We start from the raw sequence: 56174 nt of genomic DNA on the forward strand, positions 1-56174 counted from the left end.
CAGGTGCGTCCCCGCCGACCGCCACCGACCCGACCTGGATGCGCCGCGAGGGGCGGCGCACCGCGAGAGGCCGGGCCGGCAGCCCGGGGAGACCCAGTACGACCGGCTCTCCTGGACTCATGACGTCACCGGTTCCCGCCGATCGTCTCCCGTGCCGCTCGCAGGGACTCCTTGAGGGATCCCATGGTGGCGAGCACCGCGGTCGGCTCGTAGCCGCAGTGCGCCATGCAGTTGGCGCAGCGCGGATCCTTGCCCCGGCCGTACTTGTCCCAGTCGGTGTCCTCGATGAGCTCCCGGTAGGTGGGGACGTACCCGTCGCTCATCAGGTAGCAGGGCCGCTGCCAGCCGAAGAGCGAGTAGTTGGGGATCGCCCAGGCCGTGCAGGGGAAGTCGGCCTTGCCTTCCAGGAAGTCCAGGAAGAGCGGGGAGTGGTTGAGCCTCCAGCGGCTGCGGTTGCCGCCGGCGAAGGACTTCTTGAAGAGCTCGCGGGTCTGCTCGACGCCCAGGAAGTGCTCCTGGTCGGGAGCCTTCTCGTAGGCGTAGGCCGGCGAAATCATCATCTCGTCGACCTTCATCTCGTCGTTGAGGAAGTTCAGCACCTCGATGACGGTCTGCGGGGTGTCGGTGTTGAAGAAGGTGGAGTTGGTGGTGACCCGGAAGCCGCGCCGCTTGGCCTCCTTCATCGCCTCCACCGCCTCGTCGAAGACGCCTTCCTTGGCGACCGACTCGTCGTGCCGCTCGCGCAGCCCGTCGATGTGCACGGCGAAGGCGAAGTAGGGCGACGGGGTGAACTTGTCGAGCTTCTTGCGCATCAGCATGGCGTTGGTGCAGAGGAAGACGTACTTCTTCTTCGCCACCAGCTGACGCACGATCTCGTCGATCTGCGGGTGCATCAGCGGCTCACCGCCGGCGATGGAGACCATCGGGGCGCCTGATTCCAGCACCGCCCCGACCGCCTGGGCGACCGGCATGCGCTGCTTGAGCACACCGGCGGGGTGCTGGATCTTCCCACAGCCCTCGCACGCGAGATTGCAGGCGAACAGGGGCTCCAGTTCCACGATCAGCGGGAACTTCTCCCGCTTGCGGAGCTTCTGTTCGAAGAGATACGTCGCAACCTTGATGGACTGACGGAGCGGCATGGCCATCTGGGCTCACCTCCTGGGGAGCAGCAAAGATCGGTGCCATTCATGAAAAGCCGGAAGGACAGCACGGAGAACGCGGAATGCCGATATTCCACCGCGGACCGTGCCGATACGGACGAGCTCATGCTCTGGAGCGTCCACGACCACCCGTACGGCGGCAACCGGGCGCGGGCCCGTCCGTACGGCGGTGCGAAGGGTGGCGGCGGACTCCATGTCCACCGCGATGGCCCCGGTGGCCCGGAGCCCGGCCCGCTCGGGGCCCCGGACGACATGTCCGGAGCCGTTGAGCGGGCCGGTGTGGACCGTACGGCCGGGCACGGCCCTGACCAGCGCGTCGACCAGCAGGCCGGTGCCGGTGCAGGCCGTGGTGCCGCCGGAGTCCCGGGTCTCCTCGGCCACCACGAGGTCACCCGGGTGCATGCCGGGTTCCAGCCCGGCGCAGAAGCCGGAGGCGATGACCGCGGTGCCTCCGGCGCCGTCCTGCCCCAGTGCCAGCCGGACGGCGTTCTCCGCGGCCCTGGGCCCCATCCCGGACCTGATGATGCTCACCGGTCCGGGGCCCGGGACACCGCCGCTCCGCCCGGTGCGCAGGGCGAAGCGCTCGATGCCGAGGGCGCAGGCGATCAGCAGCGGAGTGGTGGGGCCTGGCGGTTCCTGGGGACCCCCCATCGCGTCAGGCCCCCTTGCCGGTGTCCGCGCCGGCGGCGGTGGCGAAGGGGTCCCCGTAGACGTACCGGCCGAGCGCGGTCAGGGGGAAGACCTGCCGGTACAGGTGGTAGTTGATGGAGAAGTCCCACGGGAAACCGGTCCCGGTGAAGTGCGGTTCGTCCCAGGAGCCGTCCGCCTGCTGGGTGTTGGCCAGCCAGGCGACACCCCGCTCCACGGACCGGGTCTCCCGCTCCCCCGCGGCCAGCAGGGCGAGGAGCGCCCACGCGGTCTGGGAGGCGGTCGATGCGCCGTGGCCGATCCACTTCTCCTCGCGGTAGGAGCGCAGGTCCTCGCCCCAGCCCCCGTCGTCGTTCTGGACGGACGTGAGCCAGTCGACGGCCCGGCGCACCGAGGGGTGTGCGGCCGGCAGCCCGGCCGCGATCAGGGCGGGCACCACGGAGCCCGTACCGTAGATGTAGTTGACGCCCCACCGGCCGAACCAGGCTCCGGTCGCCTCCTGTTCGGCGAGCAGCCACTCGATGCCCCGGCGGGTACGGGGGTCCTGCGCCCGTCCCTCGACGGCGAGCATCTCCACCACGTGTCCGGTGACGTCGGCCGACGGCGGGTCGATGACCTCACCGAAGTCGCAGAACGGCAGCCGGTTGGGGAACGGGCTGGTGTTGTCCGCGTCGAAGGCTCCCCAGGCACCGTTGCGTGACTGCATGCCGAGGTTCCAGCGGACCCCGCGCTCGATGGCCGCCTCGACCCTGGCGGGGTCGGGGTGGCTGACGCGGCGCAGCGCCAGGACGACTTCCGCGGTGTCGTCGATATCGGGGTAGTTGTCGTTGTGGAACTCGAACGCCCAGCCGCCGGGGGCCAGTTCGGGCTTGCGTACGGACCAGTCGCCGGGCCGTACGATCTCCTCGGCGAGCATCCAGTCGGCCGCCTTCACGAGCGCGGGGTGGTCGGGGCTCACCCCCGCGTCGGCGAGGGCGATGGTGGCGAGGCAGGTGTCCCAGACCGGGGACTGGCAGGCCTCCACCATGCGGGCGCCGTCCTCACGCCAGACGGTGAACCGGTCGAGGGATTCGAGTCCCGCCCGCATCACCGGGTGGTCGAGGTCGTAGCCGAGCAGGTGCAGGGCGATGACGGAGTACACGGCGGGGGGCTGGATGCCGCCCCAGCAGCCGTCGTTCTCCTGCCGTTCGATGATCCAGCGGGCGGCGGCGTTCATCGCGCTGCGCCGCAGTCTGCGCGGTGCCACCTTGTGGTAGAGGTGCAGCGCCTTGTCGAGCCGCTGGAAGACACCGTCCCAACTGACCGCGGGAGCAGGGGGTTTGGAAGGATTGGGGCACGCCGGGTCGGTGTGCAGTTCGTCCAGGGCGAAGGGGGCCGGCCGCACGGGCCGCTTCGCGGACACGATGGTGAGCGGTACGATGGTCTGACGGGCCCAGCAGCCGAAGTCGTAGATGTTGAGCGGGACCCACTTGGGGAAGAACATCAGCTCGGGCGGGAGTTCCGGCAGGTCGTCCCACTTCCACCAGCCGAAGAGCGCGAGCCAGATCCGGGTGAAGACCCGGGATTCCGCGATGCCGCCCTGTTCCCTGACCCAGCCCGCGGCCCGTCTCATGTGCGGGTCGTCCGGCCGGTCCCCGGCGAGCCGCAGCGCGACGTACGCCTCGATGGTGGCGGAGAGGTCGGGCGGCCCCTCGTAGAAGGTGTTCCAGGTGCCGTCGCCCATCTGCTCGCCCCGGATGAAGCGGGCGGCGGCCTTGAGGGTGTCCGGGTCCTGGATGCCCAGGAACTGACGGAGCAGCAGGTCCTCCGCGTCCATGGTGACGTTGGTGGCGAGGTCCCCCTTCCACCAGCCCTGCTCGTCCTGCCTGCCGAGGAGGTGCTCCACCGAGCGTTCCGCGGCTCGCCGCGCGACGGCCGAGATGTCGTCCGGGGCGATGGTTGGTTCGGTCGGATCGCTCGCGGGGACTGCGCGGAGGTTCGCGGCCCCGGTGCTTCCGTCGGTCGTCGCTGTCATGGCTTCCCCTTCGTGCAGTCTGGTCCTCTGCTGTGCTGGGGTCTCCGTCGGCGGGCGCCCCGTGGGGCGCCCGCCGGCGACTGCGAGTCATATCTGGATGGTCATCATCTCTTTCGTACGACCACGAAGTCGGCGAGCTCGGTGAGCTGCGCCCGGACTCGTTCCGGCATGTCGACGCCGTGCAGCGCCTCGATGGCTACGGTGTGCTGACGGCGGGCTTCCTGGGCGGTCCACTCGCGGCCGCCCGCCTCCTCGATGAGTGCCGCACGGGCGGCGAACTCCTCTTCGGAGAAGCTGTCGAAGTCGCTGCTCTTGGCGTCGGCGGCGAGCAGCTCGCCCAGACGCTCCGAGGCCGGTCCGCCCGCGGCGAGCGCGGCCACGACGGGCAGGGACTTCTTGCGCTGACGCAGATCGCTCCACGTCTGCTTGCCCGTGGACTCCGGGTCGCCCCAGATCCCGAGCAGGTCGTCGACCGCCTGGAAGGCGAGGCCGAGGTGGTAGCCGTACGCCTCCAAAACGTCGGCGGTACGGTCGTCGGCCCCGCCGAGCACGGCGCCGATGGAGACGGCGCAGGCGAGCAGGGCGCCCGTCTTGTTGCCCTCCATCTCCAGGCACTCCTCGACGGTGACCCGCTCGCGGTGCTCGTAGGAGATGTCCTGGGCCTGACCGTCGATCAGCTTGCGGCTGGCCGTGGTCAGCCGGCGGGCGGCCCGCCCGGCCTCGACGGTGCCGAGCTCCAGCAGAACCTCGTTGGCCAGCGCGAACAGCGCGTCGCCGACGAGGATCGCCTGGGCGGGGCCGTGCACCTTCCACACGGTGTCGCGGTGGCGGCGCTGTTCGTCGCCGTCCATCAGGTCGTCGTGCAGCAGCGAGAAGTTGTGCACGAGTTCGACAGCTACGGCTCCGGGGATCCCCGCCTCGGCGGGGGCGCCGGCCGCTTCCGCGGACAGCAGGGCCAGCGCGGGACGCACGGCCTTGCCTCCGTCGCCGTCGGCAGGCCGGCCCTGGGCATCGATCCAGCCGAAGTGATAGGCCGCGACGGTGTCCATGGGCGGCGCCAGCCGGTCCACGGCAGCTCGCAGCACCGGCGCTGACAGGGCCCTTCCACGCTCCAGAAGCGCGGTGACGTCCGTGGTGTCCACCACGGTGTCGTAAGCCGGATTCGCCGGGGTCACAGACTCTCCTCTTGTTCCGGTGGTACTGCTCATGCCGCCTCCTGCAGCGGATGTTCGTGTGGCCTGCCGAGGGCCTGGAGTGCGGCGTCCGCGGCGCTGAAGCCACTGCGGACGGCGCCCTCCATCGTGGCGGGCCAGCCCGTGGCGGTCCATGCCCCCGCCAGGAGCAGCCCTGGTGCGCGCGTCCGTGCGCCCGGCCGCAGGCGGCCCACGCCCGGCGCGGGTGCGAAGGTCGCGGTGCGTTCGCGGGTGACGAAGAAGTCGCGGATCCCGGCGCCGCGAGCCGCCGGCAGGAGCCTTTCCAGCTCGGGCAGGTAGCGCTTGCGCAGTTCGGCGACGGGCAGGTCGATCTCGTCCTGCGCCGCGGACTGGGAGACCGCGACGTACTGCCCGGCGCCCTGGAGGCCGGAGGATTCCGTGCGGTCGAAGACCCACTGCACGGGTGAGCCGATCGCGGCGAAGAACGGCCGGCGCAGCACCTTGCGGTCGTAGACGACGTGCACGTTCAGGATGGGTGAGTCGGTGAGTTCGAGCAGCCGGCCGGGGTCGTCGAGCGCGCCGTCGGGCAGCAGCCGGTGGGTCTCGCCCTGGGGCACGGCGAGGACGACGGTGTCCGCCTCGAAGCCCTCGCCGTCGGTCCCGACGGTCCAGCGGCCGTCCTCGGCGCGGGTGAGGGAGGCGGCGCGGGTCCGCACGTGGATCTCGACCCCGGCCGATTCGAGGGCCTTGCGGGCGAGGGTGTCGTGGAGGTCCCCGAGCGGTACGGCGGCCCAGCCGATGTCGGCGGCACCGGGCTCGGAGAGGAGCCCCGTCTTGAACACCTTCGCGGCCAGCGCCATGGAGGCGTGGGGGGCGGTGGCGTTGAGCGTGGCGACGCCGACGAGGTCCCAGAGCGCCTCGATGGTGCGGTCGGACTGGCCCTGGCGGCGGAGCCAGGTGGCGAAGTCGACGCCGTCGAGTGCGGGGTCGGCGGGGTCGAGACGGCCCAGCGCCAGTGCGGCGCGGGCGACCCCGGCCTTCTCCGCGAGGGAGAGGTGCGGGTAGGCGGCGAGTCCGCCGGCGAGGTGCAGCGGGACGGGCAGCCCGGTGCGGCGGAGCCGTCCGAGCCTCGGTCCCGCGGGCCGGCCGACGTCGAGGACGGGTACGTCGAGGCGGTCCTGCAGCGGTGCGAGGTGGGCGCCCTCGATCCGGTCGAGGAACCAGCGGTATCCGGTGCAGCAGCGCAGGTACACGTGCTGGCCGTTGTCGACGGACAGGTCACCGCGGCGGAAGGAGAAGGCGAGCCCGCCGAGCCGGGGGCGGCCTTCGAGCAGGGTCACGTCGAGTCCCGCGTCGGCGAGGCGCAGCGCCGAGGTGACGCCCGCGAGTCCGCCGCCGACGACCACCGCCCGGGAGGACCGGGGGTTCCGGCCGGTCATGCCTGCTCCCTTCGCCGTGTCGTCGCAGACAGGGACGCGCCGGGGCGTCCGGGGGTTGCCCGCTCCGTACGTCGGATCGGACCCGTCATCAGACCCTCCCCCTGGCCGTCCGGCGCGAGATGTACCGCGCGTCGAGGCCGGAGAGGCCGCGCACCGCAACGTACGCCTTCTCATGGCCGGGCAGCGAGACCCTGCCGCGCAGGACCGCCTCGGGATCGCGTTCGATCCGGTCCAGGAGCCGGCGGTAGATGCCGGCCATGGCCGCCACGCAGGCACCGCTACGGCGGTCCAGCATGGGCAGCAGCCGGTAGCCCTCGGCGAAGAGCGCCCGGGCGCGCCGCACCTCGAAGTGCACCAGGCCGGCGAAGTCGGATCCGGGGGGCGGGGTGGCCCGGTGGAAGCCTGCGGAGCAGCCGAACTTGGCGAGGTCGTCGGCGGGCAGGTACGTACGCCCGTTGCCCGCGTCCTCGCGGACGTCGCGCAGGATGTTGGTGAGCTGGAGCGCGAGGCCGAGGGTGTCGGCGTACTCCGCGGCCCGTTCGGCGCCGGGGGCGCCCGCCTCCGTACCGAAGACGCCGAGGCTGAGACGCCCGATGGCGCCCGCGACACACCGGCAGTACGTCTTCAGGTCGGCCCAGGTCTCGTACGTCGCGCCGCGCACGTCCATCAGGACGCCGTCGATGAGCTCGTCGAGGCCGCCGAGCGGCAGCGGGAACCGGTGCGCGGCGTCGGCCAGCGCGACCGCGACCGGGTCGGTGTCGTCCTCGTCGACGGCATTGTCCCGGATCCTGGCGAGCAGTCCCCGGGTCTCCTCCAGCCGGGTGTGCTTCGTCTCCGGATCCAGCTCGCCGTCGCCGATGTCGTCGACCCGACGGGAGAAGGCGTACAACGCCGACATGGCCTGCCGCTTCTCGTACGGCAGCAGTCGGATGCCGTACGCGAAGTTGCGGGCCTGCTGTCCGGTCACGGCCTCGCAGTAGCTGTATGCGGCCTGTACCGGTGCCGACATGTACGTCGTCTGTCCCTCCACGGTCCGGTTCACCCCTCTCTGTGCGCTCTTCGCAGGACGTGGCCCACTTCGCGCAGCAGTCCGGGCGCGGTGGGCTTGGGCGGTCCGGGCAGTACGTCGAATCCGGCGGCGGTGATCGCGCCGAGGGCGGCCCGTCCGCCGCCGACGAATCCGGCGAGCAGCAGCCTGAGCCGTCCGTGGACGCTGCCCACCAGCGGGATGCCCTCGTCCAGCAGGTCGCGGGCGCGCTCCGCCTCGAACGCGACCAGGGAGCGCACCGCCGCGCCTGCGGACGGTGCCGCCAGGTCGCTCTCACCGATGTGGAAGCGGGCCATGTCGTCGGCGGGCAGATAGATCCGGTCGCGGCCGAGGTCCTCGGCGACATCCTGGAGGTGTTCGGCGATCTGCAGGGCGGTGCAGACGGCGTCGGAGCGGCGGATGCGTTCGGGGCTCGCGGTGCCGGTGATCTGCAGGACGAGGCGGCCGACGGGGTTGGCGGAGAGTTCGCAGTAGGCGAGCAGGTCCGCGTAGGTCCCGTAGCGGCGGACCTTCTGGTCCTGCCGGTTGGCCTCGACGAGCCCGAGGAAGGGTTCGGGGGTGAGCGCGCAGCGCCGCACGGTGGGGCGCAGGGCGCGCATCAGGGGGTGGCGGGGGTCGTCGCCGGACGGCGCGAAGACGCGGTGGAGATCGGCTTCGAGGGCGTCCAGCGCGGCGAGCCGGTCGTCTTCCTGTCCGGGGTCGAGTCCGAGGCTGCGGGCGTCGGCGCCGCCGGGCGCCAGGTCGCCGTCACCGATGTCGTCGACGAGGCGGGCGAAGCCGTAGACGGCCATCAGGTCGTCGCGCCAGGCGCGGGGCAGGAAGAAGGGGGCCACGGGGAAGTTCTCGTCGGCGGCCTTGTCCAGCGTGGCGGCGGCGTCGGCGGGCGCCTGCCGGGTACGGGTCACTGCGGACCACCCGACGCGGGGACGGCGAAACCACGTCGGAGCTGGAGATTTTCCATCATTGCCGTCATATCTCCCGTTCTACACTGCCGACCCAAAACATCCCTTTTCGGACACGCCGCTCGTCCGGCCGAGTGCGGCATGCACACAACGGGCGATGCGCGGGGGCGTATCACCCCACATGGCCGCGAATCGGCACCGTCACAGCTTACGTTGTACAGCTCACAAGCCCGCGCCGGGGTGCAGCGCGCCCTCGTGCAACACACCGGCCGCCGTCAACCTTCCCCGGATCCGGGTCAATTGACGTCATCCGTCGGGAGGAGATCCACCCGGGCACCTACCGCCCCTGTGGGTCCTCACCGCCACGACGCGCACACCGCAGGGCCCCCGCCGTCCGGCGGGGGCCGCACGACACGCCGGTTACTTGCCCGTCTCCCGCTCGTAGGCCTTCAGCACCTCGTCGGTGGGGCCGTCCATCAGGAGCTCGCCCTTCTCCAGCCACAGCACCCGGTCGCAGGTGTCGCTGATGGTCTTGTTGTTGTGGCTGACCAGGAAGACGGTGCCCGCCTCCTTGCGCAGCTCGCGGATCCGCTCCTCGGAGCGCACCCGGAACTTGCGGTCACCGGTGGCCAGCGCCTCGTCGATCATGAGGACGTCGTGGTTCTTGGCGGCCGCGATGGAGAAGCGCAGCCTGGCCGCCATGCCGGAGGAGTACGTCCGCATGGGCAGCGTGATGAAGTCGCCCTTCTCGTTGATCCCGGAGAAGTCCACGATGTCCTGGTACCGCGTGCGGATCTCCTCGCGGCTCATGCCCATCGCGAGGCCGCCGAGCACGACGTTGCGCTCACCGGTCAGGTCGCTCATCAGGGCCGCGTTGACACCGAGCAGCGACGGCTGGCCGTCGGTGTACACCTTGCCGTGCTCGGTCGGCAGAAGACCGGCGATGGCCCGCAGCAGGGTGGACTTGCCGGAACCGTTGGTGCCGATGAGGCCGATGGCCTGCCCGCGGTACGCGGTGAAGGAGACGCCCCGCACCGCGTGCACCTTGCGCACACCGCGTGGCTCGCCCTTGCCGCGCCGCATGATCCGGCTCAGTGCCGCGGTGGCGCTGCCCTTGCCGCCACCCGTGCCGTTGACGCGGTACACGATGTGCACGTCGTCCGCGATCACGGTGGGGATGTGTCCCTGGGACGATTCCTCAGCCACGGCCGTACCGTTCCTCTGCCTTCCAGAAGTACACGAAGCCCACGACGCCCACCACGAGCGCCCAGGCGAGCCCGACCGCCCAGACGTGCTGCGGCAGGTTCTCCGAGCCGTAGCCGTCGATCAGGGCGAAGCGGACCAGGTCCATGTAGATGGCCGCCGGGTTGTACTGCAGCACGTCGGCGATCCACTGCGGCTTGTCCGCCAGCATCACGGGGATGGAGAACATCACGCCCGAGCCGTACATCCACGTACGCATGATGAACGGCATCAGCTGCGCGAGGTCGGGGGTCTTGCTGCCCAGCCGGGCCATGACGAGCGCCAGGCCGGTGTTGAAGAGGAACTGCATGGCCAGCGCCGGGATGATGAGCAGCCAGGACAGCGACGGGTAGCTGCCGAAGCCCACCGCCACGGCCAGCAGCACGATCATGGAGTAGAGCAGCTGCTGGAGCTGCTGCAGCGAGAACGAGACGGGCAGCGAGGCCCGGGGGAAGTGCAGCGCCCTGACCAGGCCGATGTTGCCGGAGATGGAGCGCACCCCGGCCATCACCGAGCTCTGGGTGAAGGTGAAGACGAAGACCCCGGTCACCAGGAACGGGATGAAGACCTCCTGGCTCATCCCCCGGCTGGTGCCCAGGATCAGGCCGAAGATCAGGAAGTAGACCAGGGCGTTCAGCAGCGGGGTGGCCACCTGCCACAGCTGGCCGAGCTTGGCCTGGCTGTACTGCGCGGTCAGCTTCGCCCTCGAGAACGCGAGGATGAAATGCCGACGGCCCCAGAGCTGACGGATGTACGCGAACAGCCCTGGCCGGGCGCCGCTGACCGTCAAGCCGTACTTGGCGGCCAGCTGGGACGCGCTCAGTCCCTCGTCGGCGGACGGCGGGCTGCTCAGCGCAATCCCGCCGTCGTGGGTCGTGTCACTCACAGTTAAGAACTCTCGTCTTCACGATGCGCAGCAGGTCGCGGGCGCGGCCAGGGCGGACAGGTTCCCCGTACGGAATGAATACGGCTCATGGTCTCAGAGGAGAGCCTCTCAGATCACCGGCGGGCGGCCCAGTCTGGTCAGCCGCCATACCGTACGCCACCTCATCGGGCGCCGGGGTCCGCAGGGCTTGGTCCAGCCTTCCCGGAAACCCCCGAACCATGCTTTGAGGGCGGGCAGGGAGGGCCGGCGGACCAGCGTGAGGAGCAGCCAGACCCCGACGTAGAGGGGAACCAGCGGCGCGGGCAGGTTCCGGCGGGCGAGCCAGACGCGGTTGCGTGCCACCATGCGGTGGTAGACCGCGTGCCGTGACGGGGCGGTGGTGGGGTGGTTGAGCACCATGTCCGCGCGGTACTCGATCATCCAGCCGGCGTCGAGGGCCCGCCAGGCGAGGTCGGTCTCCTCGTGCGCGTAGAAGAACTCGCCGGGGAGCGGGCCGGCCTCGGCGATCACCTGGCTGCGCACGGCGTTCGCACCGCCGAGGAAGGTCGTGACGCGGGAGGAGCGCATCGGGTCGGAGGCGCGCAGCCGCGGCACGTGCCGGCGCTGGGTGACACCGGTCTCCGGGTCCGCGATGCGGAAGGTGATGATGCCGAGCTTCGGGTCCGCCTCGAACGCCTGCCGGCAGAGCTCGGCGGTGTCGGTGTTGGGCAGGTGCCCGTCGTCGTCGAGGAAGAGCAGGGCGTCCACATCGGCTCCGGACGGGCCGAACGCCTCGATCCCGACGTTGCGGCCGCCCGGGATCCCCAGATTCTCGGGCAGCTCGACGGTCCGTACGCCCGGGGGGACGTCGGGGACCGGGGCGCCGTTGCCGACGACGACCACCTCGATACGGTCGCCGTCCTGCTTGGCGACCGAGTCGAGGAGGGCGCGCAGTTCGTCGGGCCGGTTGCCCATGGTGATGATGACCGCGCCGAGTTTCATGGGAGAGCTCACTTCAGCCTGCTGGACGCCAGGATCGACACCAGGTGCAGGACGGTCTGGAGAAGGGCGATGCCGGCCATGACCGCGACCGCGAGGCGGCTGAAGAAGAGGTCGTCCCTGACCGTGTCGAGGACGGCCACGACCAGGATGACCAGCGACGCCTCGATGCCGAGGATCAGCCGGTGGAACTTGAGCGCGCCGGCGGCCCGGCGGGCGAACGCCATGCCGGAGGAGCGCGGCTCGGACGCGGCCTCCTTGACGGGCGGCAGCCCGCCCTGGTGGCGGGCGACCCCGACGAGGTCGGTCTCGGACTTGATCAGGATGGCGCCGAGCGCGGCGAGCGTGCCCAGGAAGGCCCACAGCCAGTCGATGCGGCCCGTGCCCCAGAGGTCGGCGGCGCGCAGGCCGAAGCCGACCAGCACCGCGGCGTCGCACAGATAGGCGGCCACCCGGTCCAGATAGACGCCGGCCAGGGAGTACTGCTTCTTCCAGCGGGCCACTTCGCCGTCGACGCAGTCGAACAGCAGGTAGAGCTGGACGGCGAGCACGCCGAGCAGGGCGCCCGGGATGCCCGGGACCAGCAGGGCGGGTGCCGCGAGCACACCGGCGACGGTCATCACGTAGGTCAGCTGGTTCGGCGTGATCTTCGTGGTGACCAGGCGCCGGGTGATGCGCAGGGAGATCTCGCGCATGTAGAGACGGCCCGCCCAGTGCTCGCCACTGCGCCGGTCCTTCACGCCCGGGGGGTGCACGACCGGACGGAGTTCAGCTATGGATGGCTTTTGCATAGTCGGCGTACGCGTCCCTGATCTGGTCGGTGGACAGGTTGAGGTGTTCCAGGATCGTGAAGCGTCCCGGGCGCGTCTGCGGGGCGTAGTCGACGGCCCGTACGAATTCCTCGGCGGTGAAGCCGATCTCGTCGGGCAGCACCGGGAGCCCGTGGCGCCGCAGGACGGACGCCATGTGCAGCGCGTCCTCGTGGGCGCCCCGCAGGTGCATGGCGAAGCAGGCGCCGAGGCCGACCTGCTCGCCGTGGCTGGCCGCACGCTTCGGGTACAGCAGGTCGAAGGCGTGGTTGATCTCGTGGCAGGCGCCCGAGGCGGGCCGCGAGTCACCGGCGATCGACATCGAGATGCCGGTCAGGACGAGCCCTTCGGCGAGCACCTTGAGGAAGGCGTCGCCGCCGATCCCGCCGGGGTGGCGCAGCACGGCCTCGCCGGCCTGCCGGGCCATGGCGGCCGCGAGCCCGTCGATGTCCTCGCCCTGGACCTCGTGGGCGAGCTCCCAGTCGGCGACGCACGAGATGTTGGAGACGGCGTCGCCGATGCCCGAGCGCACGTAGCGTGCGGGGGCCTCACGGATGACGTCGAGGTCGATGACCACGGCGATCGGGGTCGGGACGCCGTAGGAGCCCCGCCCGTTGTCGTTGTCCAGGGTCGCGACCGGGGAGCAGAGCCCGTCGTGGGAGAGGTTCGTCGCGACGGCGACCATGGGCATGCCCACGCGCGCCGCGGCGTACTTCGCCACGTCGATGATCTTGCCGCCGCCGAGGCCGACGACGGCGTCGTAGCGGTTGCCCTTGATGCCGTCGGCGAGCCGCACCGCGGAGTCGATCGTGCCGTCGGCGACCGGGTACCAGTCGGCGCCCGGGAGCACCGGGGCGAGCCGCTCGCGCAGGGCGCGGCCGGAGCCTCCGCTGATCGCGATGGCGAGCTTGCCCGAGGCGGAGATCCGCTGGTCGGCGAGGAGACCGGCCAGATCGTCCATCGCGCCGCGCCGGATGTCGACGACGACGGGGGACGGGATGAGGCGGGTCAGTACAGGCACGCGATCTCCCTGCCCCTGGCGAGGTCGTCGTGGTTGTCGATCTCCACCCACGTCACCTCGCCGATGGGCGCGACGTCGACGGTGAAGCCGCGGTTCACGAGCTCCTGGTAGCCGTCCTCGTAGTAGAGGTCGGGGTCGCGCTCGAAGGTCGTCCGCAGCGCGTCGGCGAGCTCCTCGGCGGCCTCGGGCTCGATGAGGGTGACGCCGATGTACTCGCCGGTCGCGGTGGCCGGGTCCATCAGCTTGGTGATCCGCCGGACGCCCTTGCCGTCCTCGGTGATGACCTTCATCTCCTCGTCGGCGAGGTTCTTCACCGTGTCGAGGGCGAGGATGATCTTCTGGCCCTTGCCGCGCGCGTCCAGGAGGGTCTTCTCGACGGAGACCGGGTGCACGGTGTCGCCGTTGGCGAGGATGACGCCCTTCTTCAGGACCTCACGGGCGCACCAGAGGGAGTAGGCGTTGTTCCACTCCTCGGCCTTGTCGTTGTCGATGAGCGTCAGCGTCACGCCGTACGTGGCCTCGAACTCGGCCTTGCGGGCGTAGACCGCCTCCTTGCGGTAGCCGACGACGACGGCGACCTCGGTGAGCCCGACCTCGGCGAAGTTGGCCAGCGTGAGGTCCAGGACCGTCTTCTCGCCGTCCACCGGCACCAGGGCCTTGGGCAGCGTGTCCGTGTAGGGACGCAGACGGCGTCCGGCACCGGCAGCCAGTACGAGGCCGATCATGCGAGTTCTCCTTCGTCGTGTACGGCGGGGGCCGAGGAGGACACCCAGAAGCGGATGGACTCCACGAGCACCACCAGAGCCACGGCGGCCGCGAGCGCGGTGAGAGCCGTGGTGAAACCTGAACCGTGGATCAGTACGGCGGCGAGTACGGCCACGACCAGGGTCCGGCCCTCGTGTCCGCCGATGGTGCGCACCAGCCACTGGGGCGGCGATCCGGTGCCGCCCCGGATGCGGTACACCGTGTCGTAGTGATGGTAGGCGACGGCCGAAACCAGGCCGAATGCCGCGGGAACGGCGTGCGGCACGTCACTGCGGGCGGCCAGCACCAGGACCGTGCAGTACTCGGCGGCCCGGAAGACCGGCGGGACCAGCCAGTCGAGGGCGCCCTTGAGCGGACGTGAGACGGCGAGCCCGGAGAGGACCGCGTACACCACGGCGGCGCCCACGGTCAGCCAGCCGCCGTACGGGGTGAACAGCGCCGCGGCGACCATGACCACGGCTCCGGCGAACGCCAGGAGCGGGGCCGTGAAGCCGCCGCCCGGGCGCCGGAGCACGGCCGCGACGGCCTGGGCGAGCGGCCCGGAGTCGGCCAGGTCTGCCAGGGCCCGGGCGGCGCGGTCGGTGCGCTTCGCCTTGCGGGTCAGCGAGCGGAGCAGCCGGCCGGCCGTGGTGTAGCAGGCGGCCAGGGCGCAGCCGATGAGCAGGGCGTAGAAGACGATCCGGGGTGTGGTCACGGCGGTGAGCACCGCGATCATGGCCCAGCGTTCACCGATGGGCAGCACTATCATCCGGCGCAGCCAGACCGTCCAGCCGACGCTGTCGAGCTTGTCGGAGAGTGCGGCGGTGGGGCTGGTGTTGGAGACCGCGTCGTGGTTGGCCTCGTTGAACGAGAAGTCCACGACATGGCGGCAGGCCTGGAGCACCATCGCACCGAGCGCGAGCACCCAGACGTCGTCGCCGCCCCGGGCCGCCCCGAGGGCGAGGCCCGCGTAGTAGGCGTACTCCTTGGCCCGGTCGAAGGTGGCGTCCAGCCAGGCGCCCATCGTCGAGTACTGGAGCGAGTAGCGGGCGAGCTGCCCGTCGGTGCAGTCCAGGACGAAGGAGAAGAGGAGCAGCACGCCGGCCGCGATGTAGCCGCCCCGGGTGCCGGTCGCCGCGCTGCCGGCCGCGATGAGCGCGGTGATCAGCGAGGCCGTGGTGACCTGGTTCGGGGTGAGGCCCCGGCGGGCGCACCAGCGGGCGATGTAGCGGGAGTACGGGCTGATGAAGAACGTGGTGAAGAAGCCGTCGTGGGCCTTGACCGCGCTGCGCAGCCGTACGGCCTCGTCGTCGACGGCGGACACGGCGGTCTCGGCGGCGCTCCGCTCCTCGGGCCCGGTGGGCACCGTGGCCGTGAGCGAACCGAGCTCGGGGCGCTGTACGGCGGTGCCCTCCACGTCCAGGGCCACGGCCAGCCGGCCGGGCACGGTGCGCTCCTCGGTGACGGGTGCGGCGCCGGGGGGTGCGACGGGGCTCCCGGCACCGACGGCGGCCACGGCCCGCTGGAGGGCGCGCAGCAGCGCGGGGCGGGCCTCGGGCTGCGCGGTGAGCGCCCCGGGGATCGTCGCGGCGGCGAAGCGGGGGTCGGTGAGTCCGAGCCTGAGCGCGTGGACGTGGCCGACGAAACGGGGGTCCACGAGCGCGACGCGCCTGCTCGCGGGGACTGCGGCGAGCAGCTCGGCGGCCTCGGAGGCGTCAGCTGCGGCAGTGACTTCGAAGCCGAGCGACCGCAGATCGTCCTCGAGCGACGATCCGGGTACCGGCGCACCGGTGAGGATGGCGGTCGACAGACGAACTCACTCCTTGGGGCGCTGACGGGAACGGCGCGCGAACATGCGGCCCGGAGGTGGGCCGGCGGCACGTCGGCTGAGGCTATCGGATGAACGGAAGGCCGAGTTCACCGCCCGTTTGTGCTCCGTTCGGGCGAATCGGCCATCATGCGGCGCCGTTCGCGATCATCATCGTCGATCAACGCCTCGACCCACAAACCGCGTCCGGACAGCGCATAGGCTGAGGGGCATGACGTGGTTGATCACAGGCGGAGCCGGTTACATCGGGGCACATGTGGCGAAGGCCATGACGGGGGCCGGGGAGAAGGTCGTCGTCCTCGACGACATCTCGTCGGGCATCGAGGCGCGGCTGCCCGCCGACGTCACGCTGGTGCGGGGCTCGGCCTCGGACCGTGAGGTGCTCGACCGGGTTCTGGCGGAGCACGCCGTCACGGGTGTGGTGCACCTCGCGGCGAAGAAGCAGGTCGGCGAGTCCGTCGAGAAGCCGCTGCTGTACTACCGGGAGAACGTGACCGGGCTCGGCGTGCTGCTCGAGGCCGTCGTCGCCGCCGGTGTGCGGCGCTTCCTCTTCTCCTCGTCCGCGGCGGTGTACGGCGTCCCGGACGTGGACCTGATCACGGAGGAGACGCCCTGCGCGCCGATCAACCCGTACGGGGAGACCAAGCTCGCCGGGGAGTGGCTGGTGCGCGCGACGGGTCGGGCCCACGGCATCTCGACGGCCTGCCTGCGGTACTTCAACGTGGCCGGGGCCGCCGAGCCCGAGCTGGCCGACACGGGCGTCTTCAACGTCGTACCGATGTTCTTCGACCGGCTGACGCGGGGCGAGACCCCGCGGATCTTCGGTGACGACTACCCGACGCCGGACGGCACCTGTGTACGCGACTACATCCATGTCGCCGACCTGGCGGACGCGCATCTCGCCGTCGCCGCGCACCTCGACAGGGGCACGGACGGCGGGGACCTCACCGTGAACATCGGCCGGGGCGAGGGAGTGTCGGTGCGCCGGCTCGCCGAGCTGGTGGGCGAGGTCACCGGGCTGCCCGCGGAGCCCGTGGTCGAGCCGCGGAGGCCCGGGGACGCGGCCCGCGCGGTCGCCTCGGCCGCCCGGATGACCGAGGAGCTGGGCTGGACGGCACGCCGCGGCATGCGCGAGATGGTGGAGTCGGCCTGGGAGGGCTGGTGCCTGCACCACCCGGAGGCCCGCACCGCGCGGTGAGCCACCGCGCTCCGGCGACGCGCACGCCGGTGGCGCCCACACCGGTGACGCTCACCCCCGCAAGGCTCTGACCTGCGAACGTTTCCGCAGGTCAGAGCACATGACAACGGTGTTCAGTGCCGTGTTGCCCCTTACCCCTCCCCCGTAGTTCACTGGCCGCATCGGGCGAGGTGCGCCCGTGCTGTCCGAGGGACACGACGGGACACGACGGGTTGCGGAGGCGTTCGCATGGGGGCTGGCCACGATCACGGGCATACGCACGGAGGGCCGCCCCCGACGGGCACGGCCGCCGCCGCGTACCGGGGCAGGCTCCGGGTCGCCCTGGGCATCACGCTCGGCGTCATGGTCATGGAGATCGTGGGCGGGCTGCTCGCCGACTCGCTCGCCCTGATCGCCGACGCGGCCCACATGGCCACCGACGCCCTGGGGCTCGGCATGGCCCTGCTGGCCATCCACTTCGCCAACCGGCCGGCGGGCCCCAACCGCACCTTCGGCTTCGCCCGTGCGGAGATCCTCGCGGCGCTGGCCAACTGCCTGCTGCTCCTCGGCGTCGGCGGCTATCTGGTCTTCGAGGCCGTCGAGCGCTTCATCACCCCGGCCCAGACCAGGGGCGGACTGGCCATCGCCTTCGCGGCGGTCGGTCTGGTCGCCAACGTCGTCTCGCTGTCCCTGCTGATGCGCGGGCAGCGCGACAGCCTCAATGTGCGGGGCGCCTATCTCGAGGTCGTCGCGGACACGCTCGGCTCGGTGACGGTGCTCGGGTCGGCGGGCATCATCATGGCGACGGGCTGGCAGGCGGCCGACCCCATCGCCTCGCTGCTCATCGGCCTCATGATCGTCCCCCGTACGGTGAAGCTCCTGCGGGAGACGCTCGACGTACTGCTGGAGTCGGCGCCCAAGGGGGTCGACATGGACGAGGTGCGCGCCCACATCACGGCGCTCCCGGGCGTGCTGGACGTGCACGACCTGCACGCCTGGACGATCACCTCGGGCATGCCCGTGCTCTCCGCCCATGTGGTCGTGCACCAGGAGATGCTGGACTCCATCGGCCACGAGAAGCTCCTGCACGAACTCCAGGGCTGCCTCGGCCACCACTTCGACGTGGAGCACTGCACCTTCCAGCTGGAGCCCAGCGGGCACGCGGAGCACGAGGCGCGGCTCTGCCACTGAGCCGCCCGCGCGCCGTCGCCCGGTGCTAGGGTCTGCGGCGAGTCTCCGAGCCCGGAGCCCGTGGGGAGAGAAGGAGCTGAGGTTGATGACGGTCGTCACGACGGCTGCCCGGTGCAGCGTCCGGTCCTTCCTCGTCTCCCGGGTCACCGGCTGACCGCTCGGCACTTCTCACGCCGCGTCGGCCGGGGCCCTCTCATCCAAGGGTTCCCGTCTTGACCGACCACACGTACAACGCCTTCTTCGCACTGCATCACCGGCTGCCCCGGCAGAACCCCGGTTCCGATGCCACCACCCGACGGCTGCTCGCCCTCGCGGGCCCGCTGCCGGACCGCCCCCGCGTCCTGGACCTGGGCTGCGGCCCGGGCAGGGCCGCCCTGCTGCTCGCCGCCGAGGCGGGTGCCGAGGTGACGGCGGTCGATCTGCACCAGCCGTTCCTCGACGAGCTCACCGAGGCCGCAGGAGCACGTGGGCTCGGCGACCGGATCCGCACCGTCAGGGCCGACATGGCGGACCTCGACGGGCCCGGTTTCGCCGACGGGTCCTACGACCTGGTCTGGGCCGAGGGTTCCGCGTACATCGTCGGGTTCGACACCGCGCTGCGGGACTGGCGGCGGCTGCTCGCCCCCGGCGGCACGATGGTGATCACCGAGTGCGTCTGGACCACCGGCTCCTCGTCGGCGGGGGCACGCGCCTTCTGGGACCGGCACGCCTCGCTGCGCCCCGTCGCGGGGAACACCGCGGCGGCCGTGGAGGCGGGCTTCCATGTGCTCGGGGTGCTGGTGCAGCCCGACAGCGACTGGGACGAGTACTACGTGCCGCTGGCCGCACGGGCCGCCACGGCCGATCCCTCGGCTCCCGGCATGCCGGAGGCCCTCGCGGCGACCCGCGAGGAGCTGGACGTACGCCGCCGGTACGGCGCGGAGTACGGATACGCCGGCTATGTGCTGCGCCCCTCCGATCCCCGCTGGAGGACCCGGCCCGAGACGGCCGCCGACCGCCCGGCCGTGCACGAGGTCGTCGAGGCGGCCTTCCCGACCCGGGACGAGGCCGATCTGGTCGACGCCCTGCGCGCCGACCCCGACGCCTGGCTGCCCGGTCTGTCGTACGTGGCCGAGGCCCCGGACGGTTCGGTGGCGGCCCACGCCCTGCTCACCCGGTGCCGGGTCGGGGACGCCCCGGCGCTCGCGCTGGCCCCGGTGGCGACCGCGCCGGCCCATCAGCGCTCGGGCGCCGGGCGTGCGGTGGTCCGGGCCGTGCTGGACGCCGCGCGGCTGCGCGGGGAGTCACTCGTCCTGGTGCTCGGACATCCGGAGTACTACCCGGTCCTCGGTTTCGTGCCCGCGTCGCGGTTCGGGATCAGGCCGGGCTTCGAGGTCCCCGACGAGGCGATGATGGCGCTGGTCCTGGACGGTTCGGGGCCGGTCCCCGGCGGCACGATCCGCTACCCGGCGGCCTTCGGGGTCTGACGCGCCGTCCGTCCCGCCACCCTCTCCGGCGGGGGCGGGACGGACATGCCAGCACCCGTAGTGCGGACAAGCGGCTTTTGTACGGCAGACTTGACCGCACTCGAGGGGTCCGGCGCACGAGGCCGGGAACCAAAGCGAAGGATGGGTATGCCGACCACACCAGCCACCGCGGCGAACAGCTCGTCGAACGGCACAGCAGACGCGATCATGCTCGAACTGGTCGATGAGAACGGCACCACCATCGGCACCGCGGAGAAGCTGGCGGCACACCAGGCTCCCGGCCAGCTGCACCGGGCGTTCTCCGTCTTCCTCTTCGACGAGCAGGGGCGGCTGCTGCTGCAGCGCCGCGCGCTCGGCAAGTACCACTCCCCCGGCGTGTGGTCGAACACGTGCTGCGGCCATCCGTACCCGGGAGAGGCGCCGTTCGCGGCCGCCGCCCGGCGTACGTACGAGGAGCTGGGCGTCTCGCCCTCGCTGCTCGCGGCGGCGGGCACGGTCCGCTACAACCACCCGGATCCGATGTCGGGCCTGGTGGAGCAGGAGTTCAACCATCTGTTCGTCGGCCTGGTGCAGGAGCGGCTGCGGCCGGACGAGGAGGAGGTCGGCGAGACGGCCTTCGTGACCGCGGCCGAGCTCGCGGAGCGGCATGCCGCCGCACCGTTCTCGGCGTGGTTCATGACCGTGCTGGATGCCGCGCGGCCCGCGGTCAGGGAGCTGACGGGGCCGTCCGCGGGCTGGTGAGTCCGCGCGCCGGGCAGGGGGCGGTCAGAGCTGCGTCTTCAGGGGCAGCGCCGCCCAGATGATCTTGCCGCCGCCCGCGGTGTGCTCCACGTCGCAGGTGCCGCCCGCCTCGGCGGTGATCTCGCGGACCAGGAGCAGCCCGCGGCCGCCGGTCTGGGCGTAGTCGGTGACCAGCGCGGTGGGGCGGTAGGGGTGGTTGTCCTCGACGGAGACCCTGATCCACTCCGCCCCGATGGCCACCTCCACGGCCAGCTCGGGCGAGAGCAGGGCCGCGTGCCGGACGGCGTTGGTGACCAGCTCCGAGACGATCAGCAGCAGTCCGTGGAGGATGTCGTCCTCGACGGGTACGCCCTGCCGGCCGATCAGGTCCCGGACCGCGCGCCGGGCCTGCGGCACGGAGACGTCGACGGCGGGGGCGGTGAAACGCCACACCCCCTCGTACGACACGGGATGGGCCGGGACACTCCCACGGCTCTCCATAGACCGCCACCCGCTCTCGACTCGCATCTCACTGACTATCGAGTAATGAGTGTCGGGAACGGCGTGGTCCGGACCGCAGCTCTGACCACAAGTGGTCTCTTCTAGACGCAATGTGACCGAGTGGGTATGACAGCGTCAGGTGATTGGACTACTTCTCGTCTTCTTCGGGCGTCATCTGGTCCGTCACCAGACTGACGACCCGTCGTCCTCCCACGCCGATCGCGATCAGCCCGAGCCCGTCGAACAGCAGGGCCAGGGAGAAGAAGCAGCCGAGCACGTAGAGGCTGCTGTGCGGCCAGTCGAAGAGCACCAGCAGGCCCAGCAACAGCCCGAAGGCTCCTTGCAGCAGGGTCCAGCCGAACTGGGGCCCGCGTACGACGACGCTGCCGACCAGCCGGAACACCCCGCCGGTGAGGAAGAGCAGCGCGGCGAACATCGTCAGCGTCTCGGCGGTGCCCTCCGGGTGCTTGAGGACGACGACGCCGGCGGCGATGTTCAGCGCGGCGACCACCACGCCCAGCCAGAAGTAGGCGGTGCCGCGGGCCTGGACCGCGTGGAGCAGGCCGACGAGTCCGCCGACGAGCAGCAGCCAGCCGAAGAGGATCATCGAGGTGAGGGTGGCGACACCGGTGTAGACGAGGCCGACGAGCCCCGCGACGGCCAGCAGGGCGCCGAGCAGGGCCAGCCCGCCGAAGCTCCGGCTGAGCTTCCTGCCCTCGGTCGTGGGTCCGGCCATCGACAGCTCCTCACGGTGCGTGCCCGCTTCGCGACCCCTTCCTGATCATAGGTTCGGGCCGTGCGGATAGCATCCGGCGCATGGACCTCAGGGAGCAGTCGCCCGAGCGGGCGGCAGCGGCGGAGCCGCGGCTGGAGCACACCGTCGTGGACGGCGTGGCGACCGTCGTCATCAGCAACCCCGCCAAGCGCAACGCCATGACCGCGGACATGTGGCAGGCGCTGCCCGTGCTCCTGGACGGGCTGGCAGCCGATCCCGGCGTACGGGTCCTCGTGCTCACCGGCGCCGGTGACACCTTCTGCGCCGGCGCGGACATCGCCTCCCTCCGGGATCCGGCCGGGCGGCCGCAGGCACTCGCCGTCCGGGCCGAGGAGGCGCTGGCGGCGTTCCCCCGGCCCACCCTGGCCGCCGTGCGCGGCTACTGCGTGGGCGGCGGCAGCCAGCTGGCCGCGGCCTGCGATCTGCGGTTCGCCGAGGAGGGCGCCTCCTTCGGGGTCACCCCGGCCAAGCTCGGCATCGTCTACCCCTCGTCCTCGACGCGGCGGCTGGTCGCGCTCGTCGGCCCGGCCGCCGCGAAGTACCTGCTGTTCTCCGGGGAGCTGATCGGGACGGACCGGGCGCTGCGCACCGGGCTGGTGGACGAGGTCCTGCCCGCGGGCGCGCTGGCCGGCCGGGTGGCCGCCTTCGCAGGGGTCCTGGCGTCGCGTTCGCAGCTGACCCAGGCCGCGGCCAAGGAGTTCGCCGACGGCCGCGAGGACCGGGACGCCCACTGGGCGGAGCAGGCACGCGGCAGCGGCGACACCGCCGAGGGGGTCGCCGCCTTCCTGGAGCGCCGTACCCCCCGCTTCACCTGGACGACGACGGGGAGTGCCGGGCCTGCGCCTACATCAGGATGAACCGGCTACGTCAGGATGAACCGGCTCTTCGCCCGCCACTCCTCGACCATGGCCGCCGGGGCCTTCTCCGGCGCCCCGCAGTCGTAGGGCGGCTGCGGGTCGTACTCGGTCAGCAGCTGGACGGCGCGGGCGTGGTCGTCGCCCGCGATCCTGCCGAGCAGGGTGAGGCCCATGTCGATGCCGGAGGAGACCCCGGCGGCGGTGACGTACTTGCCGTCGACGACCACCCGCTCGCCCGTCGGCTCGGCCCCGAAGCCGGTCAGGACGTCGAGGGCCAGCCAGTGCGAGGTGGCGCGCCGACCGGTGAGCAGTCCGGCGGCGGCGAGCAGCAGGGACCCGGTGCACACCGAGGTGGTCCAGGTGCTGGTGGCGTCCACCGTCCGCAGCCAGCCGAGCAGCGTCCCGTTCTCCATCTGGTCGCTCTGCCCGGGTCCGCCCGGCACGATCACCACGTCCGGGGCGGACACCTCGGCGAGCGTACGTTCGGCGGTGAGCGAGAGGCTGCCGCTGTCGTTGCGCACGGGGCCGGGCCGCTCGGCGACGAAGACCGTCTCGGCGCCGGGGGCCCTGCTGAGCATCTCGTACGGGCCCACGGCGTCCAGCGCGGTGAAGCGGTCGAAGAGCACGATGGCGATCTGCATGGAGTTCCTTCCGTCGGTGCTGCGGTGGTGGTGCGGGCTTCTCAGACGGGCTGGGAGCGGAAGCGGCGGCGGTATTCGCCGGGCGCCGTCCCGAGTGCCTTGACGAAGGCGCGGCGCATCGCCTCCGGGGTGCCGTAGCCGCTGGCGCGGGAGATGCCGGTGATGCCTTCGGTGGTGTCCTCCAGCAGCCGGCGGGCCTGTTCGAGGCGTACGCGCTCGACGTACCGGCCGGGGGTCAGACCGGTCTCGGCCTGGAACGCGCGGGCGAAGTGACGGGGCGAGAGCCTGGCGCGGGCGGCCAGGGCCTCCACGGAGAGGTCGGCGTCCGGGTGCTCGGTGATCCAGTGCTGGAGCTCGCGGAGCGGTGCGCGGACGGCGGTCTGTGCGGTGAGCTGGGCGCTGAACTGGGCCTGGTTCCCCGGGCGCCGCAGGAACACGACGAGATGGCGGGCGACGGCGAGGGCCACGTCCCGCCCGTGTTCCTCCTCGACCAGGGCGAGCGCGAGGTCGATGCCCGCGGTGACGCCGGCCGACGTCGCCAGCCGCCCGTCGCGTACGAAGATCGGGTCCGGGTCCACGCGCACCGCCGGGAATCTCCGGGCGAGCGTCTCGCAGACGGACCAGTGGGTGGTCACCCGGTGGCCGTCGAGCTGGCCCGCCTCGGCGAGGAGGAGGGCGCCGGTGCACACCGACACCAGCTCACGGGCGCGCGGGGCGTGCACGCGGAGCCAGTCGACCAGCTCCGGGGCGGGCGCCCTCGTGCCGGGGCCTCCCGGCACGAGGAGCAGGTCGGGCGCCGGGGCGTCCGCGAGCGCGGTGTCGGGGACGAGGGTGAGGCCGCTGGAGCAGCGGACCGGCGCACCGTCGAGCGAGGCGGTGCGCAGGCGGTAGGAGACCCCGGGGAAGCGGGAGGCACCGGCGAAGACCTCCATGGGGCCGCTCACGTCGAGGCTCTGGACGCCCTCGAAGAGGACGACGAGGACGTGGACGGATCGCTGGGTCATGCCCGCCATCCTGGGCGGGCCGGCGGATGGCCGCAATGACGAGTTCCCCACCATTTCTGCCATACCGGCCCGGGGTTCCGTCGGCTGGAACCCCGGGTCTACCCCGCGTACCAACCAGTCGGTAACGTGCGGGCATGAGTACTCTTCCCCCGCGTGCCGGACGGCGCTGCCACAACGCGCTCAACCCGCTGCACTCCTGTGTCTACTTCTCCCCCGACCTCGGCAAGGAGTTCGGGGAGCTCGGCATCGACGACGAGAGCCGGGTCTACTTCGCCGCGCGCGGCGCCGCCCTGGGCGCCGTCGGGGCCGGTGCGGTCACCGCGACCTTCTACAACTTCAACCACGAGCTGGTGGCCCGCCATCTGCCGGCCGTCTGGTCGGAGATCACCCCCGAGGCGGCGCTCGACGCCCGTCTGCGGGCCGCCGACGCGACGCTGCGCCGGGTGCTCGGCGAGGAGATCCTCGCGTCCCCGGAGATGGCGGAGGCCGCCGGGCTGGCCCTGCGCGCCGCCGAGGCCTGCACCCGCCACGCCCGTCCGCTGTACGCCGCGCACGCGGACCTGGACGTGCCGGACCAGCCGCACCTGGCGTACTGGCACGCGGCGACGCTGCTGCGCGAGCACCGCGGCGACGGCCACCTGGCCGGGCTGCTCACGGCCGGTCTCGACCCGCTGGAGGCCCTGGTCAGCCACACCGCCACCGGCAAGGGCATGGCGCCCCGCTGGATCCTCGCCACCCGCGGCTGGCGGCGCACCGACTGGGACGCGGCGGTGGAGCGGCTGCGTGAGCGCGGTGTGCTGGATGCCGGGGGCGAGCTGACCGAGGCGGGCACCGCGCTCAGGGCGGAGCTGGAGGAGGCGACGGACCGGATGGACTCCGCACCGTACGAGCACCTGGGCGCCGACGGCGTGGAGCGGCTCACCGAGCTGGGCCGCGGCTTCCTGTTCACGGCGGCCGCCGCCGGAGCGTTCCCCGACGACCTGGTCGGCAAGGGCTGAGCCCGTACACGTTTACGACGGGGCGTACGGGCCAGGCGGTGTGCACACCCTACGAAGGAGGCACACCGTGTTCCGTGCGATCGCAAACGCTCTGAGTACCGTCGGATCGGCCGTCGCCACCGTGGTGACTCTGCCCTTCCGGCTCCTGGCAGGCCTGTTCGGCGGCGCGTCGCGTGGCGGCAGGACCCGGCGCGCCTGACCCGGCCGTTCCACCGAGGCCGTCGGGGCCGTGATCGGCGACGTGACCGACCAGGTCACGCGACACGGCCCCCGGCCACCCGGCACAATGCAGGCGAAGGGGCCCACCCGGGTGTGGACCACCCCAGTGGCACAGCCAGCACAGCCAGTACGAGAAGGCGAGTCGGGAAAACCGTGACGACGTCCATCGAAGGCAGGATCGCCGAGGAGCTCGGCGTACGTGAGCGTCAGGTGAAGGCGGCCGTCGACTTGCTCGACGGCGGCTCGACCGTGCCGTTCATCGCGCGCTACCGCAAGGAAGCGACCGAGATGCTCGACGACGCGCAACTGCGCACGCTCGAGGAGAGGCTGCGGTATCTGCGGGAACTCGAGGACCGCCGTACGGCGGTCCTCGATTCCGTACGTGAGCAGGGCAAGCTCGATGCCGCCCTGGAGGCGCAGATCCGGGCGGCCGAGACCAAGGCGCGGCTGGAGGACATCTACCTGCCGTTCAAGCCGAAGCGCCGGACCAAGGCGCAGATCGCGCGCGAGGCGGGCCTGGAGCCCCTGGCCGGCGGGTTGCTCGACGACCCGTCCGTGGACCCGCTCACCGCCGCCGCGGCGTACGTCGACCCCGACAAGGGTGTCGCGGACCCCGCCGCGGCGCTGGAGGGCGCCCGGTCGATCCTGACCGAGCGCTTCTCGGAGGACGCCGACCTCACCGGCGAGCTGCGCGAGCGCATGTGGTCACGCGGCCGGGTCGTCGCGAAGGTGCGGGACGGCAAGGAGGAGGCCGGCGCGAAGTTCGCCGACTACTTCGACTTCGCCGAGCCGTTCACCGCGCTCCCCTCGCACCGCGTCCTCGCGATGCTCCGGGGCGAGAAGGAGGATGTGCTCGACCTGGTCCTGGAGCCCGAGGAGCCGTCGGAGCAGCCGGGCCCCTCCTCGTACGAGAACATGATCGCCCGCCGGTTCGGCGTCGCGGACCGCGGCCGTCCCGGGGACAAGTGGCTGGGCGACACGGTCCGCTGGGCCTGGCGGACCCGGATCCTCGTCCACCTCGGGATCGATCTGCGGCTCCGGCTGCGGACGGCGGCGGAGGACGAGGCCGTACGCGTCTTCGCGTCGAACCTGCGCGACCTGCTGCTCGCCGCACCGGCCGGCACCCGGGCGACGCTGGGGCTCGACCCCGGTTTCCGTACGGGCGTGAAGGTCGCCGTCGTGGACGCGACCGGCAAGGTCGTCGCGACGGACGTCATCCACCCGCATGTGCCGGCGAACAAGTGGGACCAGTCGCTCGCCACGCTGGAGCGCCTCGCCAGGGAGCACCAGGTCGACCTGATCGCGATCGGGAACGGCACGGCGTCCCGCGAGACCGACAAGCTCGCGGGTGAACTGTGCGACAGGCACCCGGAGCTGAAGCTCACCAAGGTGATGGTGTCGGAGGCGGGCGCCTCCGTGTACTCGGCGTCGGCGTTCGCCTCGCAGGAGCTCCCGGACATGGACGTGTCGCTGCGCGGCGCGGTCTCGATCGCGCGCCGGCTCCAGGACCCGCTGGCCGAGCTGGTGAAGATCGACCCGAAGTCGATCGGCGTCGGCCAGTACCAGCACGACCTGTCCGAGGTGAAGCTGTCGCGTTCCCTGGACGCCGTGGTCGAGGACTGTGTGAACGGCGTGGGGGTCGACGTCAACACCGCGTCGGCGCCGCTGCTCTCGCGGGTCTCCGGCATCGGCTCCGGACTGGCCGAGAACATCGTGGCGCACCGGGACACGAACGGCCCGTTCCGCTCCCGCCGGGCGCTCAAGGACGTGGCGCGGCTCGGCCCGAAGGCGTACGAGCAGTGCGCGGGCTTCCTCCGGATCCGGGGCGGGGACGACCCGCTGGACGCGTCGAGCGTGCACCCCGAGGCGTACCCCGTGGTGCGCACGATGGTGAAGCGGACCGGCGGGGACGTCGCCGCGCTGATCGGCAACACGGACACCCTCCGGTCGCTGCGGCCGGACGACTTCGTGGACGAGAAGTTCGGTCTGCCGACGGTCACGGACATCCTCAGGGAGCTGGAGAAGCCGGGCCGCGACCCGCGTCCCGCCTTCCGGACGGCCACGTTCAAGGAGGGCGTCGAGAAGCTCGGCGACCTGGCCCCCGGGATGGTGCTGGAGGGGGTCGTGACGAATGTGGCGGCGTTCGGCGCGTTCGTGGATGTCGGCGTCCACCAGGACGGGCTCGTCCATGTGTCGGCGATGTCGCGGACGTTCGTGAAGGACCCGAGGGATGTCGTGAAGCCGGGCGACATCGTGAAGGTGAAGGTCATGGACGTCGACATCCCGCGCAAGCGCGTCTCCCTGACCCTGCGGCTCGACGACGAGGCCGCGGCCGGTCCGGGCGGCGGGCAGGGCCCGAAGCGTGAGCGGAACGCGCAGGGCGGCGGCGAGCGGCCGCCCCGGCAGCGGCAGGGGCAGGACGGCCGTCAGGGGGGCAACGGGCAGCGGCGTGACAGGCGCGGAGGCTCGGGCGGCGGCGGTGGCGCGGCGCGCCCTGCCGCGGCGCCCGCCAACAGCGCGATGGCCGACGCGCTGCGGCGCGCCGGGCTGACGGGCGGCTCCGACAAGGGCGGCTCCCGGCGCTGATGACCCCGCGCGGGTCTCGGGCGGCACAGCGGTCGCCCGGGGCCCGCGCACGGACCGCACCTGCCCGTCCCGGATTCCGGGGCGGGCAGGCCCGCGTCAGCCGGCCTCGGTGACCTTGCCGTCCGCCACCTCGACGCGGCGGGTCGTCCGGACCGCCTCCAGCATCCGCCGGTCGTGCGTGACCAGCAGTAGCGTCCCGGTGTACGCCTCCAGGGCGGACTCCAGCTGTTCGATCGCCGGAAGGTCCAGGTGGTTCGTCGGCTCGTCCAGGACCAGCAGGTTGACGCCCTTGCCCTGGAGGAGGGCGAGGCCGGCCCGGGTGCGCTCGCCGGGCGAGAGCGTGGTCGCGGGGCGCAGCACATGGGCGGCCCGCAGGCCGAACTTGGCGAGCAGGGTGCGCACCTCGGCGGGCTCGGTGTCGGGGACGGCGGCGCAGAAGGCGTCCAGCAGGCTCTCCGTGCCGTGGAACAGCTTGCGCGCCTGGTCGACCTCGCCCACCACGACGCCCGAGCCGAGCGAGGCGTGGCCGGCGTCGAGGGGCAGCCTGCCGAGCAGGGCGGCGAGCAGGGTGGACTTGCCGGCCCCGTTGGCGCCGGTGATGGCGACCCGGTCCGCCCAGTCGATCTGCAGGGTCGCCGGGCCGAAGGAGAACCCGCCGCGGAGGACGGCGGCGTCGCGCAGGGTGGCCACGACGGAGCCGGAGCGCGGGGCGGAGGCGATCTCCATCCGCAGGTCCCACTCCTTGCGCGGTTCCTCGACGACGTCGAGGCGCTCGATCATGCGCTGGGTCTGCTTGGCCTTCGCGGCCTGCTTCTCGCTGGCCTCGCTTCGGAACTTGCGGCCGATCTTGTCGTTGTCCGTGGCCTTGCGGCGGGCGTTCTTGACGCCCTTGTCCATCCAGCCGCGCTGCATCTGGGCGCGGCCTTCGAGCGCGGATCGCTTGTCGGCGTACTCCTCGAACTCCTCGCGGGCGTGGTTCCGCGCCCGCTCGCGCTCCTCCAGGTAGGAGGCGTAGCCGCCGCCGTAGAGGTTGATCTGCTGCTGGGCGAGGTCGAGTTCCAGGACCTTGGTGACCGTGCGCATCAGGAACTCGCGGTCGTGGCTGACGACGACGGTGCCGGCCCGGAGCCCGGAGACGAAGCGCTCCAGGCGTTCCAGGCCGTCGAGGTCCAGGTCGTTGGTGGGCTCGTCGAGCAGGAAGACGTCGTAGCGCGACAGCAGCAGCGAGGCCAGGCCGGCGCGGGCCGCCTGGCCGCCGGAGAGGGCCGTCATCGGGAGGTCGAGACCGATGGTCAGGCCGAGGTCGGCGGCGACCTCCTCGGCGCGTTCGTCGAGGTCGGCGCCGCCGAGGGAGAGCCAGCGCTCCAGCGTCTCGGAGTACGCGTCGTCCGCGCCGGGCGCTCCGTCGACCAGGGCCTGGGTGGCGGCGTCCATGGCGGTCTGGGCGTCCGCGACCCCGGTGCGGCGGGCGAGGAACTCCCGTACGGACTCGCCGGCGCGGCGCTCGGGCTCCTGCGGGAGGTGTCCGACGGTGGCGGTGGGCGGGGAGAGCCTCAGCTCGCCCTCCTCCGGCCGGTCGAGACCGGCGAGCAGGCGGAGCAGCGAGGACTTTCCGGCGCCGTTGGCTCCGACGAGACCGATCACGTCGCCCGGCGCGACCACGAGGTCGAGCCCTGCGAAGAGTGTGCGGTCGCCGTGTCCGGCGGCGAGTTCCTTGGCGACGAGAGTGGCAGTCATCAGGGTGACGATCCTAACGAACCACGGGGGCCCTCCTGCCCGCCGGACCGGGGTGCGAGCATGGCCTGTCCGGCCCCCGGCACCACGGGGGCGACGCGAGGACAGGGGTGAGCACGGTGGCGGATGTGGTCGTGGTGGGTGGCGGGGTCAGCGGGCTGACCACGGCGCTGCTGCTGGCGGAGCGCGGCCTGCGGGTGCGCGTCTGGTCCAGGGACCCGGCGACGGACACCACTTCGGCCGTGGCCGGTGCGCTGTGGTGGCCGTACCGGATCGAGCCCGAGGCGCTGGTGGGTGACTGGTCGCTCGAAACCCTCCGGGTGTACGAGGAGCTGGCGGCGGCCCCCGACGAGACCGGTGTCCGCATGGCCGCCGGGGTCCACGGGGGCGAGCGGCTGTCCACGCTGGGCCCGTGGGCCCGCAGCCTGAAGGACGTCTCCGAGGTGGCGGAGGGGCTGCGGGTGACCCTTCCGCTGATCGACATGCCGGCCCACCTCCGCTGGCTGGAGGAGCGGCTGAGGGCCGCGGGGGGCGTGGTCGAGCGGCGTACGGTGCGCGGTTTCGCGGAGGCGGCGGCCGAGGCGCGGGTGGTGGTCAACTGCACCGGCCTCGGCTCCCGTGAGCTGGTGCCGGATCCCGGGGTGCGGCCGGTCAGGGGCCAGCTGGTCGTGGTGGAGAACCCGGGCATCGAGGAGTGGTTCGCCGAGGCCGATCCGGCGTCCAGCGCGACGACGTACTTCTTTCCGCAGCCGGGCCGGCTGGTGCTGGGCGGCACGGCGGAGGCGGACGACGCCCGCGCGGAGCCCGATCCGCGCACGGCCGAGGAGATCGTGGCGCGGTGTGCGCGGGTGCGGCCGGAGATCGCGGGGGCGCGGGTCCTCGGCCACCGGGTGGGGCTGCGGCCGGCCCGGGACGCCGGGGTGCGCATCGAGGCCGAGGAGCTGCCGGGCGGCGGGCTGCTGGTGCACAACTACGGCCACGGCGGCGCCGGGGTGACGGTGGCGCGGGGCTGTGCGCGGGCTGCGGCCCAGCTGGTGGGCTGAGCCGCAGCACCCTCAGGCCTGCGGGTCGTTCTTGTGGCGTTCGTCGGTGGTGACGTCCGTGCCGGGGCCGATCCGGATCTCGAAGTCCCCGTCGTACTTGGCGTGTCCCTCGATGACGGCCGATTCGACGGCCTCCACGCCGAACTCCCTGCGGACGATCATCGGGTCGTGGCGCAGGTCCCTCATGAGCGCGACGCACATCCCGACCATCACGATGGTGAAGGGGGCGGCCACCAGGATGGTCAGGTTCTGGAGGCCCGCCAGGGCGTCCCCCTGCCCGTTGCCGATGAGCAGCATGACCGCCGCGACGGCCCCGGTGACGACACCCCAGAAGATCACGACCCATTTCGCGGGTTCGAGGACGCCCTTCTGGGAGAGCGTCCCCATCACGATCGAGGCGGCGTCGGCGCCGGAGACGAAGAAGATGCCGACCAGGATCATGACGAGGATGCTCATCACGGTGGCGATCGGGTATTCGTGGAGGACCCCGAAGAGCTGGGCCTCGGGGGTGTCACCGACGCCCCTGAGCCGTCCGTCCCGCTGGAGTTCGATCGCCGAGCCGCCGAAGACGGCGAACCAGACGAGGCTGACCGTGCTGGGCACCAGGATCACGCCGCCGACGAACTGCCGGATCGTGCGGCCGCGGCTGATCCTCGCGATGAACATGCCGACGAAGGGCGTCCAGGAGATCCACCACGCCCAGTAGAAGACGGTCCAGCTGGCGAGCCAGTCGGCTACTTCGCCCTCTCCCGTCGCCTCGGTCCGGCCGGCGAGCTGGGCGAGTTCACCGAAGTACGCCGCGACCGAGGTGGGCAGCAGGTCCAGGATGATGATGGTCGGGCCGACGACGAACACGAAGATCACCAGGATCAGCGCGAGCACCATGTTGATGTTGGAGAGCCACTGGATGCCCTTCTCCACACCGGAGACCGCCGATGCGACGAAGGCGGCCGTCAGGACCGCGATGATCGCGACCAGCAGGCCGGTCCCGGTCTTCTCCATCCAGTTGAGCTCCTGGAAGCCGCTGCCGATCTGCAGGGCCCCGAGACCCAGCGAGGCCGCGGAGCCGAAGAGGGTCGCGAAGATGGCGAGGATGTCGATGATGCGGCCGACGACCCCGTGGGAGTGCCGCTCGCCGATGAGCGGGATGAACACCGCGCTGATGGTCTGCCGCCGGTGCCGGCGGTAGGCGCTGTAGGCGATGGCCAGCCCGACGACCGCGTAGATCGCCCAGGGGTGGAGTGTCCAGTGGAACAGCGTGGTCGCCATCGCCGTCTGCATGGCTTCGGCCGCGTCGGCGGGGTGGGTTCCCGGGGGCGGATTGACGAAGTGGGCCAGCGGTTCGCTCACTCCGTAGAACATCAGGCCGATGCCCATACCGGCGCTGAACATCATCGCGACCCAGGAGACGGTCCTGAATTCGGGCTCCTCCCCCTCCTGGCCCAGCGAGATCTTCCCGTAACGGCTGATCGCCAGCCAGAGGGCGAAGATCACGAAGCCGGAGGCCGCCAGCATGAAGGCCCAGCCGCCGTTGTGGATGAGGCCGTTGAGCAGCGTGCTGGAGACGTCCTCCAGCGAGTCGGTGGCCGTGGCACCCCAGATCACGAAGGCGATGGTGAGCACTGCGGAGACGCCGAACACCACCCGGTCGGTCGTGGGCCGGCGACCGTGGTGCGGAGCGGTGGGCAGATCGGCCGTTACCGGCAGATACCCCCCTTGCCCACCCGTTCTCTGCTCATCGTGTGACACAAATGGCACCTTTCACGCAATGCGAATATTTCGCTCTCCGTAGGCAGTACCACACTCGGTGCGCATCTTCCGGGATCCCCGAGCGGTACACGCGCGGCCGTTTGCGGAGCGCACGGCTCCGCGTTTCCGGCGTCGGCCCTCTCCGGCCGGGCCGCTAGGCTGGCGGCGTCCATGCCTGAACCCGCCGGTTCCCGCCGTTCCCAGCCCGGGCGCGCGTGTACGAGGAGCGACCTTTGCCCGACCCCACCCCCGATCCGCAGCGTGACGTCCGGCCCACCCTGGAGGCGGTCGCGGCCCTCGCCGGTGTGTCCAGGGCGACGGCGTCCCGGGTCGTCAACGGCGGTGCGGGCGTACGTCAGCCCCTGGTGGACCAGGTGCGCAAGGCGGTCGACGAGCTCGGCTACATCCCGAACCACGCCGCGCGGACGCTGGTCACCCGGCGCAACGGCGCGGTCGCGGTGATCATCGACGAGCCGGAGTTCCGGATCTTCTCCGACCCGTTCTTCTCCCGCCAGATCCGCGGGATCAGCCGCGAGCTCAACGCCCACGACGCACAGCTGGTCCTGCTCCTGGTGGAGGGCAGCGGCGACTTCGACCGGGTCACCCGTTACCTGGCGGGCGGTCATGTGGACGGGGTGCTGGCCTTCTCCCTGCACACCGACGACGAGCTGCCCGCGATCATCCGGCGGTTCCGCGTCCCGACGGTCTACGGGGGCCGCCCGGAACACCCGTCGTCCGGCGGGGACACACCGCAGGTGCCGTACGTCGACTGCGACAACCGGGGCGGTGCCCGCGAGGCCGTCCGCCATCTCGTCTCGCTCGGCCGGCGGCGCATCGCGCACATCGCAGGGCCCCGCGACCAGACGTCGGCGCTCGACCGGATCGACGGGTACCACGACGTGCTCCCCGACGCGGGGAGCGAGCTCGTCGTGGAGGGCGACTTCACCACGGAGGGCGGGGCCAGGGCCATGGCGGGCCTGCTGGAGGCCCGTCCGGACGTGGACGCCGTCTTCGTCTCCAACGACCTGATGGCCTCGGGCGCCCTGCGGGTGCTGCGCGAACGGGGCGTCCGGGTGCCGGAGGACGTGGCGGTGGTCGGGTTCGACGACATGACGTCGGTCGCCGAGGCAGCCGTGCCTCCGCTGACGACGGTGCGTCAGGACGTCGAGGGCATGGGGCGCCTGATGGTGCGCCTGCTGATGGAGCGGCTGAACAGCGACACCGGGACGTGGCCGGAGTCCGTGGTCACCCCGACCGAACTGGTCCGCCGGGCCTCGGCCTGAGTCCTCCGGCGGCCCGCCACTCGGCCCGCGCCGATCTGGCGAGCGGCAGATAGCGCAGCCGCTCCGGGAGCACGGGGACGATCCGCCGCACCACGGCGCCGAAGCGCCGCAGCCGACGCTCCTGCGCGGGCGTCCAGTCGAGCCCGATGGCCTCGCGGGCGTCCGGTGGCATCAGCCCGACGGTGAGGAAGCTCCGGAACCGCGCCAGCGGCGGGAGGAGCACCGGCCAGAGCGCCTTCAGGACCAGCCGCAGCACCGGAGGACCACGGTCGGGCGGCGGTACGGGGAGGTCGGTGGCGACCAGTTCGCGTACGACGACGGTGGCCTCCACCTCCTCGGCCAGCATCGAGCGGTAGTACGGCCAGAACTCCTCGATCGTCTGCGGCATGTCCCGGTCGTGGATGCCCAGCACCCGGCCGACCTGGAGCCACTCCTGGTACAGGGCGCGCTCCTGCGCCTCGGTGAGCGGGCGGATCAGGTAGCGCGACGCGTGCCGGTAGACGGGGAAGCCCGTGGCGTGCACCCAGGCGTAGTTCGCGGGGGTGAGCGCGTGGTAGCGGCGGCCCCGGGTGTCGGTCCCCTGGATCGTACGGTGCAGCTTCCGCAGCCTGCGCCCCTCCTCCGCGGCGGCCTCTCCCCCGTACACCCAGAGCTGGAGGGAGCTCAGGGACCGCTCGCCGCGTCCCCAGGGGTCCGTGCGGAAGACTGAGTGCTCGTCGACCCCCGCGCCGACGGCCGGGTGCGCGACCTGGAGGGTGAGAGCGGCGGGCAGCATCAGCAGTCCGCGGAGGTCGCCGGCGAGGCTCCACAGGACACCGCCCGGCGGTGGCGGTGCGGGCTCTCCTGTGCTGGTCATGCGCGTGCTCCCGGAGGTCGGCGGATGCTCGGGCCGTGTGTTTCCAGTATGCGATCACCAGGGCGGCGGCGATCCGCGGGGGCGGCGGGAGCGGCGCCACGGGCGAGGCGCGGGGCTGCTTCCTGGAATCCGTGTCAGCAGTGTTGACGCGCCCTGTGAAACAAGTCAATAGTATTTGTAACTTTGACTCTCGGTGACTCCGTCCACAGAGGAGGTTGCACACCATGGGCCGCTACAGCCGACTGCGCGAGATCCGCCGGATGGATCCCTCACGCGACTGCGCCGAGATACTCCGGCTGATGTCCCAGTACGAGTTCCCGTGGGACTACCGGCAGGGCATCAGCGTCGCCTTCCTGCGCGACTACGGCGTTCCCCGGATCTCCGTACTGCTCGACCGCACCCAGGAGTTCGAGCGCAACGGTCAGAAGCGCTACGACGACACCGTCCTGTTCGGGTACGAGATGGCAGCCGAGGGCTTCGACTCGGAGCGGGCCCGGGCCGCGGCCCGCCACCTCAACCGGATCCACGGCAAGTACCGCATCCCGAACGAGGACTACCTCTATGTGCTGGCCACCACGGTCGTCGGCCCCAAACGCTGGATCGACCGCTTCGGATGGCGGCCCCTGTGCACACAGGAGGCGGAGGCGCTGGCCGAGGTGGGGAAGCGGATGGCGGTCATGATGGGCATCGAGGGCGCGCCCGGGACGTACGAGGGATTCGAGAGGCTGCTCGACTCCTACGAGGACCGGATGTTCGCGTACGACCCGGCGAACCGCCGCGTCGCCAACGCCACCTTCCGGGTGATGGCCGCCTGGTACCCGGCCCCGCTGCGCCCCCTGGTGGCCCGCTTCTCGCTCGCCCTGCTGGACGAGCCGTTACTGCGCGCGCTGGGCTTCCGCGCCCAGCCGCGCTGGGTGCGGGCCTCGGCCGTACGGCTGGTGCGCGCCCGGTCGCACGGTGTGCGGCTGCTGCCCGCCCGGCCCCGGTGGCTGCCCTCACGGCCCCGGCCCCGCAGCTACCCCTTCGGATACCGGCTCGACGACCTCGGTCCGCACTGGGCGCAGAGCCGCCCCCTGGAACCCCTGCCCATGGAGACGTCATGACGGACGGAAGGGACCAAGCGGCGCACGGCATCGAGGACATCCGCGCGGCGGTGGCGCGGGGCAGGACCGCGGGCCGGAGCTGGGCCGGGCTCGGCGCGCGGGAGCGGCGCACCGCCCTGCTGCGCTGGAAGCGCGCACTGGCCTCGCGCGCCGACGAGTTCGCCGAGGTGATCGCGGCCGAGACCGGGAAGCCGGTGCACGACGCCCGCTCCGAGGTGCTGCTGACCCTGGTCCATCTGGACTGGGCGGCGCGCAACGCCTCCCGGGTGCTGGGCCGGCGGCGGGTGCGTCCGGGTCTGCTGTCGGTCCATCAGCGGGCGCTGCTGGCCTACCGTCCGCTCGGGGTGATCGGGGTGATCGGGCCCTGGAACTATCCGCTGTACACCCCGATGGGCTCGATCGGTTACGCCCTCGCCGCGGGCAACGCGGTGGTCTTCAAGCCGTCCGAGCTCACCCCTGGCGTGGGGGTCCTGCTGGCCGGGAGTTTCGGCGAGGCCCTCCCGGACCACGCTGATCTGCTGCTGACGGTCACCGGGCCGGGCTCCACCGGGGCCGCCCTGGCCGGCGCGGACGGGCCGGCCGGTGTGGACAAGGTGGCCTTCACCGGCTCACCGGGCACCGCCCGCAAGGTCGCCGCGGCCTGCGCGGCCACGCTGACCCCGCTGCTCGCGGAGTGCGGGGGCAAGGACGCGGTGCTGGTCGCGGCGGACGCCGATCTGGACGCGGCGGCCGACGCGATCGTGTGGGGCGCCATGGGCAACGCCGGCCAGACCTGCGCCGGCGTGGAGCGGGTGTACGCGGAGGCCTCGGTCCACGAGGCCCTGTGCGCACGCGTCGTCAGCCGGGCGCGGGCGCTGGTGCCCGGCGACGCCTACGGGCCGCTCACCCTGCCGTCCCAGCTCGGCCTGGTGGAACGCCATGTGAAGGAGGCCCTGGTGGACGGCGGCACGGCCGAACTGGGCGGCCCCGACGGCCTGCGGAGCCGGGTGCCCGGGCCGGTGGTGCTGTCGCGGGTGCCGGAGGACTCACCGGCCATGACGGAGGAGACCTTCGGACCGGTCGTCGTCGTGAACCCGGTGCGCGACATGGACGAGGCGGTGGAGCGGGCCAACGCGTCGGCGTACTCGCTGGGCGCCGCCGTGTTCACCCGCTCGAAGGCGGCCGGGCTCGCGCTGGCGGAGCGCCTCGACTCCGGTGCCGTGTCGGTGAACTCGGTGCTCGGCTTCGCCGCGACCCCCTCGCTGCCCTTCGGCGGTGCGGGCGAGTCGGGGTACGGGCGGATCCACGGCGAGGAGGGGCTTCGGGCCTTCGCCGCGCCGCACTCGGTCACCGTACGGCGGTTCGCACCGGCGGTGGACCTGATGTCGTTCGCGACCGCCCGCGAGAAGGCCGCCCGTGCGGTGGAGCTGGGCAGGAAGCTGCACGCCCGGTTCTGAGGGCGCTCACGCGGCGCTGAGCAGCGGCACCAGATAGCGGCGGGCGAAGGCACCCACCTGTTCGTCGTCGTCCAGCTCGAAGCAGCTCACCGGATTGAGGAGGAAGGAGACGGTGATCCGCACCATCAGTTCGGCGACCGGTGTCGGGTCCGTCTCCGGCCGTCCCTCCGCACGCTGGGCGCGGCGGAGCCGGTCGGCCAGGTATCCGCGCATCGCGAGGAAGGCGGGACCGCTCTCCAGGGTGAGGAAGGGGAGCATGATCTCCGGTTCCAGCCTCAGCAGGCCGCCCACCAGCGGGTGTTCACGGATGTGCTTGAGGACGGCGACGAAGCCGGCGACGAGCCTGTCCTCCATGGTGGGCAGCGCGGCGACCGCGTCGTCCACGTCCATGACGAAACGGCTGTACTCCCGCAGCAGGCAGGCCGAGACCAGGCTGTCCTTGTTGCCGATCCGGCGGTACACCGTGACGCGGGAGACCTTGGCGCGCTTGGCCACGTCGTCGACGGTCGAGCGGCGCAGCCCGAAGGTCATGAACTGCTCGCGGGCGGCGTCCAGGATCTGTTCGTTCAGCGCGTCGGACGGTGGCCGCTCGGCGAGCGCCCTGCCCAGCAGTGTCTCGTCCTCGCCCGGTGGCGCCATGGGTGCTCTCCGTCCGTCGTGACCACCCACCATAACGACCACGCAACAGTGTTATCCAATGCGGCTCTTTGTATCGCAAGGCGCCGCCCCTCTGGAGGTCCTCCATGTCCACCACCCCTGCACTCCCGCGGTCGGTCTCGGCCGAGCAGCGCGCCTTCGTCACGGCTCTGCGGGACTTCGCCCGGCGCGAATGCGGTACGCGTGAGCAGCGCGACGCGCTGGCCGCGGAGACCGGCGGACCGCACGCCCCGTCGCTCTACGCCCGGCTGGCGGAGCTCGGCTGGCTCGGGGTGTGCCTGCCCGAGGCGTACGGGGGCTCGGGGGGCGGGATGACGGACGCCTGCCTCTTCCTCCGGGAGACGGCGCGCGGCCTCGTCCCGGCGGGCGGGTTCATCACCTCGGTGATCACGGCGAAGGCGTACGAGCGTTTCGGCAGCGAGGAGCAGTGCAAGGCGGCGGTCGCGGGCGCGGTGGCCGGTCAGGTGCTCTCCATCGCGATGTCGGAACCGGGGGCCGGGTCCGATGTGGCGGCGCTGCGGTGCAAGGCCGGACGCACGCCGGACGGCGGCTGGCTGATCGACGGTCACAAGACGTGGATCTCCAACGCGCATCTGGCGGAGCACATCCTGCTGGTGGCCCGGACCGGCCCGGGCGGCTCGAAGCACGACGGGCTGACCATGTTCCACGTCCCGGCGAGGACGCCCGGGATCGAGATCCGCCCCATCGAGACGATGGGCGGCCGTGAGGTCAACGACGTCTTCCTCACCGGTGTCAGGCTGCCGGCCGACGCCGTCGTGGGCACGGCGGACCGCGCCTGGACCCAGCTGATGGCCGGTCTGAACGCGGAGCGTCTCTTCCTGGCCGCGAACATGCTGGGCCTCGCGGAGCGGATCCTGGAGGACACGGTGGCGTACGTACGGGGGCGTGAGCAGTTCGGCCGCCCGGTCGGATCCTTCCAGGCCCTGCGGCACCGGCTGGCCGACCTGGCGACCGAGATCGAGTGCGCCCGGATGCTGGTCTTCGACGTGGCGGCGGCCTGCGACGCCGAGCCGGAGAAGCTGTTCCCACGCGAGGCGTCCATGGCGAAGCTCAAGGCCACCGAGACGGCGAAGCACGCGGCGCTGGAGGGCATGCAGATGATGGGCGGCTACGGCTACGCGACCGAGTACGACATGGAGCGCCATCTGCGGGCGGCGGTCGTGTCCACGGTGTACGGCGGCACGAGCGAGATCCAGCGCGACATCATCGGCAGGAGCTACGGCCTGTAGCTCCGCGCGCGGGGGCGGCGGCCCTCAGCCGAAGTCGTACACCGTCACCTCGATGCCCCGGGCCACCAGCCGGTCGCTGACGAGGGGTTCGACCCTGGACCAGGTGCCGCCGGCGAGCCCGCAGCCGATCCTCGGCATGTGGACCGAGGCGCCCAGCTCTGCGGCCTTGCCGGCCACCTTGTCGAGACCCGCGTCGATCGCCTCGTAGCGCACCGGCACGCCCTTGCTGCCGGTGCGTATCCCCCGTTGTCCCACCACGTTCGCCACCCAGATGTACGGCTCGACCTGGACGAACTGCGCGGCCCCCAGCCCGAAGTCGTTCCCGGCGCGCTCACGGTGCCAGCGGCGGTAGGCGGCTTCGGGCCCGGGCCAGCGGCGGGACACTGCGAGGACGAAGCCCTTGCCCCAGCCGCCCAGGTCGTTGCAGACGTGCACGATCAGCTTGACGCCCTTGCCCTGGGGGCTGGTGGCGTCGCCCCGTACACAGGTGATCCCCGACATGTCCTCACCGTACGTGCCCCCACTGACAACCGGCCCCCGGTCAGGTGCCGCTCTCCTCGTACAGGGCGTCGAGCAGGTCGCCGTACCGGTCGCGGATCACCCGGCGGCGGAGCTTCAGCGAGGGGGTCAGCTCGCCGGTCTCCGGGCCCCACTCCTGGGTCAGCAGCCGGTACCGCTTGATCTGTTCGGTGCGGTTCAGCCGGGCGTTGGCGGCCTCGACGGCACGCGCGACCTCCGCGTGCACCTCGGGCAGGCCGGCCGGGTCGCCGTCGAGCCCGCGGGCCGCCGCCCAGGCCGGGGCCACCTCCGTGTCCAGGACGAGCAGGGCCACGAGATAGGAGTGCCCGTCGCCGTGGACGAGGGCCTGGCCGATCAGGGGGTGTTCCTTCAGGGTGTTCTCGACGAGCGCCGGGGAGACGTTCTTCCCGGTCGAGGTGATGATCATTTCCTTCTTGCGGTCGGTGAGCCAGAGGTAGCCGTCGTCGTCGACCCGGCCGATGTCCCCGGTCGCGAACCAGCCGTCCGCGTCGAGCGCCCCGTCCACGGTGCCGTCGGCGCGCAGATACCCGGCGAACACGGTCTCGCCTCGGACCAGGATCTCGCCGTCCTCGGCGATCCGGAGCTCCAGGCCCTCCAGCGGGCGTCCCACCGAGCCGAGCCGGAAGGCCGACGGGCTGTTGGTGGTGAACACGCCGACGGTCTCGGTGAGCCCCCAGGCGTCCATGACGACGATGCCGAAGCCCGCCCAGAAGCGCACCACGTCGAGCGGCATCGGCGCCGAGGCGCTGGCCGTCCACACCAGCCGTTCGAACCCCGCCAGCGACAGCAGGGGGTCCAGCACGGTGTCCTTGGCCTCCCGGTAGGCGGCCGCCAGCTCGGCGGACGGCTCCTCGCCGCGCTCCCGGCAGGCCACGTGCTCACGGGCCGTCGCGTTCGCCGCCTCGACGGCGGTCCGCTGTTCCTCGGGCAGCCGGGCCAGGGCGGCCCGGACGGACGCGGCGAGCTTCTCCCACACCCGGGGCACGCCGAAGAACTGGGCGGGGTGCAGGTCGCGCGCGGTGGCGGCGACGGCCGCGGTGTCGGCGCAGAGGTGGACGTGCGAGGCGCGGAAGACCGGAAGGTAGATGCCCAGCATGCGCTCGGCGATGTGGGCGAACGGCAGGTAGCAGATGTGCGCGACGTGGTCGGGCAGTTCCACGACCCGGTCCAGGGCCAGCGCGTTGACCACGACGACGCGGTGGGTGAGCGGCACCGCCTTGGGGTCGCCGGTCGTCCCCGAGGTGTAGACGACGGTGACCGGGTCCTGGGCGCGGATCTCCCGCCATGCCTTGTCGAACGCCTCGTCGCTCCGCAGCCGCTCCCCCGTCGCGCGCAGCGCGCCGTACGACCGGTGCGGCCCGGCGGCACCGGGCTCGACGACCACGAGCGTCTCCAGCGGTACGGTGGCGTCCGCCAGGAGGGGCTCCCAGCGCTCCCGTTCCCGCTCGCCCTCGACGATCGCGACCCTGGCGCGGCTGTGGCGGGCGATGTGCGCGATCTGGCCGGGCGCCGCGGTCCCGTACACCGTGACGGGGACGGCGCCGAGGTGACCGAGGGCCAGGTCGCTGAGCCAGTGCTCGTGCCGGTTGCCCATCATCATGAGGACCTGCTCGCCGCGCTCCACCCCCAGGGATCCGTACCCGGCGGCCAGGACGGCCGTCTCGTGGCGTACCTCGCGCCAGGTGAGGGTGGTCCACCCGCCGCCGTCCGCCGCACGCCAGGAGAGAGCGGGAAGGTCCCCGTGGTCCTCGGCGTTACGCAGCAGCAGGGCGGGGAGGGTGAGTTGCTCGGGTCCGGTGGGAAGTCGCAGGATCGTGGTCACGGCCGCCTCCTGTCCGTTCGGCCGGACCGTGCGGTCCGTACCGGGGGTGGGACTGCGCTTCGATGCTGCCGGACACTTTCACAACAGTGGTGAGACAGCAATACTGTTGCACCTGATCGGTACACGGACACAGGCACGGATACGAGCACGGCACGACGGCACGGGAACCGCGGTGCCCGGCAAGGAGGAGTGGACATGGCGACCGGGACCGACGAGCCGACGCTGACCGTCGACGAACTGGCGGCGCGGGCGGGAGTGACCGTGCGCACCGTGCGCTTCTACAGCACCAGAGGACTGCTGCCCCCTCCGGTGATCGGCCCCCGGCGCGTCGGGCACTACGGGCAGGACCATCTCTCCCGGCTGGCCCTCATCGAGGAACTCCAGCACCAGGGCATGACGCTGGCCGCCATCGAGCGCTATCTCCAGCAGCTGCCGCCCGACCTGAGCGCGCAGGACCTGGCGATCCACCGCGCCCTGGTGGCGTCCTGGGCCCCGGACTCGGCCGAGGACATGGAGCGGGCCGAGCTGGAGCGCAGGGCGGGACGGCCCCTGAGCGACGTGGACGTGGACCGGCTGGGCGCCATGGGGGTCCTGGAGCGCCCCAGGAAGGCCGGCGGGCCCTTCCTGGTCGATCCGGGTCTGCTGCGGCTCGGGATCGAGCTGCTGGACGTGCCCATCGCCCACGAGACGATCCTCGCGGCACGCACGGTCCTGCTGGAGCACACCCGGTCGGCCGCCCACGAGCTGACGCGGCTGTTCCGGGACGAGGTGTGGAACCCGTACCGGGAGCGGGAGTCGGACCCGGAGCATGTGAAGGCGATGAAGTCGCTCACGGCCCATATGCAGCCGATGGTGCTCCAGGCCCTGCTGACGGCCTTCCAGCGCTCGCTGAAGGAGGAGCTGCGGGCCGCGTTCACCGCCGGTGAGGACGGGTGAACACGGCCCGGGCAGCCGTCAGTCGTGGAAGGTCTCGCCCCTCTCGGCCTTCTCCACCAGGAGTCCGGAGGGCAGGAACCGGTCGCCGTACCGCTCGGCCAGCTGCCGCGCACGCGCCACGAAACCGGGCAGGCCGCCCTCGTAGCCGTTGATGTACTGGAGCACGCCACCGGTCCAGGCGGGGAAGCCGATGCCCATGATGGAGCCGATGTTGGCGTCGGCGACGGTCATGAGGACGTTCTCCTCCAGACAGCGGACGCTGTCCAGCGCCTCGGAGAAGAGCATCCGCTCCTTCATGTCCTCGAAGGGCACGTCGGCGCCGGGCTTGGTGAAGTGCTCGCGCAGACCCGGCCAGAGGGCGCCGCGCCCGCCGTCCTCGCCGTACTCGTAGAAGCCCGCTCCCCCGCTGCGCCCGGGCCGCCCGAACTCGTCGACCATCCGGTCGATGACCGCGTCCGCGGGATGTGTGGCCCAGGTGCCGCCCGCCTCCTCGACGGCGCGCCGGGTCTCGTTGCGGATCTTGCGGGGCAGGGTGAGGGTCAGCTCGTCCATGAGGGACAGCACCTTGGCGGGGTAGCCGGCCTGCGCCGCCGCCTGTTCGACCGACGCGGGCTCGACGCCCTCGCCGACCATCGCGACGCCCTCGTTGATGAAGTGCCCGATGACGCGTGAGGTGAAGAATCCGCGGGAGTCGTTGACGACGATCGGGGTCTTCTTGATCCGGCGCACCAGGTCGAAGGCGCGTGCCAGGGCCTCGTCGCCGGTCTTCTCGCCCTTGATGATCTCGACGAGCGGCATCTTGTCGACGGGCGAGAAGAAGTGCAGCCCGATGAAGTCCACCGGCCTGCTGACACCTTCGGCGAGCACCGTGATGGGCAGCGTCGAGGTGTTGGAGCAGAGCAGCGCGTCGGGGTCGATGATGTCCTGGATCTCCTGGAACACCTTGTGCTTGAGCGCGGTGTCCTCGAAGACCGCCTCGATCACGGCGTCGCAGCCCGCGAGGTCGGCCGGGTCGCCGGTCGGGGTGATGCGGGCCAGGAGCTCGTCCCGCTTCGCCTCGGTCGTGCGGCCCCGGGAGAGCGCCTTGGCGAGGAGCTTCTCGCTGTACGCCTTGCCCTTGGCTGCGGCCTCGGTGGAGACGTCCTTGAGGACGACGTCGATGCCGGCGCGGGCGCAGGAGTAGGCGATGCCCGCGCCCATCATCCCGGCGCCGAGGACGGCGACCTTGCGGACCTGGCGCTCCTCGACGCCCTCGGGGCGGCTGGCCCCGGAGTTGACGGCCTGGAGGTCGAAGAAGAACGCCTGGATCATGTTCTTGGCGACCTGGCCGGTGACCAGTTCGGTGAAGTAGCGCGCCTCGATGGTCTGCGCGGTCTCGAAGTCGACCTGCGAGCCCTCGACCGCCGCCGCCATGATGTTGCGGGGCGCGGGCATGGGCGCGCCCGCGAGCTGCTTCTTCAGGTTGGCGGGGAAGGCCGGCAGGTTGGCCGCGAACTTCGGGTGGGACGGGGTGCCGCCGGGGATCCGGTAGCCCTTGACGTCCCAGGGCTGCTGCGACTCGGGGTGGGCGTCGATGAAGGCGCGGGCCTTGTCGAGCATCTCCTCGCGGGTGGTGGCGACCTCGTGGACGAGGCCGTTCTCCAGCGCCCGCTGCGGGGTGTACTGGGTGCCCTGGAGCAGGACCTTCAGCAGGGCGTCCGTGATGCCCATGAGCCGTACGGTACGGGTGACACCGCCGCCTGCGGGCAGCAGCCCGAGGGTGACCTCGGGGAGGCCGATCCGGGAGCCGGGGGCGTCCAGCGCGATGCGGTGGTGCGCGGCGAGCGCGATCTCGTAACCGCCGCCGAGCGCGGCCCCGTTGACGGCGGCGACGACCGGCTTGCCGAGGGTCTCGATGCGGCGCAGCGACCTCTTGATCGAGGTACCGGCGTCGAAGGCGTCCTGGGCGTTCTCGGGACCGATCCGGATCATGTCCTTGAGGTCGCCGCCGGCGAAGAAGGTCTTCTTCGCGGAGGTGTAGATGATGCCGCGGATCGAGTCCTTCTCGGCCTCGGCGCGTTCGGCGACGGCGGCGATGGAGTCGCGGAACGCCTGGTTCATCGTGTTGGCGGACTGGGTGGGGTCGTCGAGTACGAGGGTGACGACGCCGGTCTCGTCCTGTTCCCAGCGGATGGTCGTGCTCTCGGTCATTGCTGTTTCTCCGTAGGCAGGGATGGCCGGGGGACGGTCAGAGACGCTCGACGACGGTGGCGATGCCCATGCCGCCGCCGACGCAGAGGGTGGCGAGGCCGTAGCGCTTGTCCTGCCGCTCCAGCTCGTCGATGAGCGTGCCGAGGATCATCGCGCCGGTCGCGCCGAGGGGGTGGCCGAGCGCGATGGCGCCGCCGTTGACGTTGACCTTGTCGAGGCTCAGGCCCATGTCCCGGGCGAAGCGCAGGACGACACCGGCGAAGGCCTCGTTGATCTCGACGAGGTCGATGTCGTCGATGGTGAGCCCGGCCTTGGCCAGCGCCTTGCGGGTGGCGGGGGCGGGTCCGGTGAGCATGATGGTCGGCTCGGAGCCCGATACGGCGGCGGAGACGATCCGGGCGCGCGGGGTGAGGCCGTAGCGCTCGCCGGTCTCCTTGGAGCCGATGGCGACGAGGGCGGCGCCGTCGACGATCCCGGAGGAGTTGCCCGCGTGGTGGACGTGGTCGATCTTCTCGACCCAGTGGTACTTCTGGAGCGCCACGGCGTCGAAGCCGCCCATCTCGCCGATCGTCGCGAAGGACGGCTTGAGGGAGGCCAGGGAGTCGGCGGTGGTGCCGGGGCGCAAGTGCTCGTCGTGGTCGAGGACCAGCAGGCCGTTGCGGTCCCGGACCGGGACGACGGAGCGGGCGAAGCGCTCCTCCTTCCAGGCGATGGCCGCGCGCTCCTGGGACAGGGCGGCGTACTCGTCGACGTCGCGCCGGGAGAAGCCCTCGATGGTGGCGATGAGGTCGGCGCCGATGCCCTGCGGGGCGAAGCCGGTCTCGAAGCTGGTCATCGGGTCCATGGCCCAGGCGCCGCCGTCGGAGCCCATGGGCACCCGGGACATCGATTCGACGCCGCCCGCAAGGACCAGGTCCTCCCAGCCCGAACGGACCTTGGCGGCGGCCAGGTTGACCGCTTCGAGACCGGAGGCACAGAAGCGGTTCTCCTGGACGCCCGCGACGGAGTCCGGGAGGCCCGCGGCGATGGCGGCGATACGGGCGATGTCGGAGCCCTGGTCGCCGAGCGGGCTGACCACGCCGAGGACGATGTCGTCGATGGCCGCGGGGTCGAGGCCGGGGAACCGGTCGCGGATCTCGTGGATGAGGCCGACGACCAGGTCGATCGGCTTGGTGCCGTGCAGGGCGCCGTTGGCCTTGCCGCGGCCGCGCGGGGTGCGGATCGCGTCGTAGACGAATGCTTCGGTACTCAAGGCAGCTGCCTTTCGGGTTCGGGGCGGGGCGGGTGGGTCAGGAGAGCAGCGAGCGGCCGATGATCTCCTTCATGATCTCGGTCGTGCCGCCGTAGATGGTCTGGATACGGCCGTCGGTGAAGGCCTTGGCGACCCGGTACTCCGTCATGTAGCCGTACCCGCCGTGGAGCTGGAGGCAGCGGTCGGCGACCCTCTTCTGCAGTTCGGTGGCCCACCACTTGGCCATCGAGGCGTGGACGGCGTCGAGCGTCCCCTCGGAGTGGTCGACGATGCACCGGTCGAGGAAGGCGCGGGTGACGGCGCACTCGGTGGCCATCTCGGCGATCTCGAAGCGGATGTGCTGGAGCTTGGAGAGCGGGCGTCCGAAGGCCTCGCGCTCCTTGACGTACCGGGTGGTGATCTCCAGGAGGTGCTCGGCGGCGGCGATCCCGGCGACCGCTATGCCCATGCGCTCCTGGGCCAGGTTGGTCATGAGGTGGATGAACGCGCCGTCGAGCTCACCCAGGAGGTTCTCCTTGGGCACGCGTACGTCGTTGAAGAACAGCTCGGCGGTGTCCTGGGACTTCTGGCCGATCTTGTCGAGGTTGCGGCCCCGCTCGAAGCCCTCGGCGCCGCGCTCGACGACGAGCAGCGACAGGCCCTTCGCCCCGCCCTCCGGTGAGGTCTTGGCGACGACGATCACCAGGTCGGCGAGGATGCCGTTGGAGATGAAGGTCTTCGAGCCGTTGAGGAGCCAGTGGTCGCCCTTGTCCTCGGCGCTCGTGCGGATGCCCTGGAGGTCGGAGCCCGCGCCGGGTTCCGTCATGGCGATGGCGGTGATGGTCTCGCCGCTGCAGAAGCCGGGCAGCCAGCGCCGCTTCTGCTCCTCGGTGGCGAGGCCGGTCAGGTAGGGGCCGATGATGTCGTTGTGGAGGCCGAGCGCCAGTCCGGAGACCCCGGCCCGGGTGAACTCCTCGGCGAGCACCGCGCTGTAGCGGAAGTCGGCGTTGCCGCCGCCGCCGTACTCCTCGGGGACCGCGAGGCCGAGCAGCCCCTGACGGCCGGCCGCGAGCCAGGCCTCGCGCGAGACGATGCCGTCCTCCTCCCACTGCTCGTAGTACGGGAGGACCTCCTTGGCCAGGAAGGTGCGGACGGTCTCGCGGAACGCGTCGTGCTCCTCGGTGAAGATCTGCCGCTGCACTTCAAGCCCCCTGGAGCCAGTTCTTGACGGTGGAGATCAGCCGCGCCGGCTCGGGGCCGACGGGGATGACGTTGAGCATGGTGACGCCTGCCTCACGGAAGGCCTCGATGCGGTCGCGTACGTACCCCTCGGGGCCGCAGAGCGTCATGAGCTCGCAGAACTCGTCCGGGACGGCTGCCTCGGCCTCCCTCTTCTTCCCGGAGAGGTAGAGCTCCTGGATGGTGGCGGCCTCCTTCTCGTAGCCGTAGGCCACGGCGAGGTCGTTGTAGAAGTTCTTGCCGGGCGCGCCCATGCCGCCGACGTACAGCGCGATCTGCGGCCGGGCGAGGTCCCGGGCGGCCGCGGCGTCGTCGCCGATGGCGAGCAGGCCGCCCGCGACGGTCTGCAGGGGGCCGAGGGCCGGGTCGCGCTTCGCCGTGCCCTCCGCCAGTGCGGTGCCCCAGACCTGCTGGGCCTTCTCCGGGATGTAGAGGGTGGGCAGCCAGCCGTCGGCGATCTCGGCGGTCAGCGCCACGTTGGCGGGGCCGAGGGAGGCGACGTAGAGGGGGATGGTGTCGCGCACCGGCCGGGTGAGGATCTTCAGCGGCTTGCCGAGCTTGCCGCCCTTCTCCTCGGGCAGCGGCATGTCGGTGATCCCGTGGTGGTCGATGGTCTCGCGCCGCCAGATGCGGCGGCAGAGCTCGACGGTCTCGCGGGTCCGGCCGAGCGGCCTGTCGTACGGTTTGCCGTGCCAGCCCTCCACGACCTGCGGGCCCGAGGCGCCCAGGCCGAGCAGGGCGCGGCCGCCGGACACGGCGTCGAGCCCGGCGCCGGTCTGGGCGATGAGGGCGGGGGTGCGGGAGTAGACGTTGAGGATCGCCGCGCCGATCTTCAGGCGGTCGGTGCGGGCGGCGAGGTAGCCCATGAGGGTGGGCGAGTCGAAGCCGTACGCCTCGGCGACCCAGACGGCGTCGAGTCCGGCGGACTCGAGCTCCGCGACCTGGTCGCAGGCGGCGCGCGGGTCGCCCGCGTAGTCGAGCGGCAGGGAAAGTTCCATCAGCCGGTCGTTTCCTTCCCGGTGGTCAGCAGGCCCGGCAGGCCCCACTCCTCGGCGACGGCCTCGGTGTCCGCACCGGGCAGTGCGGGGCCGCCGCGTACGGAGACGGGCGTCGCGGAGAAGCGGGGTGCGGGGGCGGGCTGGGTGAGGCCGCCGTGCTCCACGTAGGTGGAGCGGGCGGCGAGGTGGGGGTGGTGGGGTGCCTCGCGGAGCGAGAGGACGGGGGCCACGCAGGCGTCCGTCCCCTCGAAGATCTCGGTCCACTCGGCTCGTGTACGGGTGGAGAACCGTTCGGCGACCAGGGCGCGCAGTTCCTCCCAGCGTCCGAGGTCGTTGCGGTCGGGGGCCTCGTCCCCGATCCCGAGGAGGCGGGTGAACTCCTCGTAGAAGCGCGGTTCCAGTGCCCCGACGGCCATGTACGCGCCGTCGGAGGTCGCGTAGGAGCCGTAGAAGGGGCAGCCGCCGTCCAGGAGGTTGGTGCCGCGCCGGTCCTGCCAGCTGCCGGCCGCCAGCATGCCGTGGATCATCGTGGCGAGATGGGCCGCGCCGTCGACGATGGCCGCGTCGACGACCTGCCCGGTCCCGCCGGGCGTACGGGCGTGCTGGAGGGCGGCAAGCACACCGACGACGAGGTAGAGCGAGCCGCCCGCGTAGTCGCCGACCAGATTGGCGGGCACGGTGGGCGGTTCACCGGCTCTGCCGATCATGGACAACGTGCCGGTCAGGGCGATGTAGCCGATGTCGTGTCCCGCCCGCTCGGCCAGCGGCCCGTCCTGGCCCCAGCCGGTCATCCGCCCGTAGACGAGCCTCGGATTGCGCTCCAGGCAGGCGTCGGGGCCCACGCCGAGGCGCTCGGCGACCCCCGGACGGTAGCCCTCGATCAGGACGTCGGCGCGCTCGACGAGGTCGAGGACCTGCCCGGCTCCGCCCTCGGACTTCAGGTCGACGAGGACCGACCGCTTGTTCCGGTTGGTGAGGTCGAAGGCGGGTTCGACGCCGATCACCGAGCCTCCGGGCCGGTCGACGCGCACCACGTCGGCGCCGAGGTCGGCGAGGAGCATCGCGGCGAACGGACCCGGGCCGATGCCCGCCAGTTCGACGACGCGCACTCCGGTCAGCGGGCCCTGCGATCCGCGTCCTGTCGTTGCCATCAAGCCCCCAGCGGTGTGACACAACTGATGTAACATCGATGATGCTAAGAAGCGACCGCGCTCCGCACAACCCTTTTGGCCGAGCAAGCGCTTAGTTCCTTCTCCCGGATCCTCTCGCACCGAGGCCCTCCCCCGGCGGCACGGCACAAGGAACACCTCGGCTACCCTCTGCCTGCCACATCGGCGCCGGCGCAGACGGAGGCACTCATGAACAGGCAGAGCGGGGCGGAACGCCCTTATGACGTCGTCCTTTTCGGAGCCACCGGCTTCGTGGGGGCGCTCACGGCCGAATACCTCGCGGCCCACGCGCCGGACGGCTGCCGCTGGGCCCTGGCGGGCCGCAGCCGCGCCAAGCTGGAACAGCTGCGCGACCGACTCGCCACGCACCACCCCCGCTGCGCGGACGTCCCCCTGCTGACGGCCGACGCGGACGACGCCGGCTCCCTGCGCGAGCTCGCCGGGTCGGCGCATGTCGTGGCGTCCACGGTCGGACCGTACGTCTGGTACGGCGAGAAGCTGGTCGCCGCCTGCGCGGACGCCGGGACCGACTACACCGACCTCACGGGAGAGGCCGAGTTCGTCGACCGGATGTACCTGGAGCACGACGGCCGGGCCCGCGAGACGGGGGCGCGCCTCGTGCACGCCTGCGGCTTCGACTCCGTACCGCACGACCTCGGTGTGTACTTCACCGTGCAGCAACTCCCCGAGGGCGTGCCGCTGACGATCGACGGCTTCGTCCGCACCAACGCGGTCTTCTCCGGCGGTACGTTCGCCTCGGCGCTCACCGCGCTGGGCCGTGGCCCGCAGATGGCGCGGGCGGCGCGGGAACGGCGTCTGCACGAGCCTCGCCTGGTCGGCCGCAGGGCCCGCGCCCCGCAGGGAGCGCCGCACTTCAGCCCGGGGACCGGCACCTGGGCCCTGCCGCTGCCGACGCTGGACCCCCGGGTCGTGGAGCGGTCCGCGCGGGGGCTGGAGCGTTACGGCCCCGACTTCCGCTACCGGCACTTCGCCTCGGTGAAGCACCTGCCGGTAGCGCTCGGCGGCACGGCGGCGACGGTCCTGCTCGCGGGGGCCGCCCAGATCCCCGCGGCGCGGGACTGGCTCTCCTCCCGCGTCGAGCCGGGCACCGGTCCCGACGAGCGGCGCAGGAAGCGCAGCTGGTTCACGGTCCGCTTCATCGGCGAGGGCGGCGGCCGGCGCGTGTGCACCGAGGTGTCGGGCGGTGACCCCGGTTACGACGAGACGGCGAAGATGCTGGCCGAGGCGGCTCTGGCGCTCGCCCTCGACGATCTGCCGGCGACGTCGGGTCAGGTCACGACGGCCGTGGCGATGGGCGACGCGCTGCTGGAGCGGCTGACGGCCGCCGGGCTGCGCTTCCGGGTCGCGGCGGTGCGCTGAGCCCCGGAGGGCGCGCGCACCCGGTGGGTCAGAGCATCCAGGACGCCAGTGTGACGACCATGGACACGGTCCAGCCGGCGCCCGCGAGGACGCCCAGGGTCATGCCCACAGCGACGCCGCGCTGGGAGAGACGTACGGTTCCGGTGCTCATCTGGGGTGCGTGGTGGTCGATCATGCGTACCAGCCTGCCCCTGATGTTCGACAACCAACATCCGTTTTTGTACTCAGTCGGCAACAGATCCCGGGCGGGCGGCGTCGGTTCGGCCGATCGTGCTTCCCGGGGAGGCGCCGGTCCGCCCGATCGCTTCCTTGAGGGCGGACCGGCAGAGGGCGTCGGCCGTGCGGGTGGTCTCCGGCTGACGGAAGTCGCGGGCCAGCGCGAGCGTATGGGCGCAGGCGTTGTCCAGGCCGGTGCGGTGGCCGACGGAGACGAAGACGGGTTTGGTGTCGTTCTGCGTGCGCAGGGCCCGGCCCACCTCCTCGTCACCGTCCATCAGCGGGGTGAAGTCGCCCCGCCGCGGCCCGGGTTCCTCGTAGCGGAAGGTGAAGGGGTTCTTCGCCACACCGATGACGGGCAGGCCGGTGAGGACGCCGAGGTGGCTGGCGAGACCGAATCTGCGCGGATGGGCCTGCCCGTAGCCGTCGCAGACCACGAGCCCCGGGTCCACCGGCAGGCCCTCCAGCGCCGCCAGGACGGCCGGGATCTCCCGGAAGGCCAGGAGGCCGGGGACGTACGGGAACGTCACGCGGCCGTCGGCGGTGGACCGGGCGATCACCTCCAGGGTCGCCGCGTCCAGGACGACGGCCGCCGCGACGACGAGGTCGCGCTCGTCGTCGTAGGCGACGTCGACGCCGGTGACCCGGCCCACCCCGGGCGGCGGGCCGGGCTCGTCCAGGACCACCCGTGGGCGCAACTCGTCCTGCACCGCGCGGGCTTCGGCCTCGTCGGCGGGCATCCGGAAAGTCGTCATGACGGGTCAGTCTAGGCAGCCGGTAGCCTGGCGATCATGTTCGTACTCGAGTTGACCTACACCGCACCGGTCGAGCGCGTCGACGCCCTGATGACGGAGCATGTGGCCTGGCTGGACGCGCAGTACGCGGCCGGGGTGTTCATCGCCTCCGGACGCAAGAACCCGCGCGACGGCGGTGTGATCCTGGCGGTGGGCGACGACCGTGCCGGGATCGAGCGGATCGCGGCCTCCGACCCCTTCGCGACGCACGGGGTGTGCGCCTACCGGATCACGGAGTTCGTCGCGACGAAGACCTCGGACGCGCTCGCGCCGTACCGGCAGCAGCCGGCCGGCTGAATCCCGGGCCCGGTCAGCCGATCAGCCCGCAGATGTCGGTGGTGGTGCCGTGCGCCATGGTCACGGTCCGGTGGCCGGAGGCGCTGATGAACAGGGTCCAGACGCCGTCGACGAGGTACATGCCGCGGTCGAGGTTGCCTTCCCCCACGCCGACCAGGACGGGTCCGAGCACCGACCAGAACTGCGAGCCGTCGGTGCGGTACTCGACGATCGCGGAGCCGCTCGCGTCCGCGTCGTGGAAGGCCCCTGTCTCCTGGTTGGTGACCCGGACGACGAGGTCGCCCTTGTACGCCACCCGCTTCGGTGACCCGTCCGGGTGCCGGTCCAGGACGCGCTGGACGACCTCGTCCACGACGGGTTCGCCGTGGATGGCGAAGTCGCAGCGCTGACCCGCCGCGACGTCCCAGGGCGCCGAGGGCGCGGGCTCCCAGCCGAGCGCGTGGCCGGGGCCCGGGCGGTCGGCGGCGGAGGTGGTGGCGGTGGCGGGCGTCGCGTGGGCGGGCGCCGCGCCCAGGGCGGTGGCCGCGGCGACTGCCGTCAGGAACTGCGCTGTTCGTCGCACGGTGACTCCTTGGGAACGTTCGGGAACGTGAGGAAGCGGTCGGACTGTGCCGGCCACAGCGTGCCCGCCGCTCCTGACCATTTGCTGACCATCCGCTGACCACGCCCGTTCACCCGTGCGTCCCGTCCCTATATGCTCTGCGTCGCCATGGAGTTCCGACTGCTGGGTCCGTTCGAGGCCCGTCACGACGGCGCGCGGGTCCAGGTCTCCGGCCGCCGTCAGGAGCGCTGCCTGCTGGCGATCCTGCTGCTCGACGCGGGACGGGTCGTGGCCACCGAGCGCCTCGCCGACCTGCTCTGGGACGGCGACGCCCCGGATTCCGCCCGCAGGACCCTCCACACCTACATCGGCCGGCTCCGCGCGCGGCTGCGGCCGTACGGGCTGCACATCGACACCCGGCACGGCGGCTACGCCCTCGACCCGGACGGCCACACCGTCGACGCCAGGGAGTTCGTCGCTCTCTGCGGCCGCGCACGGGCCACCGAGGACGCGGTGCGGCGGGTGCGCCACTACGACGAGGCCCTCGCCCTGTGGCACGGGCCGCTCCTCGCCGATGTGGCCGACGACGCGCTGCGCGACCGGCTCCGCGGCCATCTGACCGAACTGCGGCTGTCCGCGCTGGAACAGCGGGCGGAGGCCCGTCTCGAACTCGGCGAGCACGCCAGGGTGGTCGCCGAACTCGCTCCGGTGGTCCCCCGCCACCCGGAGAGGGAGCGCCTGGTCGCCGCGCACATGACCGCGCTGCACCGGAGCGGTCGGCAGGCCGAGGCCCTCGATCTCTACCGGCTCACCAGAAAGGCGCTCGTGAGCCGGCTCGGTGTCGAACCGGGCGCGGCCCTGCGGACCCTGCACGAGCGCATGCTGCGGGGCGATCCCCGGCTGGACCGGCCGCCGGGGCCCGTGTACGCGGTGCGGGTGGGCGGGGAGTGGCTGCCGTGGAGCACGAGCGGGCATCCGGCGCTCGAATTCTGCAACACCTATGCCGGCTGGCGCGATCCTCCGTCACCGGGATCCGAATGGCTGCGCGCGTACTCCACGCTGGCCGTCTGGGCGGGCCATCTGGATCTCGCGGAGGAGCCGCTCGTGTCGGGGCTGCTCACGCAGGCTCAGCAGCGGCCGGAGGAGGCCGCGGCCGTGCTGGAGGAGGCCCGGACGTTCCGTACGCGGCTGTACACCGCTCTGACCGACCCCGAGGACGTGCCGGCCTTCCAGGTGGTGGCCGCCGTGGCGCAGGAGGCGGCGAGGGTCTCCTCGTTCGTCCGGGGCGAGGACGGGCTGGGCCGTTGGCGGCTGTCCCCGTCCGCCGGGCTGCGGCTGCCGCTGCTGGGCGTGGCCCGCAGCGCGGCCGAACTGCTGGGAGACCCGGCCCGGTTCATGATCCGGGTCTGCCCGGGGGCCGGCTGCGGCTGGGTCTTCCCCGACGAGAGCGGCAGGCGCCGCTGGTGCAGCCTCGGCACCTGCGGCAGACCGCACTGACACCGTACGGCGCGCGGGCCCGAGGAGACCCGTACCGCTACCGCAGCCGCGCGATCCGGCCCTTCTCTCCGGCGGCCCAGCAGCCGCCGTCCGGGGCGCAGTCGACCGTGTCGTACGAGCCGGTGTCCACGGTCCGCCAGGTGCGCCCGCCGTCCCGGGTGACATCGGTTCCGGTCGGGCCCACGGCGAGCGCCGAACTCCGGCTGCCGGGCAGCCAGGCGACGCCGGACCGGTAGGCGGGCGGCGGGGTGGCCGCGTCGCGCCAGCTCCGGCCGCCGTCCCCGGTGACGGACGCGGCGTCGGGCGACTCCTCCCCCGCGCGGTAGTCGCCGCCGACCGCGATGCCGTGCGTACGGTCCCGGAAGGCGAGGCCGAAGACCCCGCGCGCCGGATCACCCGCCGGGATCCGCGCCCCGGCCTCCTTCCAGGTCAGGCCGCGGTCGGCGGAGTGCAGCACCCGGGAGGACGCGGCGCCGCCGGTGGCGAGCCAGACGTCCTTGCCGCCCGAGCTGACGAGGCACTGACCGCTCGCCGCGAACCCGGCCTCGCCCGGCTGCGCGGCGGGCATCCCCCGGTCGGGCAGCACCCGCCAGTTCCGCCCTCCGTCCGAGGTCGACAGGATGCGGAACTTCCCGTCCACCGGGTCGCTCATCGCCAGTCCGTGGCGGCTGTCGAAGAAGGTCAGGCAGTCGTAGAAGGCGCGGGCGTCGGTGTTACGGAAGGACTCGGTCCAGGTCGCGCCCCCGTCCTCCGTACGGAAGACCCGGGACGCCTCGCCCTCACCGATGGCCAGCGCCACCGCCCGCCGCCGGTCGAAGGCCTCGATGTCCCGGAACTCCAGCCCGGCCGCCCCGTCCGGTGAGACGTCGCGCCAGTGGCGCCCCGCGTCCGTGGTCCGCAGCACCGTGCCCCCGGTGCCGGCGGCCCAGGCGGTGTCGCGTCCGACGGCGGCGAGACCGCGGAAACGCGCGTCCGTCCCCGTCGTGGTGGACACCCATCGCGGTGTGCGGTCGCCGTGCCCACCGGCCGTGGCCTGCGCCGACGGTGCGGCCAGTGCGGCGGTCACCGCCGCCCCGCAGAGCACCGGTGCGATCAGCCGTCTCGTCTTCCCCATGGGCCTCATGGCGCTGGAAGCTAACCCACCGGCGGGCGGGCGTCCAGGGTGCGCCGGGCGAAACGGGGCAGTCGATCAGAGGGAGACGGGGGCGGTGACGCAGCTCACGCCGTCCGCCGGTGCACGGATGGAGGCGTTCCGTCGTCTACTCCAATGCCGGGAACCGTTCGTCCGAGGCGAGAGGGAGCAGGTCTTGTCCAGCGTTATCGAGCAGTCCGTGCAGGCCCGTATGGTCGCGTCCGCGCCGCGTATGGAGACTCTGCCCGCCACTCTGCACTACGACCGCACGGACCCCTTCGCCGTCCGCATGGCGTTCCCGGCACCGGCGACGCTCGAAGGCACCGAGGTGTCCTGGGAGTTCTCCCGGGAGCTGCTCACCACCGGCATGGACGCGCCGGCCGGTGTCGGTGACGTTCGGGTCCGGCCCTTCGGCTACGACCGTACGGTGCTGGAGTTCCACGCGGTCGAGGGCATCGCGATGGTGCATGTGCGGACCTCCGAGCTGCGCCGCTTCCTGAAGCGGGCGCAGGAGCTGGTCCCGGTCGGGGACGAGCACCGCTTCATGGACCTGGACGGCGACCTGACCGATCTGCTGGGCGGGCCCGCCTAGGGCGTGTTTTGAAAGTCCCGCCCCTCCCTCCCTCGTTCCTCTCTCCCGGAACGCGGCCGGAATTCGGTTGCGTGGCCACGGGGACGGCTCGTAGCGTTCCTGTTGCCCCTGTTGTCGTCGGATCGGAGAAGGACGTTGCTCCACATCTGAGGTGTCCGCATACCGCGCCGCGTGCCTGACGCATGTGTGCCCCCGCGTGACCCCAGTGTCCGAGCCGTTCTCCGTGATTCCCTCGACGCAGCCGGGAGACCCTTGTGCCTGCATCCACCACGCATATCCACTGCTCCTCCCTCTCGTTCGCCTGGCCCGACGGGAGCGAGGTCTTCGACGACCTCCACCTGGCGGTGGGCCCCGGCCGGACCGGGCTGATCGGTCTCAACGGCTGCGGGAAGTCCACCCTGCTGCGCCTGATGGCCGGTGAACTCACGCCCACGGCCGGACATGTCCGGGCGGCCGGCGACATCGGCTACCTCCCCCAGGA

General features: G+C 72.0%; 52 protein-coding genes (1 of these 52 running past the window's edge). 19 read left to right on the plus strand and 33 right to left on the minus strand.

Going from position 1 to position 56174, the window contains the following annotated elements; genetic code table 11:
• Window positions 1–125 precede the first annotated feature (125 nt).
• From hpnH to JKV81_RS33325, 14 genes are all read right to left on the minus strand, one after another.
• Window positions 126–1145, minus strand: a complete 1020-nt coding sequence (gene hpnH / locus JKV81_RS33260; protein WP_099177424.1) for an adenosyl-hopene transferase HpnH — start codon at window positions 1143–1145, stop codon at window positions 126–128.
• A 6-nt stretch (window positions 1146–1151) separates the two neighbouring features.
• Window positions 1152–1811: a phosphorylase family protein gene (locus JKV81_RS33265; RefSeq protein WP_099177425.1), complete on the minus strand. Its 660-nt coding sequence runs from the start codon at window positions 1809–1811 to the stop codon at window positions 1152–1154.
• Between the two features lie 4 nt (window positions 1812–1815).
• Complete coding sequence (gene shc / locus JKV81_RS33270; RefSeq protein WP_129266718.1) at window positions 1816–3822, minus strand: squalene--hopene cyclase; 2007 nt, start codon at window positions 3820–3822, stop codon at window positions 1816–1818.
• A gap of 104 nt (window positions 3823–3926) precedes the next feature.
• Window positions 3927–5030, minus strand: coding sequence for a polyprenyl synthetase family protein (locus tag JKV81_RS33275; protein WP_187281729.1), 1104 nt, complete (start codon window positions 5028–5030; stop codon window positions 3927–3929).
• Complete coding sequence (gene hpnE, locus JKV81_RS33280; protein ID WP_129266719.1) at window positions 5027–6415, minus strand: hydroxysqualene dehydroxylase HpnE; 1389 nt, start codon at window positions 6413–6415, stop codon at window positions 5027–5029. Before hpnE ends, JKV81_RS33275 begins: the two co-directional genes overlap by 4 nt.
• Window positions 6416–6503: 88 nt before the next feature.
• Complete coding sequence (gene hpnD / locus JKV81_RS33285; protein WP_202079373.1) at window positions 6504–7424, minus strand: presqualene diphosphate synthase HpnD; 921 nt, start codon at window positions 7422–7424, stop codon at window positions 6504–6506.
• Between the two features lie 29 nt (window positions 7425–7453).
• Window positions 7454–8368 (minus strand): squalene synthase HpnC, encoded by a 915-nt coding sequence (gene hpnC, locus JKV81_RS33290; protein ID WP_202079375.1) that lies wholly within the window; start codon window positions 8366–8368, stop codon window positions 7454–7456.
• A 417-nt stretch (window positions 8369–8785) separates the two neighbouring features.
• The gene (locus JKV81_RS33295) at window positions 8786–9571 is read right to left on the minus strand and encodes an ABC transporter ATP-binding protein (protein WP_129266722.1); all 786 of its coding nucleotides are present in this window, start codon (window positions 9569–9571) and stop codon (window positions 8786–8788) included.
• On the minus strand, window positions 9564–10493 hold the full coding sequence (locus tag JKV81_RS33300; protein WP_129266723.1) for an ABC transporter permease: 930 nt from the start codon (window positions 10491–10493) through the stop codon (window positions 9564–9566). The genes JKV81_RS33295 and JKV81_RS33300 overlap by 8 nt, the downstream gene beginning before the upstream one ends.
• A 108-nt stretch (window positions 10494–10601) precedes the next feature.
• The gene (locus JKV81_RS33305; RefSeq protein WP_187281731.1) at window positions 10602–11474 is read right to left on the minus strand and encodes a glycosyltransferase family 2 protein; all 873 of its coding nucleotides are present in this window, start codon (window positions 11472–11474) and stop codon (window positions 10602–10604) included.
• A gap of 8 nt (window positions 11475–11482) precedes the next feature.
• Window positions 11483–12262 (minus strand): CDP-alcohol phosphatidyltransferase family protein, encoded by a 780-nt coding sequence (locus JKV81_RS33310; protein ID WP_124275913.1) that lies wholly within the window; start codon window positions 12260–12262, stop codon window positions 11483–11485.
• Window positions 12240–13301: an iron-containing alcohol dehydrogenase family protein gene (locus JKV81_RS33315; protein ID WP_124275912.1), complete on the minus strand. Its 1062-nt coding sequence runs from the start codon at window positions 13299–13301 to the stop codon at window positions 12240–12242. The genes JKV81_RS33310 and JKV81_RS33315 overlap by 23 nt, the downstream gene beginning before the upstream one ends.
• Window positions 13289–14026 (minus strand): phosphocholine cytidylyltransferase family protein, encoded by a 738-nt coding sequence (locus JKV81_RS33320; RefSeq protein ID WP_099177435.1) that lies wholly within the window; start codon window positions 14024–14026, stop codon window positions 13289–13291. The genes JKV81_RS33315 and JKV81_RS33320 overlap by 13 nt, the downstream gene beginning before the upstream one ends.
• Window positions 14023–15798 carry a DUF5941 domain-containing protein gene (locus JKV81_RS33325; protein ID WP_202079416.1) on the minus strand — a complete coding sequence of 592 codons (1776 nt, stop codon included), beginning with the start codon at window positions 15796–15798 and terminating at the stop codon, window positions 14023–14025. Before JKV81_RS33325 ends, JKV81_RS33320 begins: the two co-directional genes overlap by 4 nt.
• A gap of 286 nt (window positions 15799–16084) precedes the next feature.
• On the opposite strand from JKV81_RS33325, the gene galE reads away from it, so the two are divergent.
• The 4 genes from galE to idi all read left to right on the plus strand — a co-directional run bounded on the left by galE (window position 16085) and on the right by idi (window position 20448).
• On the plus strand, window positions 16085–17071 hold the full coding sequence (galE, locus tag JKV81_RS33330; RefSeq protein WP_129266725.1) for a UDP-glucose 4-epimerase GalE: 987 nt from the start codon (window positions 16085–16087) through the stop codon (window positions 17069–17071).
• Window positions 17072–17299: 228 nt separating this feature from the next.
• Window positions 17300–18241, plus strand: a complete 942-nt coding sequence (locus JKV81_RS33335; protein ID WP_202079377.1) for a cation diffusion facilitator family transporter — start codon at window positions 17300–17302, stop codon at window positions 18239–18241.
• 212 nt (window positions 18242–18453) lie between these two features.
• A complete protein-coding gene (locus JKV81_RS33340) occupies window positions 18454–19707 on the plus strand; it encodes a bifunctional class I SAM-dependent methyltransferase/N-acetyltransferase (protein WP_202079379.1) in 1254 nt (417 codons plus the stop codon).
• A gap of 147 nt (window positions 19708–19854) precedes the next feature.
• Window positions 19855–20448: an isopentenyl-diphosphate Delta-isomerase gene (idi, locus tag JKV81_RS33345; protein WP_124275907.1), complete on the plus strand. Its 594-nt coding sequence runs from the start codon at window positions 19855–19857 to the stop codon at window positions 20446–20448.
• 24 nt (window positions 20449–20472) lie between these two features.
• On the opposite strand, the gene JKV81_RS33350 is transcribed toward idi, so the two are convergent.
• Both JKV81_RS33350 and JKV81_RS33355 read right to left on the minus strand, forming a co-directional pair.
• Window positions 20473–20928: an ATP-binding protein gene (locus JKV81_RS33350; protein WP_099177441.1), complete on the minus strand. Its 456-nt coding sequence runs from the start codon at window positions 20926–20928 to the stop codon at window positions 20473–20475.
• Window positions 20929–21076: 148 nt separating this feature from the next.
• Window positions 21077–21664 carry an HdeD family acid-resistance protein gene (locus JKV81_RS33355; RefSeq protein ID WP_124275906.1) on the minus strand — a complete coding sequence of 196 codons (588 nt, stop codon included), beginning with the start codon at window positions 21662–21664 and terminating at the stop codon, window positions 21077–21079.
• 80 nt (window positions 21665–21744) lie between these two features.
• Between JKV81_RS33355 and JKV81_RS33360 the strand changes: the two genes are divergently transcribed.
• Window positions 21745–22560: an enoyl-CoA hydratase/isomerase family protein gene (locus JKV81_RS33360; RefSeq protein WP_202079381.1), complete on the plus strand. Its 816-nt coding sequence runs from the start codon at window positions 21745–21747 to the stop codon at window positions 22558–22560.
• 5 nt (window positions 22561–22565) lie between these two features.
• On the opposite strand, the gene JKV81_RS33365 is transcribed toward JKV81_RS33360, so the two are convergent.
• Entirely contained in the window at window positions 22566–23201 is a 636-nt protein-coding gene (locus tag JKV81_RS33365) for a DJ-1/PfpI family protein (protein ID WP_129266729.1), read from the minus strand.
• A 41-nt stretch (window positions 23202–23242) separates the two neighbouring features.
• Entirely contained in the window at window positions 23243–24205 is a 963-nt protein-coding gene (locus JKV81_RS33370; RefSeq protein WP_202079383.1) for a GlxA family transcriptional regulator, read from the minus strand.
• A gap of 134 nt (window positions 24206–24339) precedes the next feature.
• Here JKV81_RS33370 and JKV81_RS33375 point away from each other — a divergent pair, with 134 nt between their 5' ends.
• From JKV81_RS33375 to JKV81_RS33380, 3 genes are all read left to right on the plus strand, one after another.
• Window positions 24340–25203: an SCO6745 family protein gene (locus JKV81_RS33375; protein WP_202079386.1), complete on the plus strand. Its 864-nt coding sequence runs from the start codon at window positions 24340–24342 to the stop codon at window positions 25201–25203.
• 67 nt (window positions 25204–25270) lie between these two features.
• On the plus strand, window positions 25271–25402 hold the full coding sequence (locus JKV81_RS36610) for an LPFR motif small protein (RefSeq protein ID WP_261988152.1): 132 nt from the start codon (window positions 25271–25273) through the stop codon (window positions 25400–25402).
• A gap of 173 nt (window positions 25403–25575) precedes the next feature.
• Window positions 25576–28008: a Tex family protein gene (locus JKV81_RS33380; RefSeq protein ID WP_202079388.1), complete on the plus strand. Its 2433-nt coding sequence runs from the start codon at window positions 25576–25578 to the stop codon at window positions 28006–28008.
• Window positions 28009–28104: 96 nt separating this feature from the next.
• On the opposite strand, the gene JKV81_RS33385 is transcribed toward JKV81_RS33380, so the two are convergent.
• Window positions 28105–29745, minus strand: coding sequence for an ABC-F family ATP-binding cassette domain-containing protein (locus JKV81_RS33385; protein ID WP_129266733.1), 1641 nt, complete (start codon window positions 29743–29745; stop codon window positions 28105–28107).
• 107 nt (window positions 29746–29852) lie between these two features.
• On the opposite strand from JKV81_RS33385, the gene JKV81_RS33390 reads away from it, so the two are divergent.
• Window positions 29853–30785, plus strand: coding sequence for an FAD-dependent oxidoreductase (locus JKV81_RS33390; protein ID WP_202079389.1), 933 nt, complete (start codon window positions 29853–29855; stop codon window positions 30783–30785).
• A 12-nt stretch (window positions 30786–30797) separates the two neighbouring features.
• Here the strand turns inward: JKV81_RS33390 and JKV81_RS33395 are convergent, their stop codons facing one another.
• Complete coding sequence (locus JKV81_RS33395) at window positions 30798–32534, minus strand: BCCT family transporter (RefSeq protein ID WP_129266735.1); 1737 nt, start codon at window positions 32532–32534, stop codon at window positions 30798–30800.
• A gap of 233 nt (window positions 32535–32767) precedes the next feature.
• Here JKV81_RS33395 and JKV81_RS33400 point away from each other — a divergent pair, with 233 nt between their 5' ends.
• Window positions 32768–33817, plus strand: coding sequence for a LacI family DNA-binding transcriptional regulator (locus tag JKV81_RS33400; RefSeq protein WP_129266736.1), 1050 nt, complete (start codon window positions 32768–32770; stop codon window positions 33815–33817).
• Here the strand turns inward: JKV81_RS33400 and JKV81_RS33405 are convergent.
• Entirely contained in the window at window positions 33780–34673 is an 894-nt protein-coding gene (locus tag JKV81_RS33405; protein ID WP_129266737.1) for an oxygenase MpaB family protein, read from the minus strand. The two genes, JKV81_RS33400 and JKV81_RS33405, sit on opposite strands and share 38 nt — an antisense overlap.
• 224 nt (window positions 34674–34897) lie before the next feature.
• Here JKV81_RS33405 and JKV81_RS33410 point away from each other — a divergent pair, with 224 nt between their 5' ends.
• A complete protein-coding gene (locus tag JKV81_RS33410) occupies window positions 34898–35776 on the plus strand; it encodes an oxygenase MpaB family protein (RefSeq protein ID WP_129266738.1) in 879 nt (292 codons plus the stop codon).
• Window positions 35773–37212, plus strand: coding sequence for an aldehyde dehydrogenase family protein (locus JKV81_RS33415; RefSeq protein ID WP_202079391.1), 1440 nt, complete (start codon window positions 35773–35775; stop codon window positions 37210–37212). The genes JKV81_RS33410 and JKV81_RS33415 overlap by 4 nt, the downstream gene beginning before the upstream one ends.
• 6 nt (window positions 37213–37218) lie before the next feature.
• Here JKV81_RS33415 and JKV81_RS33420 read toward each other — a convergent pair whose 3' ends face one another.
• Window positions 37219–37851, minus strand: a complete 633-nt coding sequence (locus JKV81_RS33420) for a TetR/AcrR family transcriptional regulator (RefSeq protein ID WP_202079393.1) — start codon at window positions 37849–37851, stop codon at window positions 37219–37221.
• A 104-nt stretch (window positions 37852–37955) separates the two neighbouring features.
• Between JKV81_RS33420 and JKV81_RS33425 the strand changes: the two genes are divergently transcribed.
• On the plus strand, window positions 37956–39119 hold the full coding sequence (locus JKV81_RS33425; RefSeq protein WP_202079395.1) for an acyl-CoA dehydrogenase family protein: 1164 nt from the start codon (window positions 37956–37958) through the stop codon (window positions 39117–39119).
• A gap of 24 nt (window positions 39120–39143) precedes the next feature.
• Here the strand turns inward: JKV81_RS33425 and JKV81_RS33430 are convergent, their stop codons facing one another.
• Together JKV81_RS33430 and JKV81_RS33435 are read right to left on the minus strand one after the other, a co-directional pair.
• Window positions 39144–39620 carry a macro domain-containing protein gene (locus JKV81_RS33430; RefSeq protein WP_202079397.1) on the minus strand — a complete coding sequence of 159 codons (477 nt, stop codon included), beginning with the start codon at window positions 39618–39620 and terminating at the stop codon, window positions 39144–39146.
• A gap of 40 nt (window positions 39621–39660) precedes the next feature.
• Window positions 39661–41481: an AMP-dependent synthetase/ligase gene (locus JKV81_RS33435; protein ID WP_202079399.1), complete on the minus strand. Its 1821-nt coding sequence runs from the start codon at window positions 41479–41481 to the stop codon at window positions 39661–39663.
• Between the two features lie 195 nt (window positions 41482–41676).
• Here JKV81_RS33435 and JKV81_RS33440 point away from each other — a divergent pair, with 195 nt between their 5' ends.
• Entirely contained in the window at window positions 41677–42417 is a 741-nt protein-coding gene (locus JKV81_RS33440) for a MerR family transcriptional regulator (protein ID WP_124275889.1), read from the plus strand.
• Between the two features lie 18 nt (window positions 42418–42435).
• Here the strand turns inward: JKV81_RS33440 and JKV81_RS33445 are convergent, their stop codons facing one another.
• Genes JKV81_RS33445 through JKV81_RS33465 form a run of 5 tightly spaced genes read right to left on the minus strand, consistent with a single transcriptional unit; the run spans window position 42436 to window position 49226 of the window.
• On the minus strand, window positions 42436–44607 hold the full coding sequence (locus JKV81_RS33445) for a 3-hydroxyacyl-CoA dehydrogenase NAD-binding domain-containing protein (RefSeq protein WP_129266744.1): 2172 nt from the start codon (window positions 44605–44607) through the stop codon (window positions 42436–42438).
• 37 nt (window positions 44608–44644) lie between these two features.
• Window positions 44645–45859, minus strand: a complete 1215-nt coding sequence (locus tag JKV81_RS33450; RefSeq protein WP_202079401.1) for an acetyl-CoA C-acetyltransferase — start codon at window positions 45857–45859, stop codon at window positions 44645–44647.
• Window positions 45860–45896: 37 nt separating this feature from the next.
• Window positions 45897–47039 (minus strand): acyl-CoA dehydrogenase family protein, encoded by a 1143-nt coding sequence (locus JKV81_RS33455; protein ID WP_129266745.1) that lies wholly within the window; start codon window positions 47037–47039, stop codon window positions 45897–45899.
• A gap of 1 nt (window position 47040) precedes the next feature.
• A complete protein-coding gene (locus JKV81_RS33460) occupies window positions 47041–48075 on the minus strand; it encodes an LLM class F420-dependent oxidoreductase (protein WP_202079403.1) in 1035 nt (344 codons plus the stop codon).
• The gene (locus JKV81_RS33465; protein ID WP_129266747.1) at window positions 48075–49226 is read right to left on the minus strand and encodes a CaiB/BaiF CoA transferase family protein; all 1152 of its coding nucleotides are present in this window, start codon (window positions 49224–49226) and stop codon (window positions 48075–48077) included. The genes JKV81_RS33460 and JKV81_RS33465 overlap by 1 nt, the downstream gene beginning before the upstream one ends.
• Window positions 49227–49433: 207 nt before the next feature.
• On the opposite strand from JKV81_RS33465, the gene JKV81_RS33470 reads away from it, so the two are divergent.
• Window positions 49434–50624 carry a saccharopine dehydrogenase family protein gene (locus JKV81_RS33470; RefSeq protein ID WP_202079405.1) on the plus strand — a complete coding sequence of 397 codons (1191 nt, stop codon included), beginning with the start codon at window positions 49434–49436 and terminating at the stop codon, window positions 50622–50624.
• Between the two features lie 28 nt (window positions 50625–50652).
• Here JKV81_RS33470 and mmpA read toward each other — a convergent pair whose 3' ends face one another.
• Window positions 50653–50799 (minus strand): morphogenic membrane protein MmpA, encoded by a 147-nt coding sequence (gene mmpA / locus JKV81_RS33475; RefSeq protein WP_014152821.1) that lies wholly within the window; start codon window positions 50797–50799, stop codon window positions 50653–50655.
• Between the two features lie 49 nt (window positions 50800–50848).
• Window positions 50849–51595 (minus strand): endonuclease V, encoded by a 747-nt coding sequence (locus JKV81_RS33480; protein WP_202079407.1) that lies wholly within the window; start codon window positions 51593–51595, stop codon window positions 50849–50851.
• A 36-nt stretch (window positions 51596–51631) separates the two neighbouring features.
• Here JKV81_RS33480 and JKV81_RS33485 point away from each other — a divergent pair, with 36 nt between their 5' ends.
• Window positions 51632–51931, plus strand: coding sequence for a YciI family protein (locus JKV81_RS33485; RefSeq protein WP_202079409.1), 300 nt, complete (start codon window positions 51632–51634; stop codon window positions 51929–51931).
• A gap of 13 nt (window positions 51932–51944) precedes the next feature.
• On the opposite strand, the gene JKV81_RS33490 is transcribed toward JKV81_RS33485, so the two are convergent.
• On the minus strand, window positions 51945–52493 hold the full coding sequence (locus tag JKV81_RS33490; RefSeq protein WP_129266749.1) for a hypothetical protein: 549 nt from the start codon (window positions 52491–52493) through the stop codon (window positions 51945–51947).
• Between the two features lie 147 nt (window positions 52494–52640).
• Between JKV81_RS33490 and JKV81_RS33495 the strand changes: the two genes are divergently transcribed.
• A complete protein-coding gene (locus tag JKV81_RS33495) occupies window positions 52641–53969 on the plus strand; it encodes a BTAD domain-containing putative transcriptional regulator (protein ID WP_129266750.1) in 1329 nt (442 codons plus the stop codon).
• A gap of 37 nt (window positions 53970–54006) precedes the next feature.
• On the opposite strand, the gene JKV81_RS33500 is transcribed toward JKV81_RS33495, so the two are convergent.
• Complete coding sequence (locus tag JKV81_RS33500) at window positions 54007–55092, minus strand: WD40/YVTN/BNR-like repeat-containing protein (RefSeq protein WP_129266751.1); 1086 nt, start codon at window positions 55090–55092, stop codon at window positions 54007–54009.
• A gap of 184 nt (window positions 55093–55276) precedes the next feature.
• Between JKV81_RS33500 and ssgD the strand changes: the two genes are divergently transcribed.
• Both ssgD and JKV81_RS33510 read left to right on the plus strand, forming a co-directional pair.
• The gene (ssgD, locus tag JKV81_RS33505; protein ID WP_129266752.1) at window positions 55277–55693 is read left to right on the plus strand and encodes a spore wall synthesis regulator SsgD; all 417 of its coding nucleotides are present in this window, start codon (window positions 55277–55279) and stop codon (window positions 55691–55693) included.
• A gap of 254 nt (window positions 55694–55947) precedes the next feature.
• A protein-coding gene (locus JKV81_RS33510) for an ATP-binding cassette domain-containing protein (protein WP_202079410.1) crosses the window boundary here: on the plus strand, window positions 55948–56174 show its beginning. 1420 nt of this gene lie beyond the right edge of the window; the window shows 227 of its 1647 coding nt (coding positions 1–227); the start codon lies at window positions 55948–55950; its stop codon lies off the right edge, out of view.

Source organism: Streptomyces silvae, assembly GCF_016745505.1.
Taxonomy (GTDB): Bacteria; Actinomycetota; Actinomycetes; order Streptomycetales; family Streptomycetaceae; genus Streptomyces; species Streptomyces silvae.

Coding starts and splice junctions, on each gene's coding strand:
- hpnD (WP_202079373.1), bottom strand. CDS start 7,424: ATGTCGGCACCGGTACAGGCCGCATACAGCTACTGCGAGGCCGTGACC.
- JKV81_RS33410 (WP_129266738.1), top strand. CDS start 34,898: ATGGGCCGCTACAGCCGACTGCGCGAGATCCGCCGGATGGATCCCTCA.
- idi (WP_124275907.1), top strand. CDS start 19,855: ATGCCGACCACACCAGCCACCGCGGCGAACAGCTCGTCGAACGGCACA.
- JKV81_RS33335 (WP_202079377.1), top strand. CDS start 17,300: ATGGGGGCTGGCCACGATCACGGGCATACGCACGGAGGGCCGCCCCCG.
- JKV81_RS33415 (WP_202079391.1), top strand. CDS start 35,773: ATGACGGACGGAAGGGACCAAGCGGCGCACGGCATCGAGGACATCCGC.
- JKV81_RS33360 (WP_202079381.1), top strand. CDS start 21,745: ATGGACCTCAGGGAGCAGTCGCCCGAGCGGGCGGCAGCGGCGGAGCCG.
- JKV81_RS33265 (WP_099177425.1), bottom strand. CDS start 1,811: ATGGGGGGTCCCCAGGAACCGCCAGGCCCCACCACTCCGCTGCTGATC.
- JKV81_RS33470 (WP_202079405.1), top strand. CDS start 49,434: ATGAACAGGCAGAGCGGGGCGGAACGCCCTTATGACGTCGTCCTTTTC.
- JKV81_RS33465 (WP_129266747.1), bottom strand. CDS start 49,226: ATGGCAACGACAGGACGCGGATCGCAGGGCCCGCTGACCGGAGTGCGC.
- JKV81_RS33495 (WP_129266750.1), top strand. CDS start 52,641: ATGGAGTTCCGACTGCTGGGTCCGTTCGAGGCCCGTCACGACGGCGCG.
- JKV81_RS33430 (WP_202079397.1), bottom strand. CDS start 39,620: ATGTCGGGGATCACCTGTGTACGGGGCGACGCCACCAGCCCCCAGGGC.
- JKV81_RS33405 (WP_129266737.1), bottom strand. CDS start 34,673: ATGACCAGCACAGGAGAGCCCGCACCGCCACCGCCGGGCGGTGTCCTG.
- JKV81_RS33425 (WP_202079395.1), top strand. CDS start 37,956: ATGTCCACCACCCCTGCACTCCCGCGGTCGGTCTCGGCCGAGCAGCGC.
- JKV81_RS33480 (WP_202079407.1), bottom strand. CDS start 51,595: ATGACGACTTTCCGGATGCCCGCCGACGAGGCCGAAGCCCGCGCGGTG.
- JKV81_RS33310 (WP_124275913.1), bottom strand. CDS start 12,262: ATGCAAAAGCCATCCATAGCTGAACTCCGTCCGGTCGTGCACCCCCCG.
- JKV81_RS33460 (WP_202079403.1), bottom strand. CDS start 48,075: ATGGAACTTTCCCTGCCGCTCGACTACGCGGGCGACCCGCGCGCCGCC.
- JKV81_RS33375 (WP_202079386.1), top strand. CDS start 24,340: ATGAGTACTCTTCCCCCGCGTGCCGGACGGCGCTGCCACAACGCGCTC.
- JKV81_RS33305 (WP_187281731.1), bottom strand. CDS start 11,474: ATGAAACTCGGCGCGGTCATCATCACCATGGGCAACCGGCCCGACGAA.
- hpnE (WP_129266719.1), bottom strand. CDS start 6,415: ATGACCGGCCGGAACCCCCGGTCCTCCCGGGCGGTGGTCGTCGGCGGC.
- JKV81_RS33320 (WP_099177435.1), bottom strand. CDS start 14,026: ATGATCGGCCTCGTACTGGCTGCCGGTGCCGGACGCCGTCTGCGTCCC.
- galE (WP_129266725.1), top strand. CDS start 16,085: ATGACGTGGTTGATCACAGGCGGAGCCGGTTACATCGGGGCACATGTG.
- JKV81_RS33385 (WP_129266733.1), bottom strand. CDS start 29,745: ATGACTGCCACTCTCGTCGCCAAGGAACTCGCCGCCGGACACGGCGAC.
- JKV81_RS33365 (WP_129266729.1), bottom strand. CDS start 23,201: ATGCAGATCGCCATCGTGCTCTTCGACCGCTTCACCGCGCTGGACGCC.
- JKV81_RS33440 (WP_124275889.1), top strand. CDS start 41,677: ATGGCGACCGGGACCGACGAGCCGACGCTGACCGTCGACGAACTGGCG.
- JKV81_RS33275 (WP_187281729.1), bottom strand. CDS start 5,030: ATGAGCAGTACCACCGGAACAAGAGGAGAGTCTGTGACCCCGGCGAAT.
- JKV81_RS33370 (WP_202079383.1), bottom strand. CDS start 24,205: ATGACCCAGCGATCCGTCCACGTCCTCGTCGTCCTCTTCGAGGGCGTC.
- mmpA (WP_014152821.1), bottom strand. CDS start 50,799: ATGATCGACCACCACGCACCCCAGATGAGCACCGGAACCGTACGTCTC.
- shc (WP_129266718.1), bottom strand. CDS start 3,822: ATGACAGCGACGACCGACGGAAGCACCGGGGCCGCGAACCTCCGCGCA.
- hpnH (WP_099177424.1), bottom strand. CDS start 1,145: ATGGCCATGCCGCTCCGTCAGTCCATCAAGGTTGCGACGTATCTCTTC.
- JKV81_RS33355 (WP_124275906.1), bottom strand. CDS start 21,664: ATGGCCGGACCCACGACCGAGGGCAGGAAGCTCAGCCGGAGCTTCGGC.
- JKV81_RS33500 (WP_129266751.1), bottom strand. CDS start 55,092: ATGAGGCCCATGGGGAAGACGAGACGGCTGATCGCACCGGTGCTCTGC.
- JKV81_RS33445 (WP_129266744.1), bottom strand. CDS start 44,607: ATGACCGAGAGCACGACCATCCGCTGGGAACAGGACGAGACCGGCGTC.
- JKV81_RS33420 (WP_202079393.1), bottom strand. CDS start 37,851: ATGGCGCCACCGGGCGAGGACGAGACACTGCTGGGCAGGGCGCTCGCC.
- JKV81_RS33350 (WP_099177441.1), bottom strand. CDS start 20,928: ATGGAGAGCCGTGGGAGTGTCCCGGCCCATCCCGTGTCGTACGAGGGG.
- JKV81_RS33485 (WP_202079409.1), top strand. CDS start 51,632: ATGTTCGTACTCGAGTTGACCTACACCGCACCGGTCGAGCGCGTCGAC.